The sequence below is a fragment of the Streptomyces sp. NPDC020983 genome (assembly GCF_044333485.1).
In the GTDB taxonomy this organism is placed as follows: domain Bacteria; phylum Actinomycetota; class Actinomycetes; order Streptomycetales; family Streptomycetaceae; genus Actinacidiphila.
This window is the reverse complement of the sequence record NZ_JBIRRA010000015.1, coordinates 55,220-106,012: the sequence shown is the minus strand read 5'-3', so window position 1 is coordinate 106,012 and position 50,793 is coordinate 55,220. Positions and strand designations below refer to the sequence as shown.

73 protein-coding genes and 1 pseudogene (1 of these 74 running past the window's edge) are annotated in these 50,793 nt (G+C 73.7%); 34 read left to right on the top strand and 40 right to left on the bottom strand.

Annotated elements, in window-relative coordinates:
* Together ACH4SE_RS29215 and ACH4SE_RS29210 are read left to right on the top strand one after the other, a co-directional pair.
* Positions 1-127, top strand: partial view of an NUDIX hydrolase gene (locus ACH4SE_RS29215; RefSeq protein WP_398546500.1) — the 3' end only. 506 nt of this gene lie to the left of the window's left edge; only the last 127 of its 633 coding nucleotides appear in the window; its start codon lies beyond the left edge, outside the window; the stop codon is at positions 125-127.
* A complete protein-coding gene (locus ACH4SE_RS29210; protein WP_398546499.1) occupies positions 124-531 on the top strand; it encodes an NUDIX hydrolase in 408 nt (135 codons plus the stop codon). The genes ACH4SE_RS29215 and ACH4SE_RS29210 overlap by 4 nt, the downstream gene beginning before the upstream one ends.
* Positions 532-604: 73 nt before the next feature.
* Here ACH4SE_RS29210 and ACH4SE_RS29205 read toward each other — a convergent pair whose 3' ends face one another.
* From ACH4SE_RS29205 to ACH4SE_RS29180, 6 genes are all read right to left on the bottom strand, one after another.
* The gene (locus ACH4SE_RS29205; RefSeq protein ID WP_398546498.1) at positions 605-904 is read right to left on the bottom strand and encodes a hypothetical protein; all 300 of its coding nucleotides are present in this window, start codon (positions 902-904) and stop codon (positions 605-607) included.
* On the bottom strand, positions 901-1,200 hold the full coding sequence (locus ACH4SE_RS29200) for a hypothetical protein (protein WP_398546497.1): 300 nt from the start codon (positions 1,198-1,200) through the stop codon (positions 901-903). The genes ACH4SE_RS29205 and ACH4SE_RS29200 overlap by 4 nt, the downstream gene beginning before the upstream one ends.
* Positions 1,201-1,235: 35 nt before the next feature.
* On the bottom strand, positions 1,236-1,712 hold the full coding sequence (locus tag ACH4SE_RS29195; protein WP_398546496.1) for a hypothetical protein: 477 nt from the start codon (positions 1,710-1,712) through the stop codon (positions 1,236-1,238).
* A 63-nt stretch (positions 1,713-1,775) separates the two neighbouring features.
* A complete protein-coding gene (locus ACH4SE_RS29190; RefSeq protein WP_398546495.1) occupies positions 1,776-2,237 on the bottom strand; it encodes a hypothetical protein in 462 nt (153 codons plus the stop codon).
* Positions 2,238-2,317: 80 nt separating this feature from the next.
* Complete coding sequence (locus ACH4SE_RS29185; protein WP_398546494.1) at positions 2,318-2,512, bottom strand: hypothetical protein; 195 nt, start codon at positions 2,510-2,512, stop codon at positions 2,318-2,320.
* Between the two features lie 9 nt (positions 2,513-2,521).
* Entirely contained in the window at positions 2,522-2,734 is a 213-nt protein-coding gene (locus ACH4SE_RS29180) for a hypothetical protein (protein WP_398546493.1), read from the bottom strand.
* A 240-nt stretch (positions 2,735-2,974) separates the two neighbouring features.
* Here ACH4SE_RS29180 and ACH4SE_RS29175 point away from each other — a divergent pair, with 240 nt between their 5' ends.
* The 7 genes and pseudogenes from ACH4SE_RS29175 to ACH4SE_RS29145 all read left to right on the top strand — a co-directional run bounded on the left by ACH4SE_RS29175 (position 2,975) and on the right by ACH4SE_RS29145 (position 6,042).
* On the top strand, positions 2,975-3,277 hold the full coding sequence (locus ACH4SE_RS29175; RefSeq protein ID WP_398546492.1) for a hypothetical protein: 303 nt from the start codon (positions 2,975-2,977) through the stop codon (positions 3,275-3,277).
* Between the two features lie 127 nt (positions 3,278-3,404).
* A pseudogene (locus ACH4SE_RS29170) lies at positions 3,405-3,632 on the top strand (helix-turn-helix domain-containing protein); the annotation flags it as partial.
* Positions 3,633-3,938: 306 nt separating this feature from the next.
* Positions 3,939-4,592, top strand: coding sequence for a hypothetical protein (locus ACH4SE_RS29165; protein WP_398546677.1), 654 nt, complete (start codon positions 3,939-3,941; stop codon positions 4,590-4,592).
* 94 nt (positions 4,593-4,686) lie between these two features.
* On the top strand, positions 4,687-5,193 hold the full coding sequence (locus tag ACH4SE_RS29160; RefSeq protein ID WP_398546491.1) for a hypothetical protein: 507 nt from the start codon (positions 4,687-4,689) through the stop codon (positions 5,191-5,193).
* The gene (locus ACH4SE_RS29155) at positions 5,190-5,330 is read left to right on the top strand and encodes a hypothetical protein (protein WP_398546490.1); all 141 of its coding nucleotides are present in this window, start codon (positions 5,190-5,192) and stop codon (positions 5,328-5,330) included. The genes ACH4SE_RS29160 and ACH4SE_RS29155 overlap by 4 nt, the downstream gene beginning before the upstream one ends.
* Entirely contained in the window at positions 5,327-5,623 is a 297-nt protein-coding gene (locus tag ACH4SE_RS29150; protein WP_398546489.1) for a hypothetical protein, read from the top strand. The genes ACH4SE_RS29155 and ACH4SE_RS29150 overlap by 4 nt, the downstream gene beginning before the upstream one ends.
* 80 nt (positions 5,624-5,703) lie before the next feature.
* Positions 5,704-6,042 carry a hypothetical protein gene (locus ACH4SE_RS29145; protein ID WP_398546488.1) on the top strand — a complete coding sequence of 113 codons (339 nt, stop codon included), beginning with the start codon at positions 5,704-5,706 and terminating at the stop codon, positions 6,040-6,042.
* Here ACH4SE_RS29145 and ACH4SE_RS29140 read toward each other — a convergent pair whose 3' ends face one another.
* The 13 genes from ACH4SE_RS29140 to ACH4SE_RS29080 all read right to left on the bottom strand — a co-directional run bounded on the left by ACH4SE_RS29140 (position 6,043) and on the right by ACH4SE_RS29080 (position 10,000).
* Positions 6,043-6,288, bottom strand: a complete 246-nt coding sequence (locus ACH4SE_RS29140; RefSeq protein ID WP_398546487.1) for a hypothetical protein — start codon at positions 6,286-6,288, stop codon at positions 6,043-6,045. It lies immediately after the preceding gene.
* A 107-nt stretch (positions 6,289-6,395) separates the two neighbouring features.
* A complete protein-coding gene (locus ACH4SE_RS29135) occupies positions 6,396-6,677 on the bottom strand; it encodes a hypothetical protein (RefSeq protein ID WP_398546486.1) in 282 nt (93 codons plus the stop codon).
* Between the two features lie 158 nt (positions 6,678-6,835).
* Positions 6,836-7,138, bottom strand: a complete 303-nt coding sequence (locus tag ACH4SE_RS29130) for a hypothetical protein (RefSeq protein WP_398546485.1) — start codon at positions 7,136-7,138, stop codon at positions 6,836-6,838.
* Positions 7,135-7,305 (bottom strand): hypothetical protein, encoded by a 171-nt coding sequence (locus ACH4SE_RS29125; protein ID WP_398546484.1) that lies wholly within the window; start codon positions 7,303-7,305, stop codon positions 7,135-7,137. The genes ACH4SE_RS29130 and ACH4SE_RS29125 overlap by 4 nt, the downstream gene beginning before the upstream one ends.
* Complete coding sequence (locus ACH4SE_RS29120) at positions 7,302-7,580, bottom strand: hypothetical protein (protein ID WP_398546483.1); 279 nt, start codon at positions 7,578-7,580, stop codon at positions 7,302-7,304. The genes ACH4SE_RS29125 and ACH4SE_RS29120 overlap by 4 nt, the downstream gene beginning before the upstream one ends.
* Entirely contained in the window at positions 7,577-7,774 is a 198-nt protein-coding gene (locus ACH4SE_RS29115) for a hypothetical protein (RefSeq protein ID WP_398546482.1), read from the bottom strand. The genes ACH4SE_RS29120 and ACH4SE_RS29115 overlap by 4 nt, the downstream gene beginning before the upstream one ends.
* Positions 7,771-8,034, bottom strand: coding sequence for a hypothetical protein (locus tag ACH4SE_RS29110; protein ID WP_398546481.1), 264 nt, complete (start codon positions 8,032-8,034; stop codon positions 7,771-7,773). The genes ACH4SE_RS29115 and ACH4SE_RS29110 overlap by 4 nt, the downstream gene beginning before the upstream one ends.
* A gap of 34 nt (positions 8,035-8,068) precedes the next feature.
* Complete coding sequence (locus ACH4SE_RS29105) at positions 8,069-8,473, bottom strand: hypothetical protein (protein WP_398546480.1); 405 nt, start codon at positions 8,471-8,473, stop codon at positions 8,069-8,071.
* 16 nt (positions 8,474-8,489) lie between these two features.
* On the bottom strand, positions 8,490-8,822 hold the full coding sequence (locus ACH4SE_RS29100; RefSeq protein WP_398546479.1) for a hypothetical protein: 333 nt from the start codon (positions 8,820-8,822) through the stop codon (positions 8,490-8,492).
* 12 nt (positions 8,823-8,834) lie between these two features.
* Entirely contained in the window at positions 8,835-9,113 is a 279-nt protein-coding gene (locus tag ACH4SE_RS29095) for a hypothetical protein (protein WP_398546478.1), read from the bottom strand.
* A 75-nt stretch (positions 9,114-9,188) separates the two neighbouring features.
* Positions 9,189-9,431, bottom strand: coding sequence for a hypothetical protein (locus ACH4SE_RS29090; RefSeq protein ID WP_398546477.1), 243 nt, complete (start codon positions 9,429-9,431; stop codon positions 9,189-9,191).
* Between the two features lie 19 nt (positions 9,432-9,450).
* Entirely contained in the window at positions 9,451-9,624 is a 174-nt protein-coding gene (locus tag ACH4SE_RS29085) for a hypothetical protein (RefSeq protein WP_398546476.1), read from the bottom strand.
* A 43-nt stretch (positions 9,625-9,667) separates the two neighbouring features.
* A complete protein-coding gene (locus tag ACH4SE_RS29080) occupies positions 9,668-10,000 on the bottom strand; it encodes a hypothetical protein (RefSeq protein WP_398546475.1) in 333 nt (110 codons plus the stop codon).
* A 118-nt stretch (positions 10,001-10,118) separates the two neighbouring features.
* On the opposite strand from ACH4SE_RS29080, the gene ACH4SE_RS29075 reads away from it, so the two are divergent.
* On the top strand, positions 10,119-10,349 hold the full coding sequence (locus ACH4SE_RS29075) for a hypothetical protein (RefSeq protein WP_398546474.1): 231 nt from the start codon (positions 10,119-10,121) through the stop codon (positions 10,347-10,349).
* Entirely contained in the window at positions 10,346-10,570 is a 225-nt protein-coding gene (locus ACH4SE_RS29070; RefSeq protein WP_398546473.1) for a hypothetical protein, read from the top strand. Before ACH4SE_RS29075 ends, ACH4SE_RS29070 begins: the two co-directional genes overlap by 4 nt.
* Before the next feature lie 121 nt (positions 10,571-10,691).
* On the opposite strand, the gene ACH4SE_RS29065 is transcribed toward ACH4SE_RS29070, so the two are convergent.
* Entirely contained in the window at positions 10,692-11,087 is a 396-nt protein-coding gene (locus tag ACH4SE_RS29065) for a hypothetical protein (protein ID WP_398546472.1), read from the bottom strand.
* A gap of 96 nt (positions 11,088-11,183) precedes the next feature.
* On the opposite strand from ACH4SE_RS29065, the gene ACH4SE_RS29060 reads away from it, so the two are divergent.
* Both ACH4SE_RS29060 and ACH4SE_RS29055 read left to right on the top strand, forming a co-directional pair.
* Complete coding sequence (locus ACH4SE_RS29060) at positions 11,184-11,498, top strand: hypothetical protein (protein ID WP_398546471.1); 315 nt, start codon at positions 11,184-11,186, stop codon at positions 11,496-11,498.
* Positions 11,495-12,088 carry a DUF262 domain-containing protein gene (locus ACH4SE_RS29055; RefSeq protein ID WP_398546470.1) on the top strand — a complete coding sequence of 198 codons (594 nt, stop codon included), beginning with the start codon at positions 11,495-11,497 and terminating at the stop codon, positions 12,086-12,088. The genes ACH4SE_RS29060 and ACH4SE_RS29055 overlap by 4 nt, the downstream gene beginning before the upstream one ends.
* Before the next feature lie 54 nt (positions 12,089-12,142).
* Here the strand turns inward: ACH4SE_RS29055 and ACH4SE_RS29050 are convergent, their stop codons facing one another.
* The 4 genes from ACH4SE_RS29050 to ACH4SE_RS29035 all read right to left on the bottom strand — a co-directional run bounded on the left by ACH4SE_RS29050 (position 12,143) and on the right by ACH4SE_RS29035 (position 13,836).
* The gene (locus tag ACH4SE_RS29050) at positions 12,143-12,448 is read right to left on the bottom strand and encodes a hypothetical protein (RefSeq protein ID WP_398546469.1); all 306 of its coding nucleotides are present in this window, start codon (positions 12,446-12,448) and stop codon (positions 12,143-12,145) included.
* Positions 12,449-12,826: 378 nt separating this feature from the next.
* A complete protein-coding gene (locus ACH4SE_RS29045) occupies positions 12,827-13,294 on the bottom strand; it encodes a hypothetical protein (RefSeq protein ID WP_398546468.1) in 468 nt (155 codons plus the stop codon).
* A gap of 80 nt (positions 13,295-13,374) precedes the next feature.
* Positions 13,375-13,557 (bottom strand): hypothetical protein, encoded by a 183-nt coding sequence (locus ACH4SE_RS29040; protein WP_398546467.1) that lies wholly within the window; start codon positions 13,555-13,557, stop codon positions 13,375-13,377.
* Positions 13,558-13,566: 9 nt separating this feature from the next.
* Positions 13,567-13,836: a GntR family transcriptional regulator gene (locus ACH4SE_RS29035; RefSeq protein WP_398546466.1), complete on the bottom strand. Its 270-nt coding sequence runs from the start codon at positions 13,834-13,836 to the stop codon at positions 13,567-13,569.
* Positions 13,837-13,985: 149 nt separating this feature from the next.
* Here ACH4SE_RS29035 and ACH4SE_RS29030 point away from each other — a divergent pair, with 149 nt between their 5' ends.
* Positions 13,986-14,207: a hypothetical protein gene (locus tag ACH4SE_RS29030; protein ID WP_398546465.1), complete on the top strand. Its 222-nt coding sequence runs from the start codon at positions 13,986-13,988 to the stop codon at positions 14,205-14,207.
* Between the two features lie 136 nt (positions 14,208-14,343).
* Here the strand turns inward: ACH4SE_RS29030 and ACH4SE_RS29025 are convergent, their stop codons facing one another.
* Complete coding sequence (locus ACH4SE_RS29025) at positions 14,344-14,973, bottom strand: GntR family transcriptional regulator (RefSeq protein WP_398546464.1); 630 nt, start codon at positions 14,971-14,973, stop codon at positions 14,344-14,346.
* Between the two features lie 400 nt (positions 14,974-15,373).
* Between ACH4SE_RS29025 and ACH4SE_RS29020 the strand changes: the two genes are divergently transcribed.
* Together ACH4SE_RS29020 and ACH4SE_RS29015 are read left to right on the top strand one after the other, a co-directional pair.
* Positions 15,374-15,574, top strand: a complete 201-nt coding sequence (locus tag ACH4SE_RS29020) for a hypothetical protein (RefSeq protein ID WP_398546463.1) — start codon at positions 15,374-15,376, stop codon at positions 15,572-15,574.
* Positions 15,575-15,636: 62 nt separating this feature from the next.
* The gene (locus ACH4SE_RS29015) at positions 15,637-16,980 is read left to right on the top strand and encodes an integrase (protein WP_398546462.1); all 1,344 of its coding nucleotides are present in this window, start codon (positions 15,637-15,639) and stop codon (positions 16,978-16,980) included.
* A 296-nt stretch (positions 16,981-17,276) separates the two neighbouring features.
* Here the strand turns inward: ACH4SE_RS29015 and ACH4SE_RS29010 are convergent, their stop codons facing one another.
* Together ACH4SE_RS29010 and rpmG are read right to left on the bottom strand one after the other, a co-directional pair.
* A complete protein-coding gene (locus ACH4SE_RS29010; RefSeq protein WP_398546461.1) occupies positions 17,277-17,528 on the bottom strand; it encodes a type B 50S ribosomal protein L31 in 252 nt (83 codons plus the stop codon).
* Between the two features lie 53 nt (positions 17,529-17,581).
* Positions 17,582-17,746 carry a 50S ribosomal protein L33 gene (rpmG, locus tag ACH4SE_RS29005; protein WP_167984628.1) on the bottom strand — a complete coding sequence of 55 codons (165 nt, stop codon included), beginning with the start codon at positions 17,744-17,746 and terminating at the stop codon, positions 17,582-17,584.
* 152 nt (positions 17,747-17,898) lie between these two features.
* Between rpmG and ACH4SE_RS29000 the strand changes: the two genes are divergently transcribed.
* The 9 genes from ACH4SE_RS29000 (at position 17,899) to ACH4SE_RS28960 (ending at position 24,654) form a co-directional block, all read left to right on the top strand.
* The gene (locus ACH4SE_RS29000) at positions 17,899-18,633 is read left to right on the top strand and encodes a TetR/AcrR family transcriptional regulator (protein WP_398546460.1); all 735 of its coding nucleotides are present in this window, start codon (positions 17,899-17,901) and stop codon (positions 18,631-18,633) included.
* Positions 18,634-18,882: 249 nt separating this feature from the next.
* The gene (locus ACH4SE_RS28995) at positions 18,883-19,401 is read left to right on the top strand and encodes a hypothetical protein (protein WP_398546459.1); all 519 of its coding nucleotides are present in this window, start codon (positions 18,883-18,885) and stop codon (positions 19,399-19,401) included.
* Positions 19,398-19,691 carry a monovalent cation/H+ antiporter complex subunit F gene (locus ACH4SE_RS28990; RefSeq protein ID WP_398546458.1) on the top strand — a complete coding sequence of 98 codons (294 nt, stop codon included), beginning with the start codon at positions 19,398-19,400 and terminating at the stop codon, positions 19,689-19,691. Before ACH4SE_RS28995 ends, ACH4SE_RS28990 begins: the two co-directional genes overlap by 4 nt.
* Positions 19,688-20,020 carry a cation:proton antiporter gene (locus tag ACH4SE_RS28985; RefSeq protein ID WP_398546457.1) on the top strand — a complete coding sequence of 111 codons (333 nt, stop codon included), beginning with the start codon at positions 19,688-19,690 and terminating at the stop codon, positions 20,018-20,020. Before ACH4SE_RS28990 ends, ACH4SE_RS28985 begins: the two co-directional genes overlap by 4 nt.
* Positions 20,017-20,340 (top strand): Na(+)/H(+) antiporter subunit B, encoded by a 324-nt coding sequence (locus ACH4SE_RS28980; RefSeq protein ID WP_398546456.1) that lies wholly within the window; start codon positions 20,017-20,019, stop codon positions 20,338-20,340. The genes ACH4SE_RS28985 and ACH4SE_RS28980 overlap by 4 nt, the downstream gene beginning before the upstream one ends.
* A complete protein-coding gene (locus ACH4SE_RS28975; protein ID WP_398546455.1) occupies positions 20,337-21,086 on the top strand; it encodes an MnhB domain-containing protein in 750 nt (249 codons plus the stop codon). The genes ACH4SE_RS28980 and ACH4SE_RS28975 overlap by 4 nt, the downstream gene beginning before the upstream one ends.
* Positions 21,083-21,427: a sodium:proton antiporter gene (locus ACH4SE_RS28970; RefSeq protein WP_398546454.1), complete on the top strand. Its 345-nt coding sequence runs from the start codon at positions 21,083-21,085 to the stop codon at positions 21,425-21,427. The genes ACH4SE_RS28975 and ACH4SE_RS28970 overlap by 4 nt, the downstream gene beginning before the upstream one ends.
* An 11-nt stretch (positions 21,428-21,438) precedes the next feature.
* On the top strand, positions 21,439-23,295 hold the full coding sequence (locus ACH4SE_RS28965) for a complex I subunit 5 family protein (protein WP_398546453.1): 1,857 nt from the start codon (positions 21,439-21,441) through the stop codon (positions 23,293-23,295).
* A 108-nt stretch (positions 23,296-23,403) separates the two neighbouring features.
* The gene (locus ACH4SE_RS28960) at positions 23,404-24,654 is read left to right on the top strand and encodes an MFS transporter (protein ID WP_398546452.1); all 1,251 of its coding nucleotides are present in this window, start codon (positions 23,404-23,406) and stop codon (positions 24,652-24,654) included.
* Between the two features lie 78 nt (positions 24,655-24,732).
* On the opposite strand, the gene ACH4SE_RS28955 is transcribed toward ACH4SE_RS28960, so the two are convergent.
* The 3 genes from ACH4SE_RS28955 to ACH4SE_RS28945 all read right to left on the bottom strand — a co-directional run bounded on the left by ACH4SE_RS28955 (position 24,733) and on the right by ACH4SE_RS28945 (position 30,814).
* Entirely contained in the window at positions 24,733-25,860 is a 1,128-nt protein-coding gene (locus ACH4SE_RS28955) for an enolase C-terminal domain-like protein (RefSeq protein WP_398546451.1), read from the bottom strand.
* A complete protein-coding gene (locus ACH4SE_RS28950) occupies positions 25,857-27,674 on the bottom strand; it encodes a thiamine pyrophosphate-requiring protein (protein ID WP_398546669.1) in 1,818 nt (605 codons plus the stop codon). The genes ACH4SE_RS28955 and ACH4SE_RS28950 overlap by 4 nt, the downstream gene beginning before the upstream one ends.
* Before the next feature lie 65 nt (positions 27,675-27,739).
* Positions 27,740-30,814: an FAD-binding and (Fe-S)-binding domain-containing protein gene (locus ACH4SE_RS28945; protein WP_398546450.1), complete on the bottom strand. Its 3,075-nt coding sequence runs from the start codon at positions 30,812-30,814 to the stop codon at positions 27,740-27,742.
* A gap of 257 nt (positions 30,815-31,071) precedes the next feature.
* Between ACH4SE_RS28945 and ACH4SE_RS28940 the strand changes: the two genes are divergently transcribed.
* Positions 31,072-32,034: a TIGR03557 family F420-dependent LLM class oxidoreductase gene (locus ACH4SE_RS28940; RefSeq protein WP_398546449.1), complete on the top strand. Its 963-nt coding sequence runs from the start codon at positions 31,072-31,074 to the stop codon at positions 32,032-32,034.
* A gap of 63 nt (positions 32,035-32,097) precedes the next feature.
* Here ACH4SE_RS28940 and ACH4SE_RS28935 read toward each other — a convergent pair whose 3' ends face one another.
* Together ACH4SE_RS28935 and ACH4SE_RS28930 are read right to left on the bottom strand one after the other, a co-directional pair.
* On the bottom strand, positions 32,098-33,123 hold the full coding sequence (locus ACH4SE_RS28935; RefSeq protein WP_398546448.1) for an SDR family oxidoreductase: 1,026 nt from the start codon (positions 33,121-33,123) through the stop codon (positions 32,098-32,100).
* Between the two features lie 29 nt (positions 33,124-33,152).
* Positions 33,153-33,635, bottom strand: coding sequence for a DUF5709 domain-containing protein (locus ACH4SE_RS28930; protein WP_398546447.1), 483 nt, complete (start codon positions 33,633-33,635; stop codon positions 33,153-33,155).
* 133 nt (positions 33,636-33,768) lie between these two features.
* On the opposite strand from ACH4SE_RS28930, the gene ACH4SE_RS28925 reads away from it, so the two are divergent.
* Genes ACH4SE_RS28925 through ACH4SE_RS28905 form a run of 5 tightly spaced genes read left to right on the top strand, consistent with a single transcriptional unit; the run spans position 33,769 to position 37,888 of the window.
* Positions 33,769-35,238: an aminotransferase class I/II-fold pyridoxal phosphate-dependent enzyme gene (locus ACH4SE_RS28925; RefSeq protein WP_398546446.1), complete on the top strand. Its 1,470-nt coding sequence runs from the start codon at positions 33,769-33,771 to the stop codon at positions 35,236-35,238.
* Between the two features lie 48 nt (positions 35,239-35,286).
* The gene (locus ACH4SE_RS28920) at positions 35,287-35,904 is read left to right on the top strand and encodes a flavodoxin family protein (RefSeq protein ID WP_398546445.1); all 618 of its coding nucleotides are present in this window, start codon (positions 35,287-35,289) and stop codon (positions 35,902-35,904) included.
* A 52-nt stretch (positions 35,905-35,956) separates the two neighbouring features.
* Positions 35,957-36,676 carry a HemK2/MTQ2 family protein methyltransferase gene (locus tag ACH4SE_RS28915; protein WP_398546444.1) on the top strand — a complete coding sequence of 240 codons (720 nt, stop codon included), beginning with the start codon at positions 35,957-35,959 and terminating at the stop codon, positions 36,674-36,676.
* Positions 36,660-36,893, top strand: a complete 234-nt coding sequence (locus ACH4SE_RS28910; RefSeq protein ID WP_398546443.1) for a CDGSH iron-sulfur domain-containing protein — start codon at positions 36,660-36,662, stop codon at positions 36,891-36,893. Before ACH4SE_RS28915 ends, ACH4SE_RS28910 begins: the two co-directional genes overlap by 17 nt.
* Entirely contained in the window at positions 36,890-37,888 is a 999-nt protein-coding gene (locus ACH4SE_RS28905) for an iron-containing redox enzyme family protein (RefSeq protein WP_398546442.1), read from the top strand. Before ACH4SE_RS28910 ends, ACH4SE_RS28905 begins: the two co-directional genes overlap by 4 nt.
* A gap of 144 nt (positions 37,889-38,032) precedes the next feature.
* On the opposite strand, the gene ACH4SE_RS28900 is transcribed toward ACH4SE_RS28905, so the two are convergent.
* Both ACH4SE_RS28900 and ACH4SE_RS28895 read right to left on the bottom strand, forming a co-directional pair.
* Positions 38,033-39,073: an SDR family NAD(P)-dependent oxidoreductase gene (locus tag ACH4SE_RS28900; RefSeq protein ID WP_398546441.1), complete on the bottom strand. Its 1,041-nt coding sequence runs from the start codon at positions 39,071-39,073 to the stop codon at positions 38,033-38,035.
* A gap of 68 nt (positions 39,074-39,141) precedes the next feature.
* Complete coding sequence (locus tag ACH4SE_RS28895) at positions 39,142-39,954, bottom strand: SigB/SigF/SigG family RNA polymerase sigma factor (protein WP_398546440.1); 813 nt, start codon at positions 39,952-39,954, stop codon at positions 39,142-39,144.
* Positions 39,955-40,276: 322 nt separating this feature from the next.
* Here ACH4SE_RS28895 and ACH4SE_RS28890 point away from each other — a divergent pair, with 322 nt between their 5' ends.
* A complete protein-coding gene (locus ACH4SE_RS28890) occupies positions 40,277-40,849 on the top strand; it encodes a hemerythrin domain-containing protein (protein ID WP_398546439.1) in 573 nt (190 codons plus the stop codon).
* A 159-nt stretch (positions 40,850-41,008) separates the two neighbouring features.
* Complete coding sequence (locus ACH4SE_RS28885) at positions 41,009-41,428, top strand: DUF2267 domain-containing protein (protein WP_398546438.1); 420 nt, start codon at positions 41,009-41,011, stop codon at positions 41,426-41,428.
* A 27-nt stretch (positions 41,429-41,455) separates the two neighbouring features.
* On the opposite strand, the gene ACH4SE_RS28880 is transcribed toward ACH4SE_RS28885, so the two are convergent.
* The gene (locus tag ACH4SE_RS28880; RefSeq protein WP_398546437.1) at positions 41,456-42,271 is read right to left on the bottom strand and encodes an SDR family oxidoreductase; all 816 of its coding nucleotides are present in this window, start codon (positions 42,269-42,271) and stop codon (positions 41,456-41,458) included.
* Positions 42,272-42,581: 310 nt separating this feature from the next.
* Between ACH4SE_RS28880 and ACH4SE_RS28875 the strand changes: the two genes are divergently transcribed.
* Complete coding sequence (locus ACH4SE_RS28875) at positions 42,582-44,783, top strand: catalase (protein WP_398546436.1); 2,202 nt, start codon at positions 42,582-42,584, stop codon at positions 44,781-44,783.
* A 257-nt stretch (positions 44,784-45,040) separates the two neighbouring features.
* On the opposite strand, the gene ACH4SE_RS28870 is transcribed toward ACH4SE_RS28875, so the two are convergent.
* From ACH4SE_RS28870 to ACH4SE_RS28850, 5 genes are all read right to left on the bottom strand, one after another.
* On the bottom strand, positions 45,041-45,457 hold the full coding sequence (locus ACH4SE_RS28870; RefSeq protein WP_398546435.1) for a CBS domain-containing protein: 417 nt from the start codon (positions 45,455-45,457) through the stop codon (positions 45,041-45,043).
* A 176-nt stretch (positions 45,458-45,633) separates the two neighbouring features.
* A complete protein-coding gene (locus ACH4SE_RS28865; protein ID WP_398546434.1) occupies positions 45,634-47,481 on the bottom strand; it encodes a glycoside hydrolase family 15 protein in 1,848 nt (615 codons plus the stop codon).
* Positions 47,482-47,509: 28 nt separating this feature from the next.
* On the bottom strand, positions 47,510-48,436 hold the full coding sequence (gene ligD, locus ACH4SE_RS28860) for a non-homologous end-joining DNA ligase (protein WP_398546433.1): 927 nt from the start codon (positions 48,434-48,436) through the stop codon (positions 47,510-47,512).
* A gap of 2 nt (positions 48,437-48,438) precedes the next feature.
* Entirely contained in the window at positions 48,439-49,407 is a 969-nt protein-coding gene (ligD, locus tag ACH4SE_RS28855; protein ID WP_398546668.1) for a non-homologous end-joining DNA ligase, read from the bottom strand.
* 41 nt (positions 49,408-49,448) lie between these two features.
* Positions 49,449-50,102 (bottom strand): DNA polymerase ligase N-terminal domain-containing protein, encoded by a 654-nt coding sequence (locus ACH4SE_RS28850; RefSeq protein WP_398546432.1) that lies wholly within the window; start codon positions 50,100-50,102, stop codon positions 49,449-49,451.
* Positions 50,103-50,793: the final 691 nt, after the last annotated feature.

Below are 50,793 nucleotides of genomic sequence, written 5' to 3'. Positions count from 1 at the left end.
CGACGCGACGAACCGGGATGCGGTCGAGAACCTCGACGTCGCCTGGGTGCCGCTCGCTGCGCTGTCCCGCTTCATCCCGACCGACACGATTTACCCGCCGATCCTGACCGCCCTGGAGGCAGCATGACCACCACCGCACAGCCCGTCGTCTCCATGGCGATCATCGCCCACAACGGGGCGGTCCTGATGATCCGCCGCCGCCAGAAGGAGGGCGAGCTGCTGTGGGCGTTCCCCGGCGGCGCGGTCGAGGAGGGCGAGACCCCGGAGCAGGCCGCGGTCCGCGAGGTCGCCGAAGAGGTCGGCCTGACCGTCGTCGCCGAGAAGGTGCTCGGTGACCGCGTCCACCCGAAGACCGGCCGGGCCATGGTGTACACCGCCTGCACCGTCGAGGGCGGGGAACTGGCCGTCCTCGACGAGGACGAAATCGCCGAGGTCGCATGGGTGCGGCACGACGAAATCCCGGCCCACGTGCCCTACGGGCTGTTCGAGCCGGTGCAGGAGTACCTCGATGGAGTGCTCGTCAACGCGTGAGGCGAGGGCGTCAGATAGCGCCCTGCCGTCGCCCCCTCGCTCCTGCGAGGGGGCGGTTTTGTGTGTGCGTCGGCTAGATGCAATCGGTGGCGTCGCGGAGACTGCTGTGGGCTCGGGCCAGGTCTTGGCTGTAGGCAGAGATCCCGCGGGGGTCAGGCCCGGGGTCGAGGTAGGCGTCGATGGCTTCGCGCAGCACCGGCCCGGAGATGAGCTTCGGGTTGCTGTGCGCGTAGGCGGCGTACCAGTCACGCTCCCACGGCTCACTCCGGGTGCCGACCAGGTCAGAGATCTCCGCCGGGGTCAGGTGCTCGCGGACGAGGGCGATCAATCGCACCCACCGGTCAGTGCCGTAGCCAGCTGGCTGGTAGGTCACGCCGCCTCCCCGAGGATGCGCTGGGCGACCCGGAGCGGGTGCCCGTCGACGACGGCGTCCTGTGTACCGCCAGCGCATTCCTGCCGAACGGCGACCATGGCGATCTCGTTGAACCAGTCCGCCAAGTCGACCGCCAACTCCGGGGACAGCAGCCCGCAGAACACGCCCACCGGGCCGCCCAGGTAGCCGTCCAGGTCATAGGCCCAGTGCGCATCGGTGCGGCCGCCTTCGGCCTGCCGGTCGCGCGCAGCCTCCGCCGCACGCCGCAGCCGGTCCGCCGCCATGTGCAGCGTCAAGGCCGGAGACGGAGGCGGGAGAAGGACGGGGGCGGTCATGATTCTCCCCCGGCGCCCGCGAAGGGCGCACGCCCTGTGTAATCGTCAACGCGCACCCACCCATCAGGGTCGCCAGCCCACGCCCAGTGCGCGGCGTCCTGGTCGGAGGCATACGACAAGCCGTCGACCGTCCACACGTAATACCCGCGGGGCCGGTCGGACCGCACCAACTCGGCAACGGTCAGTGCCGCGGCGAGGTCTTCCACATGGTGTGCGCAGAAACCGGAGTCCTTCCAACCCGCCGGGTCGGGACGCCCACGGCCGAGGAACTCCCGTGATCCGTCCGGGTCATGGATGACCGGCAGGATCTCCCCCGGGATGAACGGCCAGTCCTGCTGTTCCGACTGGTGCGGGGTGTACGCGCCGGTGATAACGGCGAACCGGATCGCGTCAAGGGGTACGGTGCGGAGTTCGTTGAGGACGAACAGCACCTCCTCCGCGGTCGTCCCGCGCCGGGACACCAGGTCATCCATTGCCGCTCTCCTCGGTTGTCGGGGTAGTCGTCATGGTCACTCTTTCCTCAGATGCTGGCGTAGTCATGCGGCGGCCCTCCGGGCGAGCATGCGGCCCTTGGTCTGCTCGGGGGTAGGGGCGGTCCACTGGTGCCAGCCGGCGAGGTCGGTGTACTGGCGACCGTGCAGGTGCTCGGTGAGGTGGCAGTGCTGGCAGGACCCGACGACGGCGCGCGGCACGTTCTTCTCGGGGCAGGACAGGCATGTGTTGCAGACACAGGCACCCCCGGGGGCGATGGCGTGCCCGGCGTGGTTCGTGTCGAACGTCCCCGGGGCGTACCAGTACGGCAGGGCGTAGGTGGGGTTGTTGCCGACCCCATTGACGTCGATGCGGTCGATGATCAGGCGGAGCGCGTCGAGGGCAATGACCTCGTTGACGGGGTCGGCGTGGCTGATGACCTTGCCGCCGATGAACGTCTTGACGCAGCCAAGCGTCGCCGACTTGAGGATCTTAAGTTCGCGACCTCTGTAGGTGGTTTTGATCACGGTATCTCCCGTTATCAGATGGTTCATTCTCCCGCTGATGGGCGACGATCGGAAGGCGCCTGCGGGACCTTGCTGACGAGTCAGTCGATGAACCGGAAGGCCGCGAAGGCGGTCTCGCGGGGGTAACCGGTGGCCTCGCAAATGCGGTCGGCCTCGTCGAGATCTCCGCGGTTGACGGCGTCGGCAACACGCCTGGCGGCGTCCCAGTCGATGGGGTTACTGAGGTCGATCGGCTTGATGGGCTCGGGCTGGGGACTGCGGCGGAACAGGGACATGCGGGTCTCCTAGGAATTAGGGGCGTAGTAGCCGCGGACTCGGTACCTGCGGGGCATGGCCGGCTTGGACCCCTGACCGGTGACGGTGAGGGCGTGGTCGGGGAAGGCGTAGTACCCGCGGAGGACCCAGCCGGTGCCGGTGAGGATGTTCATGCCGTTGTCGTGATCGCCGACGGTGGCGGCCCGCCCGATCAGGTGCCGGTGTCGATGGGGCTTGGGCAAGTGATCGACGGAGCAGATAGTGACTTCCGTGCCTACGGGCAGCATGTGGCGCTCCTTGGTGAGCGTGACGGGGTGTGCGGTGTGTCGGCGTCTCGTCGATACGCTTCGTTGCGGACTCGACGCCTCGCGTAAGTGCAGGCAGGTCTGGCCCCGGTCGGCTTGCAGTCGGTCCGGGGCCGTTTTGCTGGCCCGTGAAGACCATAGCGAACTTCCTTGCTTAATTACAAGGAAGTTGAGAGGATGGATATGCACAGCCCCGAGGGGGATGACGAGCAAACACAGGGAGGTCCGGACTTGATCACCTTTGGGCAGATGCCCAAGCGCCTCGAAGCCGCGGGGCTACCCAAGCTGTCCCATCAGCGCTGCCGTCAACTCGCCGAGGAAGACCCCGACTGGCCGATCCCCATGGATCAGGCCATCAGGGTCGGCCGCATGCGGCTGTTCGACTGGAAGGTGCTGGAGCCGTACTTCGCCAACCGGACGAAGCGGCAAGGGCGGCGAACCGACCTTCAGGTCAAGCCGGATCAGGGAGGCGACGAGTAGTCAGACACGACAAAGGCCGGACGGTTGCACCCGCCCGGCCGATGACCTGCGGGTTGCACCCCGCTGATCCACAGAACCGCCAGTCTTCCGAGAGAGGCGCTCCGTGTCCTTGAGCGTACACAAAGCCATGTCGCCCCTGCCAGGGGGCCGGCTCGCGTTCGAGCGCGCCATACGTCGCAGCGGGCTGCCCGCCCCGGCGCGGCATGTCGCGCTGACGATCGCGACGTGGGCGGACATCAGCTCGGGTGTGATTCCGGAGCGGTTCCAGCCGTCGATCAGCACGATCGCCGAGGCGACTGGGATGAGCACGGCCACCGTGAAGCGGCACCTCGGGGTGCTGGAGGTCGAGGGCTGGCTGGTGCGTGATCGGCCGGAGATCTCGCGGGCTCGTAGGGAGCACGCGCGGACCAAGTACGAGTTGGCCCTGCCGGAGTCGGCGCGGGAGCTTGGCTCAGAGAGAGCTAAGCCCATGGCTCACACTGAGCCAAGCCATAGCTCAGAGGGAGCCCAGGCATGGCCCACAGTGAGCCACAAGAGTTCCTGTAGTTCCGATGAAGTTCCAGATAGTCCCACCTCCTCCCCAGCTGAGCCTGTCGAGCCTGATCCGCAGCCAGCCCCTGAGCCCACTGATGGCGGTGGCGGTGGCAGCGATCTTCGATCTTTGGCCATCCACATCGCTGCGTCCCTCGACTACCAGGGGAAGCCCCCGACGAGGAAGCAGCGGCAGCTCATCGAGGACCGACTCGTGGTCTGGTTGGAGGCCGGCTGGTCGATGGACGGGTTGGCGGTGATCCTCGACATTGCGGGGCAGGGGGTGCGGCACGCGCCGACGGTGTACGCGCTGCGGCTGGACCCGGAGCAGATGCCCGCCCCGGAGTCCGCGGTTCCTGCCACTGCTCGTGGTGGTGTCCGGGGCCCCGTGCCGTCTGCTGCTGAGCTTGATGCCCTGACGGCGGAGCAGTTCTTCGGCGGGCAGCCGGCCGGGGCCGCCACGACGTGGGGTGAGGCGTCGTCCCGGGCGGCCCGCCGCATGGCCGCAGGTGCCGCCCTTGAGGGCACGGATGACCGTGTGGCGGGCTGGCGGGCGGTCGGCGCCCAGTTGGCTGCCCGTGAGGCCCACAGGCCGTACAGGAACCCCCAGGATGACTCGGTGTACGACGAGCCCTGGACGTACTCCACGCCGCCGAAGCCGCCGTGGTGCGGGAACCCGGAGTGTAACGAGACCGACCGGATGCGGGACGGCCTGGACGCCAGCGGGCTGCCGTTCGTGTACGAGTGCCCGGACTGCCACCCGAACCGGGCGCAGGCTGCGTGACCTGCGGAATCAGCCCCGCGGAGAACGTCAACGCCCTGGCCAATAGGGCCAGTTCGCGAGACAATGAACCCACGCAAACCAGGAGAAAATGACCATGGAGAATGATTCCCGGCCGACTGCGGGCGTTATCACCGATGCCCAACTCGACGACCTCTACGCCGACCGTGATCGAGCCCACGCTGCCCTCCGGCGCATTGCCGACCTCCGCCGCGAGGAACGCCCGCTGGACATCTTGGGTGTTCGCCGCTACTCCGAACCCGGCCAGACCACGCCCATCGCCATAGACGGCCGCGACTCATGCGGCACCTTCTCAGACCACGTTCGCGCCGAGTGCATCGGCCTGTCGTACACGGACCGCCGGGGTGGCTACGGGCTCATCCACCTCACCGCGCAGGATGCCTTGCGCCTTGCTGACTTGCTGCGGGCCATGGCGTCGCCAGAAAGCGACCTGGCAACCACGGGCCACAGCGCCTGCTATGGGTGCGAGACGTGCGGATTCCACTGGCACGGGCGCACTCCCAGCGAGGTCGTACCCATGCATGACGGGCAGCCGGTCTGCCCCCGCTGTGAACTCGACCGCATCGAACGGGAGGCGTCGTGACCGCCCCCAACCCCGACGCCTCCCGCGCGGACCGTCTCCTCGACGAGGTACTGGCCACGCCAGCGCCCGAGCCCGATGCCTGCGAATGCGGTGACCCGTTCTGCATCTTCGCCGAGCCCGCCGAGGAGGCGTCGTGACGGCCCCCGCCCCCGTGATCCGCCGCCGTTCTCCGTGGGCGGAGGAGCTGATCGCCGACCACTGGTTCCGGGCGGGCCCGCCAAGCTGGGACGGGGCGGACGGTTACTGGATCTGCGGCCTGTGCAGTGGCCACCGCGGGCGGCACGTCCAGGCTGAGGGCGACTGGCGGAAGGCCCTGCACGCGTTCGTCCCGCAGCGGCATGCACCGTCTCACTGCAAGCCGTGCGGGCGCCGGCGACGGCACACCACGCACGCCCCGCTGTGGTGGGACGAACTGACCCGGGGCGGCTGACCTGATCTGTCCGGTTTTCGTCTCGCAGCCTGCCCGCTGGTTCGGGCAGGCTGTTGACTTTCCGGGCGAAGGGGGTCGGGGTGGACGGGGTGTGCCCGTTGTGCAAGCGCGAGGACCAGGTGTTGTCGCTGGCGGGCTACTGGGGCGGTCTGCCGCCGTCGTCGGAAAACTACCCGAAGCTGAGGCAGCCCGATGGGGCCACGATCAACTACCTGTACGCGGTCGGTGTTGCGATCGTCGGGGTGCTGTTGATGGTGGCCGGCGGCTGGGTTCTCGGGCTTCTGGTGATCTTGGCGGGGGCCGGCTGGGGGTTCGTGATGAACCGGCAGGTCACTGCCGCGGAGCACAAGCGGACCATCTGGCAGCGGTCGAAGTGGTGCGGGCGATGCGCTCACGTCTTCGACCCGAAGGCGTTCTGATCAGCCGAGGTAGCTGATTTGCAGGACGGTGATCCGCTTCAGGGTGTCGCCGATCATGATGACGGCGAGGACGTGGTCGGTGATGACCATGCGGATGATCTGGTCGTCTTCGCCGTAGGGGATGCTGTGCCCGAACGGGTCGTCGCATACGTCGGCGAGGACGAGGGTGGGTTGTTCGCTGGCCTCGGGGGGCATCGCGTCGTGGACGGCGGTGGCGGCGAGGTCGTAGTGGAGGCGGTAGGTCACGGGGTTCCTCGGCAGTTCGGGGGTGCGGAGGTGTCACCCTGTGTCGCCTGGGGGTAGCCCGTTTAGCGTAGCGGAGTGGCTGCTGTGCGTGAGGTGATTGTGGGGGATTAGGCGGCGCCGCGGGCCCGGGCCCGCTCGGCGTCGGCGCGCACCTGGTCGGTGCGGTCGATCCACTGGCCGGGGAGGGGCTGGCCGCTGGCCGCGTAGGGGGCGAGGTCGCGGGCGCGGGCGGCGGCGGCGGAGACGTCTTCGGCGATGCGCTGCCACTTCGCGAACACGGTGAGGAGTTCGTGGGCCGGCGCCCGGTTGATCTCGGCGAGGAAGCGGCTCACGACGATCGGGTTGCCGAGGGCGTCGCGGATGCTTTCGATGGTCCACGGCTCGGTCATGGTGCCTCCAACATTCCTTGGTGTTTCGAGGCTACCGGCGGGGCGGAGGGATCAACCACCTACCAAAGCTGTGGCATATGCCAAATTCTCCGTAGGTGGTCCCGCACCCGAACGCACGGCCGCCCCGCCTGCCGGGGTTCGGCGGGACGGGGCGGCGGTCAGGCGTTGCGGAGGATCTGGTACCGCAACTCCGCCTCTGGTGAGCGAGGCAGGAGCCATCCTTCGCCGTGCTGCGAGCAGTACCGGGAGTCGTCCTCCGATCCTGGGCGGAGCCAGCACCAGTCCTGCTCGTTGACGCGGGGACAACAGCCGCAGGTGGCCTCGCAGCACTCATCCTCGGGTGTGCAGTCCTCGCACCGGTCACCCGTGCAGTAAGGGGCGCTGCGGGCGGCGTCCTCGGCCAGGGCCTCCTCGTGGAGCCGGGCCAGGACTTCGGCGGTGACATCTCGGCGGGCGGTCACGGGGTCTCCTCGGGTTTCTGTCCGGCGCCGCGGCAGTTCTGCCCGTAGCGGGGGTGGCTCCGGGCGGTGATGCCGTTGCCGTGGTTCCAGATCGTGCCGTTCTTGCGGATGCGGAGCCCGTCCCGGTGGCAGACCGGGCAGGTGCCGGTGGCGGGTGCGTTGGTCACCGCGACACCCCCTCGGCGAGTTCGGCGCAGTACAGGGCGTACTTGGTGGTGTAGTCGGAGTGGCCGACCGCCTGCTGCTCGACGCGGAGGATGTCGGTGAGGAGCGCGGGGCCAAGTCCGGCCTCGGCGCGGGCGGCGTTGACCTCGGCCCACATGGCGTCACGCTCGTAGCGCACCCACTCGGGCTCGTCGCCGATCATGGCCTGCCGCTTCGGGCGCTCCTTCTGGGCGGCGGTCAGGGCCGCGTACATGCGGTCGTACATCGGGCGGGTCATCGGGTCTCCTTCGGGTCGATGCGCTTGGCGGCTTCCTGGGCGCTGTAGCCGTCACGGGACAGGTCCCGCACGGTCTCCGCGTCGTGGTGGCGGACGGCGGCGATGAGGTGGGCGATGCTGGCGCGGTTGCTGTCCCAGAGGACCGCTTCGGCGGCTTCCTCAACGGCCCGGGCGGCGTCGGACAGGGCGGTCACGGGGTCTCCTGGGTGGCGGCGAGTTCGCTGGTGAACAGCTCGGCGGTGTCGCGGGTGGCGTCGTAGCGGATGGCGCGGATGAGGAACTGCTGTACGTCCTGCGCGAGCCGGGTGTGGGCGCCGATGGCGATGCCCCGCTCGATGTCCTCGGCGATGCGGGCGGCATCCTCGGCGATCGTTTTTGCTTCCCGGGTCAGGCGCTCCCGGTCGCGGGCGATGCTGTTGGCGGTCATGCGGGTGGCGCTCGGGGCGGCGGTCACGGGGTCTCCTTCGTGGTGGTCGATCGGGGCGGAGTCAGGGGGTGCCGAGGTGGCGGGCTGCGGCGCCGGCAAGGCCTACCGCCAGGTCGTCGCGGATGCTGTCGAGGTCGAGGTCGGGGATGCCGGCGAGACGTACCTCCAGGACCATTCCGATCGCGTCCCGGATCTGGGGGCGGGTTGCGGCGAGGAACGCGGCGGCGTACCGCATGTCCTGCCGGAACAGTGCCCGCTCCGCGGCGGCCTGGGTGGACCACTCGTCGGGCTCCTGGTACCGGATCTCGACGCTGTCGTCTGTGATGTGGTGGGTGCCGGTGGCGGGTGCCCAGTGGTAGCCGTCGCCGCCGTCCATGCTGCACAGCGGGATCGGCACGTGCACCGGGGTGTGGTCGGGGACGGAAGCGAGGGCGGCACGCAGGGCCCCGGCCGTGAGCTGCTCCATCAGATCTCCAGGCTGGTCAGTGGAAGTCGCGGCGGGAGAACGAGTGGCCGCCGGAGGTGACGTACTCGCTCGGAGTGTCGTGCCAGAACCGCGGGCGGAGTGGGGCGCTCTGGTAGCCGGTGGTCTCGGTCATCGTCTGGCGCATCTCCTCGACGCTGATGTCGCGGCCGTACTCGTCCTGGATGGAGACGTCGGCGCGGCTGATGAACGCGTCCCAGTCGGCGAGCGTGGTGATGCCGCGGTCGACGTGGGCGTGGAAGAGGAACCGCCACCCGGCCGCGGACTGGCCGATGTGCAGGCCCTCGGGGTCTGTGATGCCAGGGCCGAACGCGTAGTAGTTGGTGGACACGGGGGCGCCTCCTCAGGCGGGGGTTTCGGTGCGGGCGGCGTACAGGGCCTCGCGGTGGGCGAACAATGCCTCGTTGCGGCTGTCGGACCGGATGTTCGTCTTGTCGATGACGTAGGGCCCGTAGGTGACGCCCTCCGACTCGTGGGCGGGCAGCACCTTCCCGGTGTACGGCTTGTTGTCGCTCTCATCGAAGATCACAGTGTCGTAGTAGCCGCGGGCGATCCTGACGGTCGACACCAGCAGGTGCACGTCCCCGTCCAGTACCGGGGTCTGGCGGACGATCTCGGTCATGGGTGCCTCCTCGGGCGGGTTGGGTGTCTGGTCGCCTCCTGGGGTGCACGTGCGGGACGTGCACCCGGGCGGCGATCAGCCCTGGAAGCAGGCGAAGTCGAAGGTGATGTCGTGGCCGCGGCGGTCGAGTACGGCGATGTTGTAGAAGCGCTCCTCGGGCTGCCGCAGGAGCATCGTCCCGATGCGCTCGACCTCGGCGGCGGTGAGCGCGGTCCGCTTGGCCTCGCGCTCGGGCTTGCCGGGGAGGGTGTAGTCGTAGCGGAGGGTGAAGGTGGGGATGTAGCGGCCGCGGGCGTCACGGCGGGCGGTGGTGGCCATGTCGGGTGGTCCTTCCTGGTCAGGCGGGGCGGTTGAGGGTGCGGCGCCACTGCTGGCGTTCGCCGCGCTTGCGGGCCCGGCGGGCGGTCTTCCGGTCGCGGCCGGGTGCCTGGCCGCAGCACGGGCAGTCACGGCCCCCGGGACCGTCGGGGCAGCGCCGGCCGATCATCGGGGCGGAGTTGGTGCGGGTCACGGGTGATCCCTTCACGATGGGCGATACGGGGCTGATCGGTCGGTCAGCAGTACGCGGCGCCGTGGTTGGCGCCGCCGCAGGAGCAGTCGCAGGTGGCGCGCTTGGCGTTGGTGCAGCGTCCGTCGCACGCCTTCTCGGGGTTGTGCGTCACCTTGAGCGGTTCCACTCGCATCGGGCCGTGGTCGTTGCACCACAGGCCGCGGCTGCGCATGAGGTCGTCGGTGGCGGGCGTCCGGAAGTAGGCGGTGTTGTACAGGTTCACCGGGATGCGGTCGGCGGTGTGGGCCATGGGCTTGCCGTCGCTGGTGGGCGCGAGGAAAGGCTGGCGTGCCTTGCAGCCCTTGTGCTCGCAGTAGCCGAAGAATCGCGCCGCCATGCCCCTCTCCCTTGCTCGCCGCTCTCGCGTGGCCTCGCTCTCTATGCCTTATAGATTAGGCCTAACGCGTGAGGCGTGTCAAGTGGACTGGGCCTAACGCGTGAGGCATACTCAATCCATGTTGACCAAGGAGGACATGAAGCAGGTCCGCAAGGACCACGACGACGCCTACGCCGAAGCGGACCGACAGCGCGCCCTCGCCTTCGCCCAGGCCGACGCCGAAGGACTCGCACAGAAGGACGTCATCGACGCCACCGGCTATAGCCGCGAGACCGTCCGCCGCATCACCCGCGAAGGACAGCGACTACTCGCCGAACAAGCCCCCGCCGAAAAGGGGCCCGCCGAGTGACCACCCACGCCGACGTCCTGGCCCGTGCCGTGACCACCCTGGACGGCCCGTGGGACACCACCCGGGCAGTCGCCGTGCTCCGTGACGCCGGCGTGCCGGTCGGGGCGGGGGACCGGGCGGCGGACAAGCAGGCCCGGAAGGCGTTGCGGGAGCTGCGAGACCGCGGCCTGCTGGTGGTCGTGCCCAGCCCAGGGGGCACTGTCGTGTACCGCCGCCCCTGATCGATCTACGCATTTATGCGCATGGCCCTGCCGCCTGCCCGGGCGCAGTCTTGCCCCTACCCCCGTGGTGCCCCGCCGGATTGCCCCGGGCCCCCCAACCTGCCGGCGGGGCACCGTCACGTCAGGGCTGCGGGTCGCAGGTGGTGCATGGGGTGGTGTCGTCGAAGGCTAGGAGTCCGCGGGCCTGCTCGGCGTTCTCGATGGGGGTGAGGCGGAGGGTGCTGGTCTCTGCGCGGGGGATGGTCCAGCAGTTGGCGCGGTGCATCTCCGCCTTGGGCTTCTCGCCGGGTGGGACTTTGGGGGCGACGATCACGTATTCGGCGGCGGGCCCGGCCGGCTCGCGCGGTACCTGGCTGTAGTCCTCGCCTTGGACTTGCTGCACGGTGTCGGCGGGGGTGTAGAGGGTGACCTCCGCCCACCACTTGCCGGTCTTGTCTTGCCGCCACCGGTGCAGTCGTGCGGGCGTGTCGCCGGGGAGGCGGACACGGACACGGGGCAGCTCGGACGGGTCGGACATGTGTTCGATCGTAGCTTGTCGGCGCGCGGCCTGCCCCTTCGGGCAACCCAAGGATGCAACTCTTGACTTACACTCTTGGGTTGCTACCTTGGATACATGACGACAGAGAAGCCCCGCCTCATCCCCAACGGCACGTGCTGGTGCGGTTGTCGGCGCGAGGTTGGCCTCGGAAAGTTCTTCGCCCAAGGCCACGACAAGATCGCCGAAGCCGCCTACATGGCCGTCCACCACGAAGCATCCGTCGCCCGACTCCTTGCTGACACCGGATTTGCGCCCGGCGACAAGGAGACGATCCGGGACGCTGCCCTGGACCGCGGCGGCTGGGAAGAGTGCCCGCTCGGCTGCGGCTACGCCGGAGCCCCCGCCAGCATCGCCAACCACGTTAAGAAGCCCCACAAGGAGAGGACATGACCCGCCAGACGACCGCACCGCTGGAGCACCTGAGCCTGAACGCTTCTGACCGTCAGGCACGCGAGATCGTCCGCACCTTCACCGAGGTGCTGGGAATCGAACTCAGGCCGCCCTACCAGCGCGGACAGGCGTGGACCGAAGACCAGCAGATCGCGCTCATCCGTTCGTGGCTCACCGGTACACCGACCGGCGTTGTCATCCTCAACGACCGCACCAGCCTGGAGTGGAAGGAAGCGAACGGCTACGACCCGACCGAGCGCGACGAGCCCACCTACGCGTGCATCGACGGGCAGCAGCGCATCACGGCGGCATGTGCCTGGTTCGGCAATGAGCTGGCCGTGCCCGCGTCCTGGTTCCGAGCCGAGGACGTGACTGCCACCGAGGACACCGACGACGGCCCTTACGTTCGCTGGGGCGGGCTGACCCTGCCCCGGCAGCGGCACTTCGCGAACCGCGCCCACCTCACCGTGGCCAGCGCCCGTGTCGCCACCGTCCAGGAGGAGGCCGCCATCTACTTGCTGGTCAACGGCGGCGGCACACCGCAGACCGACGCCGACATGGCAAACGCAGCGGACGTCGCCAACAGCTAGAGAGGCAGCGAGGCCCGCCCAGTGCAAGTGGGCGGGCCTCCGTCGTGAGCGTACCTACTCCGCGTCGCCCCGTGCCGCAGCCCGGATGTCCCGCTCGGTGTCCCAGGTGCTGGGGATCCCCGCGTCCTGCATGGCGTCGCGTCGCGCGTTGGCAGCCTGGACCACGGCGGCGTGCAACTCGGCGAACCGCGCGGACTCCTCGTCGGTCCACGGCCGGAGCTCGGGGGACCGGTGCCGCTCCGTCGGCGGCACCGCGGTCTTCCGCCGGTCAGCATCCACCCCCTTGCGGTACGCCTCCAGGTCCGCCCACGCCTTGTCGGCGGCGGCTTGAGCTGCAACAACAGGTGCCGGGATGTCCATGCGCGCGAGCATACGACCCGGGTCGGACACCCGTGCGACCGGGCAGGACGTGTCGCAGGCCTTCACGCACCAGGGGGCCGCCCGGCTGATGTCCCTGCCCGCGCTGCGACGGGCAGGGGCATCGTGCTGTCAGCGGCCCGTGCCACACTGCTGATGGCGACGCCCGTCTGCTACAGGGAAACCGTGGCATCCGAGAACGAGTCGGCTCAAGCCGGGCGAGCCACGTCTGCCGGGATCAGCCGGGACCGTGGGAACGGACCCTGCCGCAAGCGGTTCCCGAAACAGCGGGGCCCCAACCGCGCGGTGACGGAGTGGCCCCCGGAGACGCGAACGCCCCCGCCGGCTGAGAGTCGGCGGGGGCGGTCGCGCGTCTCGGGGTCAGCGCATCATGCGCAAAGCGACCGGGCGGGACACGGCGCCGTCCACGAGCCGGGCCAGCGCGTTCGCGCCGTGCCCAGCCGCCCGGGCCTGGGTCAACGCTTCCTCCAGTCGCGCGTCGGCAATGAGATCCAGGCGACGGGCGTAAAGCTTGGCGTCGCGCGCGGCCTCGACGGCGGCGATCTCCGGGGAGGGCTCAGCCAGGTCGTCGGAGGTGATCGTGGCGACCGCGTCGTGGCTGCTGCGGGTTTCTGCGTCCTCGAAGTGGACGAGCACCCGCAGGTGCGGGTTGCCGTACTCGTCGGTGACTTTGTCGACCTGTTCGTCGTCGATCCAGTTGCGCAGGACCTCGCGGCCGTAGTCGGCGCCGGTGCCGTCGTAGTCATCGGGCTGGTCGCCCTGGATCACGACGTACCAGATCGGGTCTTCGGCGTTGTCGCAGGCCTCGATGGTGTGGTCGAAGCGCATGGTGGTCCCCCTCGGTATGTGCCGGTTTCGACACTCAGACACTACCGGTCAATGCATTGACCGGTCAATGGGTTTACCGATTACGCCGCGAGTCCCAACTCCCGCTCCTGCTCGACCGCCCGCTGCCACTCCTCGCGCAGCCGGGCGAGCTCCGCCAGGGCCTCCGGCGACCAGTGCACCCGGCCCCCGCTCAACGCCCGTATGGCCGCGTTCACCACAGCAGCAGACCGCGCACCGTCAGCGGGCGGGGGAGTGGTGGGCATGCGCACAGGCTAACCGCCAGCACCGTCAGACCGCCCCGCCACAAACGTCCCCCGCTGCGGCACCACGATCACATCGCCCTCATCCCGCAACACCGCGATCGCCCGCCGCACCGTCGTCCGCGCCAACCCGTACTGCTGCACCAAATCCGTCTCCGACGCCATCCGCCGGCCCGGCGCCCAATCACCCCGGGCAATCCGCGCACGCAGAATCCCCACGAGCTGCCGGTACGGGGTCACCGGACCATCGTGATCAATCGTGGCGTCAGGGTCAGCGTCCATGCGATCGACGCTAGGTGTGCACCCACGAGGCGGCATTTCGAGCTACGTGCAGAGACGTCGCGATACAAGCCGCTACATTGGCCGAAGAGAAACCCCCGCGGCCGCTGACACGACCCGGGGGAATGGCCGCACGACAGGAGCGTGGCGACATGACCGAGGCTACCGGCGGACGCTGGCTCGACACAGGCAATGGACCCAAACCGCTGATGGTCGCAGCCGGCCACATCGCACAAAACGGCGAACGCACCGCCTACCAGGCCTACCTGGACCACCGGCCCGGCTGTGCGGATTGCGCAAGCATCGAGAGTGCCCTGGAGTGCCCGGAGGCTGCGCGCCTGTGGGACGCCTACCGGGCGGCCCGCACCACCTGACCGCCTGCGCGGCCCGTGCTCCCCCGTGCCGGGCCGCGCAGGTGCCCGAGGAAAATGCGGAGCGCCAATTCCGCCTGCACTCTTGCCCCCACTATGCGCGTAGCGGCACCCTGGGAGACGCCCTCCCCCCACCGCGTCAGCGCCATACCACCCGCCAACGGTCCCGAGGGAGGATGAGATCAGCAGTCTCCACCGGACGCCCGCTGTCATCCAGTCGGGTCCGCACCACTCGCAACGCCACCGTGTCCACCGGAAGCCGCAGTGCCGCAGCCTGCTCCCGGGACACCAGTACCGCGTCCACGGTGGCCGTATACGAGGCGTGGGCGCGTCGTTGTCCACGCCACCACGAGGTGACATGGATGGCCGACCGGCCGGCCGCGTCTGCGCGCTCCTCGGTCTCCCTGTTCAGCCGCAGACCCGGGTTGATGTCCAGGCGCAGTGCGAGCTCGTCGGTTGCGATGATCTGCCCGTGGCGCGTGGTCTCCACCTGCTGGCGGGGCCAGGGCGCATCGGCGTCGGCGAGGGTGAATTCGCGCACTACGACAGCGTGCGCCACCTCGACCCGCCGCCGCTCGCCTTGGGATTCGAGTACACCGCGGCGCTGCAGCAGGAGTACGGCCAGCCGGATGGTCTGTTCGTGGACCTTGTACTCGCGGCCGAGTGCCACACGGGAGGGCAGTTGGTCGCCGGGGAGCCATTCGCCGGTGGCGATGCGCTGCTCCAGGTCGGCTGCGATGCGCCGGTGGCGGGCGACATCGGACGGCATCGATTACCTCAGGCGGCAAGATCACGAGTTGGGCGGCCAGGGTAGGAACCTTGGGTGAGGCTCGATATATCGAGTCATTGCGCGCGTAATGGCTTGCCGCCCGCGGGAACGCATCCGACTCGCGGAGTCACCAACCGTCAGGTAGTGGCCAAGATTCACCCGTTCGAGTGAACTTCCCCAGGTTGGGAGGCTCGTTGGACACGGTGGCTGGCCCCGGATCAACCGCCCCCAAGTGGTGATCCGGGGTCAGTCTCCGTACAACCATCGCAGGTTACGAACTTGTTACACGTTGAACCGTGACCTTTCCTGCACATCCCCCTCACAACCCCGGTCATCCCGTGGCAGGATCGATCCACCACTTGGGGGCACTCCCGGAGAACAGCTCGAACGGGGAGGGCTCATGGAGAAACTGTTCATTGCGGATCTAGGTCCCGGTGTCGACGGATGGGCCGCTACGGTCGACGGCGACATCGTCTGCCTCGCCTCACCGCGAGTAGAAGACGACCTGGCCGCCCGGCGGAGCGTGCGCGAACTCGTCACACGGGCCGGGGGAAACTGCGCCGCATGCCGCGGCTGCATCATCGCCCGCGACGACAACTAGAACACGGTGCGCAAGGGCCGGCGCGAGGGGGTCGCCGGCCCGCGCCCGTCCAGGAGGCTCCTGTGCCGTACATCGAGGCCCGTGGTGGCAGCATCCGCGTCAGGTGGTGGAACGGCGCCTACAAGCTCGACGCCGACGGCCGGCCGACCAGCACCAAGCTGTACGACTCCGCGTCGGGCCCCGAGCGAGGCACGAAGTTCAAGGACGAGCAGGAAGCCTGGAACTACGGACTCGACCGCGAGCACGAGGTGCGGCACGGCAAGTACATCCCCAAGATCGACGGCAAGGTCCTCATGCGGGACTACTGCCGCAAGTGGATCGAAGCCCTCGACTTGCGCCACAACTCTGTGCGGAACTACCGGTCGCGGATCAACGTCTGGATCGTGACGTACTGGGGTAACCACGCCGTTGCGGAGATCAACTCCTGGGAGTACGAAGCGTGGAGGCGATCACTCCGGGCGAAAGTGGCCCGCGGCGAGATGGGTGACGTTCACTGCTCGCAGGTGCTCGGCCTGTTCAGCATGCTCATGGACGACGCCGTGAAGTTCAAGCTGCGATCCGAAAGCCCCGTGCTACCTCAGCGTCGCCGGGGCCGGTACGCGAAGAAGAATCGCGAGAAGAAGCGCCCCTTCCAGATGGAGACGCTCCACGCCCTCGCGACGAACGCCCACGCCGTCTGGGGCTACACCGGCTGGGTGTGGATCTGGACCATCGCGTTCACCGGCATGCGCCCCCCTGGGGAGATGGCCGGCCTGCGCCGTGAGTACGCATCACCGACGTGGCCCTCCTCGGATCCGGAGACCGATCCCGACCTCCGCGCCGAGGCTGCGGAGCGCTACGGGACCATGCCGGCCCTGCGTGTGCAGTGGCAGGTCCAGTACGACGGCAACAAGCGGCAGCTCGTGGAGCCGAAGTACCAGTCGATGCGGACCCTCGTAGTTCCGCCGTTTCTCCACGAGATGCACTCCGTGCTCGCCGCGTCGCACGCATCGCCCTGGGTGTTCCCGGGCCTGCGTGGCGGGGAGGTCGGCAACCACTTCAACAAGACCTACTGGGCGCCGATCCGCGACGGGGCCCCTGCGCGGACTTCCCAGTACGCGCGCGCGGAGATCCTGCCCGTGGAGGCGATGGCGGGCAAGCGGCAGTACCTGATCCGGCACTGGCACAAGGAGATGCTGTCCGAGGACAAGCACCCGAGGGTCGCGCAGGAGGCCCGCATGGGCCACGAGGTGGCCGGCGTCGAGGGTCTGTACGACAACGTCACGCCGAAGATGGAGCAGGACATCGCGGACGCGCTGCAGGCTCGGTGGGACGCGTTCATGGGTCCGGAGCATGGCCGGTGGCGACCGGACTTTCCCAAACCTCTCCCATTTCCGCCGCCGCCGAGTAGCGGTGAAGCCGACTGAGCACCTGGTACCCGGGGCGCGATGCCTTATCGTCGCACGTCATGCGGGGTGTAGGCGCCCACTGCGTCTCTGTGCGAGGAGGGGGCGATGTGGGCGCCCAGGCTGTTCCACTGATTTGATCGTGAAATCGGTCGAGAGATCGGGATTGCGCATCGGGTCTTCCTTTCACAAGGACGCGTTCCGGCGGACGGGCGCGGAGCGCGGTCGGTCCCCCCTGTGACGAGCCCGGTGCGGGAAATGTGACGGGCCGCGCCCCCCGTGGTCGGGGGGGCGCGGCCCGGTGGTTCGCGGCCGGATCAGCCGGCGCTTCGGCCGTAGCGCCGGCGGAAGCGCTCGACGCGTCCCGCGGTGTCGAGTTCGCGGGCACGGCCGGTGTAGAAGGGGTGGCTCGCCGAGGAGATCTCCACGTCGACGACGGGGTAGCTGCGCCCGTCCGTCCACACGACGGTGCGGTCGGCGGTCGCCGTGGACCTGGTGAGGAAGGCGAGGTCGCCGGCCTTGTCGCGGAAGACCACGGGGCGGGACTCGGGGTGGATGCCGTGCTTCATGGGTGTCCTCTCGCGGTGGGGTCGGGGGCCGGTGTGCGTGCCGGTGCGGGCGGTCAGCGCTCCTCGCGGAAGAGCACGTGCGCCCGGGCGACGGGGTCGTACTTCAGCAGCGTCAGCCGGTCGGGGTTGTTGCGGCGGTTCTTGCGGGTCACGTAGCTGTGCCCCGTCCCGGCGGTGGAGCGCAGGGTGACCACCGGGCGCTGTTCGCTGCGGGCCATGGGACCACTTCCTCTCCGGCTCTTGTCCGGCATGGTTGTCGTTTTCGTCTTGCGGTGGCGTCAACGCAGCCGGCCGCCCGGGCATTCCCCGGCCGGCTGCGCGGGCCGGGCGGCGGCCCTTCGGCCGTGCGGTCCCGCGTAGGCTGGGGCGGATGCGGAACGGCGACCCGGCGGAGGCTTCGGTGGCGGCCACGGACACGGGGCGGGACCCGGCGGGCTCCCGCGCGGCGGGCAGGTCCCGCACGGCGCGCGGAAGTGCCGACGGCCGGGTCGCGCGCGGCAACGAGACCCGGCGTCTGGTGCTGCGCCACGCCGTCGCCGTGGCGTCGGTGGAGGGCCTGGACGGGCTGACGGTCGGGCGGCTGGCCGGTGACCTGGGGCTCAGCAAGAGCGGCGTCTTCGCGCTCTTCGGCTCCAAGGAGGACCTCCAGCTGGCGACCGTGCGCTTCGCGATCCGCGTCTTCCTGGAGCACGTCGTGCACCCGGCGGACGAGCTGCCGCACGGCATCGACCGGCTGTGGCGGCTGTGCACGGGCTGGCTGGCGTACTCGCAGCGCCGGATCTTCCCCGGCGGCTGCTTCTTCTACGCCGTCGCCGCCGAGTACGACGCCCGGCCGGGGCGGCTGCACGACACGATCGCGGCGGCGCGGCGGAACTGGTTCTCCTTCCTGGAGCAGGCGCTGCGCGAGGCCCAGCGGACGGGCCAGGCCCGGGCCGACGTCGACGGGGCGCAGCTCGTCTTCGAGCTCTGCGCACTGATGGAGCTGGCCAACGGGGAGTCCGTCCTCCACGGCGACGACACCGGCTACCGGCTGGCGGCCCGCGGCATCCTCACGCGCCTGCGCGCCGCGGCGGCGGACCCGTCCCTCCTGCCCTCGGAGGCCTGAGCCGCGCCCCCCCGCGCGGGGCCTCTCCGGGGGCCCTGGCGACCGCGCGACCGGCCCCCGCGGCGGGAAGGCCGGCCGTGCACCGCGAGAGGCCCGAGGCCCGGCGCCGTTGCGCCGCAGGAGGGGCGGCGCGGTGGGTTTTCGGCGCGGCGGAGGGGACAGACGCTGCGCATGGCGTAGGAGTGGCCGCCGGGCGCCAGCCCGGAAGGCGCCGGAGCGGGAGGAGGCGGAGCGGGAGGAGGCGGGGAAGTGCGCAGCACGAACCACGCGCTCGCCTCGGCCGTCACCGTCGTGGCGTGGGCGGCCCTGCTGCTCGTCCTCTACGTCGTCCTCATCTCGGCGGTGACCCCGCTGGAGTGGGCCGTCGGCGGCGGCCTCGCCCTCCTGGGCGGCTGCGCCGCGGACGCCGTGCGCCGCGCGGAGCGGCCCGCAATCCGGGCGGACCGCCGGACCGCCGCGGCGCTCGCCGCCCTACCGGCCGCCCTGCTGCGCGAGACGGCGGAGCTGGCCGGCGCCGTCGCCCGCGCCCTGGTCCGCCGCGGAGGCGGGCCCGCCGACGACCGACCGGTCACCGTGCGCGTCCCAGCGGGCGGCGACCCCGCCGTCGTCGCGGTACTGCTGTCGGCGACCCCCGGCGCCTGCGTCGTCGACGTCGCCCCCGGCCGCGCCCGGGGGAGCGCAACGGAACTGACCGTCCATCTGCTCGCCGGCCCCGCCCGGGGGGCCTCGCCCGTCGAGCGCGCCCTCGGCCTCCGGCGGCTGCCGTGAACGCCTGGCTGCTCGCGGCCTGCGTGCTGCTGCCCGCCGGGGTCGGCCCGTGCGTGTGGCGGGCGTCCCGGGGGGCGCCCGCGCAGCGGCTCGCCGCGACCTCGCTCGCGGGCACCATGGCCGTCGCCGTCTTCCTGCTCGCCGCCCGCGGGCTGCACCGCACCTCGTACGTGGACGTCGCCCTCGTGGCGGCGGTGCTCGCGCCGACGTCCACGCTGGTCTACGCCCGCTGCCTCGCGGGAGGCGCGGGCCCCGCGGGGCGGCGGGAGGAGACGGAGGACACCGGATGAGCGCCACCCACGTCCTCGCCCTCGTGCTGCTGTGGTGCGGCGCCGCCGCGCTGCTGCTGGCCGCCGCGGCCCTCGCGGTGCTGCCCACCCCGTACGGCAGGCTGCACGCGCTCGCGCCCGCGACCGGCCTCGGCGTCCCGCTGGTGTGCCTGGGGCTGGCGGTGGACGCGGGCGCCGGCCGGGCGGCGGTGAAGCTGCTGGTCGTCGGCGCGCTCACCGCCGTGTCCGGACCGGTGACCACGGTCGTCGTCGGCCGCACGATGATCCGTACCGGAGCGGCGCCCGGGCCCGGGGCGGGCACGGAGCCGGAAGGGGAGCCGCCGGCGTGAACACCCCCGCCGCGGCCGGCGATTTCCTCGTCGCCGCCGCACTCGTCCTGGTGGTGGCCGCCGCGACCGCGGCCGCGCTCACCCGCGACCCGGTGCGCCAGTCGGTGCTGCTGTCGGTGCTCGGTGTGTGCCTGGCGCTGCTGTTCCTGCTGGTGCAGGCACCCGACGTGGCCCTGTCGCAGCTCGCGGTGGGCAGCGCGATCACCCCGCTGCTGGTCCTGCTGACGGTCCGCAAGGTCCGCCGCAGCGCGCGCGGCCGCCCGGAGGACGCCGCGCAGGACGGCGGCGCGGCCGAGGACCGGCGGGGAGGCGGCCGGTGAGCCGGCGGGCCCGCGGCATCGTGTTCCTGCTGGCCGCCGCCGTCTTCGCGGTCTTCTTCGCGCTCGCCTGCACCGGTCTGCCGCACTTCGGCACCGCCGTCCACCCGTACGGGAGCAGGGCGGTGACGGCGGCGGTGCGGCAGCACACCGCGAACGTCATCTCGTCCGTCAACTTCGACCAGCGCGCCCTGGACACCCTCGGCGAGGAGTCGATCCTGTTCGCCGCCGTCCTCGGCTCCGTCGTCCTGCTGCGCCGGGCGCGCGACGAGGACCGCGCCGAGCCCGCGCCCCAGCCCGTCCTGCCCTCCACACTGCTGCTCGGCGCGGGCCTGCTGCCGGTCACCGTGCTGGTGGGCGGCTACGTCGTGGCCCACGGCCAGCTCAGCCCGGGCGGCGGCTTCCAGGGCGGGGTGATGCTCGCGACGGGGCTGCACCTGGCGTACGTGGCGGCCGACTACCGGGTGCTGCGCCGGGTGCGCCCGCTCGCCGTCTTCGCCGCGCTGGACGCGGTCGGCGCCGGGGCGTTCACCGCGGTCGGCTTCGCCGGGCTGATCGCGGGCGGCGCCTTCCTGGAGAACGTGCTGCCGCTCGGCACCTTCAACCAGCTGGCCTCCGGCGGCCTGGTGCCGCTGGTGAACGCCGCCGTGGGGCTGGAGGTCGCCTCCGGGGTGATCGTGCTCGTCGCGCAGTTCCTGGACCAGGCCGTCGAGATCGACGAGCACGCCGAAGGAGGAGAAGAACGGTGAGCGTCCTGCCCTTCCTCGCCGCCGGCTGGATCTTCCTGGCCGGCGTCTACGGCATGGTGACCAGCCGCAACCTGGTGCACACCGTCGGCAGCCTGGCGGTGGCGCAGTCCTCGACGTACGTGCTGCTGCTCGGCATCGGCTACCGGCGCGGCGGCACCGCCCCGGTCTTCTCGGACATCCCCGTCGGGACGCCCGTCGTCGACCCCGTGGTGCAGGCCCTGGTCCTCACCGACGTGGTGGTGGGGGCGACCGTGACCGCGCTGCTGCTGAGCCTGGTCATCCAGATCCGCAAGCGCACCGGGACGGTGGACCCGGAAGCGCTCACCGACCTGAAGGGCTGAGGGCTTCCCGCGTGCTGCCCACCGGGCGGGGGACCGCCGACCTGCTGCCGCTCGCCGTCGCGCTCCCGCTGCTGGGCGCGGCGGTGCTGGTCCTGGCCGGGCGGGTGCTGCCGCGTACGGCCACGGACGCGCTCGCCACCGCCTTCGCCGCCGGGACCGTCGCGGAGACCGCCCTGCTGTGGGCGCGGATCGGGGACGCCGGCGGGCGGGCGGTGTCCTGGGCCGGGGGCTGGACGCCGCACGGCGGGCACAGCGTCGGCATCGTCCTGGTCGCCGACCGGCTCGGCGCCGGGCTCGCACTGCTCGTCGCCCTGCTGATCGCGGCCGTGCTCGTCTACTCCTGGCGCTACTTCGACGAGCCGCCCGCCCGGCACCGCGGCACCTTCCCCGCGCTGCTGCTGCTCTTCGAGGCGGGCATGTGCGGCTTCGCGCTGACCGGCGACCTCTTCGACGCGTTCGTCTTCTTCGAGCTGATGGGCGTCGTCGCCTACGCCCTGACGGGCTTCCGCATCGAGGACCCGCGCCCGCTGCACGGCGCCCTCACCTTCGGCGTCGTCAACTCGCTGGCCGCGTACTGCTCGCTGCTCGGTATCGGCCTGCTCTACGCGCGCACCGGTGAGCTGGGCATGGCCCAGATCGGCGCCGCCCTGGCCGGCCACCGCACCGACGCGCTCACCGTCACCGCCTTCGTGCTCGTCATGGCCGGCCTGCTGGTGAAGGCCGCGATCGTGCCCTTCCACTTCTGGCTGCCGGACGCGCACGCGGTGGCGCCCACACCGGTGTGCATGCTCATGTCCGGTGTCATGGTCGAGCTGGGCCTGTACGGTGCCGCGCGCGTCCAGCTCACGGTCTTCTCGGGCCCGGGCGGCATCCCGCCGGAGGCCCTCACCCGCACCCTGGGCACGCTCGGAGCGCTGACCGCCCTCACCGGCGCCGTGATGTGCTGGCAGCAGCGGCACCTCAAGCGGATGCTGGCCTTCTCCACCATCGCGCACTCGGGGCTGTGGCTGCTGGGCCTGAGCCTGCACGCGGGCGCCGCGACCGCCGGCACCGCGCTCTACGTCGCCGGGCACGCCGGGGTCAAGGCGGCGCTCTTCGGCCTGACCGGCGTCCTGCTCGACCGGCACGGCTCGGTCGACGAGCACGGCCTGTACGGCACCGAGCGCGGCTCGCCGTACACCGGCGCGCTCTTCCTCACCGGGGCCCTCGCGCTCGCCGGGCTGCCGCCCTTCGGCACCGCGCTGGGCAAGGGGGTGGCCGAGCACGCCGCCGGGGAGCACCTGCCGGTGCTGCCCGCGCTCTACGTCCTGGTGTCCGCGCTGACCGGCGGCGCCGTGCTGCGCGCGGGCCTGCGGATCTTCCGCGGCGCCGGCCCGCGGCCCGAGCCGAGCCACTCCGACGTCGAGACCAGTGGTGCGGGGGAGGAGCCCGAGGTGCGCGACCCGCAGCGCAGGGTGCCGCGCGCCATGACCGCCGTGCCCGCCGCGCTGCTGCTGGGCGCCCTCGCGCTCGGCCTGTGGCCCGCGGCCGGGCGGGCGCTCGCCGGCGCGGCCGCGGCCTTCGGCGACCGCGCCGGGTACCTGGCCCAGGTCCGCGGCGCCGCCGTCCCGCTGCCGCCCACCGCCCCGGATGCCGCGTGGACCGCCTCCGGCGTGCTGCTCGGGCTGCTCTCGGCCGCGGCCGCGGTGGCCGTGGCGCTGCTGGCGCTCCATCCGGCGGGCCGCCCGCTGCGTGCCGCGGCGCGGTCGGCCGAGCGGCGGCTGGTGGTGCCGCTGCGCCGCCTGCACTCCGGTCACATCGCCGACTACGTGGCCTGGCTGATGGTGGGCCTGGCCGGCCTGCTGGTGGCGCTCACGGCGCAGCTCTGACCGGCCGTCACCGGCGGGCGCCCGTGCCGGACAGGCGGCAGGTGGGCCAGGAAAAGACCGCGGGAATGGGCCTGATCAGCGGCCCGCCCGAGCCGTAGCGTCACGGGTGTGACGACCCGACCGCAGCACCGCCTCGCGCTCGCCCAGCTCGCCAACTCCGTCGGCGACGGCGCCTTCTACACCACGTCGGCGCTCTACTTCACCCGTGCCCTCGGCCTGTCCGCCGGCCGTACGGGGCTCGGGCTGACCGTCGCCTGGGCCGCCGGCTCGCTCGCCGGCGTACCGCTCGGCCGGCTCGCCGACCGGCGCGGACCGCGCGGCACCTCGGTGCTGCTGGCCCTGGCCACCTCGGCGGCGGTGGGCGGCTTCCTGCTGGTGCGCGGCTTCGCCGCCTTCGTCGCCGTGGCGTGCGTCTACACCGCGGCCCAGTCCGGTCTGGCCGCGTCGCGGCAGGCGCTGCTGGCCCGCCTGGTCCCGGCCGCCGAGCGCACCCGGCTGCTGGCGCGGCTCCAGGCGATCCTCAACAGCGGCCTCGCCGCGGGCGCCGCGGCCGGCGGGCTCGCGCTCGCCGCCGGGACGGCCGCCGCCTACCGGGCGGCGCTGGGCCTGGACGCGCTGTGCTTCCTCGGCTGCGCGCTGCTCCTGCTGCGGCTGCCCGCGGCGGCACGGGCGGGGGACGCGTCGCCGGCCGCGGGGGCGTCCGGGCACCAGGGGGTCCTGTGCGACCGCCCCTACGTGCTGGTGGCGCTGCTCAACACCGTCCTGATGCTGAGGCTGCCCCTGCTCAGCCTGGCGCTGCCGCTGTGGATCACCGAGCGCACCGGGGCACCGGCGTGGCTGGCGTCCGGGCTGTTCGTCCTCAACACCGCCGCGGTCGCGCTCTTCCAGGTGCGGAGCGCGCGCGCCGTCACCGGGCTCGGCAGCGCGGTGCGGGCGGTGCGGGTGTCGGGCCTGGTGATGTTCGCCTGCTGCGCGGTCTTCGCACTGTCGGCCGGGCGCTCCGCGGGGCCCGCGACAGCCGTCCTGCTCGCCGGGGCCGTACTCCAGGTCGTCGCCGAGATGCAGCAGTCCGCGGGGTCCTGGCAGCTGTCCTTCGACCTGGCTCCGGCGGGCCGGATCGGCGAGTACCAGGGCTTCTTCGGGACCGGGGTGACCGTCGCCCGCACGCTGGGCCCGCTGGTGCTGACCACCCTGCTGCTGGACTGGGGCCCCCCGGGCTGGCTGCTGCTCGGCGCCCTGACGGCGGCCGCGGCCCACGCCACCGGGCCCGCCGCCCGCTGGGCCGCACGCGGTGGTGCGGCCCGGGACGGGGGCGGCGCCGTGCCGGACGCAGGGCCCCTGGAGCCGGCCGTCCGGTGACGGGCCTGCGCCGGGAGCGGCGGCGGGCCGGGCGATGCGGGCACGCCCACCGCCCGGTGCCGTGCGCCGCGGGGCGGCTCAGCCCTCCCGGTAGCGCTCGGCGTCCGGACCGCGCAGCTCCATCCCGTGGCCCGGCGAGCCGCCGGCGCCGGGGCGGACCGTGCCGCCCGAGGGGTCGAGGGCGCCGGTGAAGAGCGTCCGCTCGATCCTGACGTGGTCGTGGAACCACTCCAGGTGGCGGAGGTTGGGCACGGCCGCGGCGGCGTGCGCGTGCAGGTGGGGGGCGCAGTGGCCGGAGATCTGGAGCCCGCGCGCCTCGGCGAGGGCCGCCGCCCGCAGCCAGACGGTGACGCCCCCGCAGCGGGTGACGTCGGCCTGGAGGCAGTCCACGGCGCCGGCCGCGAGCATCTGCTCGAAGTACGCGAGCGTGTAGCCGTACTCGCCCGCCGTCACGTCCTGGCGCACCGCGTCGCGGATCCGGGCCAGGCCCGGCAGGTCGTCGGAGGAGACGGGCTCCTCGAACCACGTCACGTCCTCCGCGTCGAGATGGGCGGCGAGGCGCACGGCCTGCTTGGCGGTGCAGCCGCCGTTCGCGTCGACGTACAGCTCGGCCGAGCCCACCGAGCGCCGGGCCGCGCTGATCCGCCGCCGGTCGCGGTCCCCGGCGGTGCCCCACGACTCGCCGATCTTGATCTTCACCCGCGGGATGCCGAGGTCCTCGGTCCAGCCGCGCAGCTGGCGGTCCTGCCGGGTGTCGTCGTAGGTGGTGAAGCCGCCACTGCCGTAGACCGGCACCTCCTCGCGGGCCGCGCCGAGCAGGGACACCAGCGGCAGGCCGAGCAGCCGCGCCTTGAGGTCCCACAGGGCGATGTCGACCGCGGACACCGCGTGCCCCGCGATGCCGGGGCGGGCGGCGTTGCGCACCGCCCGCGTCATCGCCTCGTTGGCGGCCGGCACGTCCCACACCGGGCGGCCGGTGACGGCCGGCGCGAGGTGCGCGTCGACCACGGCCGCGGCGGCGGGGGAGCCGTAGGTCCAGCCGAGGCCGGTGGCCCCGGCGGCCTCGGCGTGGACGGTCACCAGGGTGGTGGCCGTCCACGCCGCGGTGCCGTCGGCCTCGGGCACCTCGGTCGGCACGGTGTAGACCGCCGTCCGCAGCGCCTCGATCCGCGGCTGCCCCCCGTCCGCACCGGAGGGGCCGCTCACACCTCGTCCCCGGCACCGGGACGGTCCTCGCGGTGCCTGCGGCCCGGCAGCATCTCCTGGATCTTGGCCTTCACGCCCTGCCGGACGATCGAGGCGCTGTCGCTGTCGCCGTGGAGCACGGCCGAGGCGGCCGCCTCGATCTGGTCCCACGTGGCGTGCGGCGGGATGGGCGGGACGGCCGGGTCGGTGCGGAAGTCGATGACGAAGGGCCGGTCCGCGGCCAGTGCCCGCTGCCAGGCGTCCCGCACCCCGCCGGGCTCCTCGACGCGGACGCCGTCCAGCCCGAGGGAGCGCGCGAAGTCGGCGTAGCGGACGTCCGGGATGGACTGCGAGGGCAGGAACTGGGGGGCGCCCTCCATCGCGCGCATCTCCCACGTCACCTGGTTGAGGTCCTGGTTGTTCAGCACCGCGACGACCAGCCGCGGGTCCGCCCAGTCACGCCAGTACTTGGACGCGGTGATCAGCTCGGCCATGCCGTTCATCTGCATGGCGCCGTCGCCGACGATGGCCAGCGCGGGCCTCTCGGGGTGCGCGAACTTCGCACCGATGACGTACGGCACGCCCGGGCCCATCGTGGCGAGCGTGCCGGACAGGGACCCGCGCATCGCGCCGCGCATCCGCAGGTGCCGGGCGTACCAGTTGGCGGCCGAGCCGGAGTCGGCGGCCAGGATGACGTTGTCGGGCAGCAGCTCGTCGAGTGCGTGCACCACGTACTCGGGGTTGACCGGGTCGGCGTCCACGCTCGCGCGCCGCTGCATGACGTCCCACCAGCGCTCGGTGTTCTTCTCGATCGTCTTGCGCCACTTGCCGTGCTTCTTCGCCTTCAGCTGCGGCAGCAGCCGCTTGAGGGTGCCGGCCGCGTCGCCGACGAGGTTGACCTCGAAGGGGTAGCGCAGGCCGATCATGAACGGGTCGACGTCGATCTGCACCGCCCGCGCCTGCCCGAACTCCGGCAGGAACTGCGTGTAGGGGAAGCTCGACCCGACGACCAGCAGGGTGTCGCAGTCGCGCATCATCTCGTACGACGGCCGCGTGCCCAGCAGGCCGACGGACCCCGTGACGAACGGCAGCTCGTCGGAGAGCACGTCCTTGCCCAGCAGCGCCTTGGCGACGCCGGCGCCCAGCACGTCCGCGGCGTGCTCGACCTCGGCGCGCGCGCCCCGGGCGCCCTGCCCGACCAGGATCGCCACCTTCTCGCCCGCGTTCAGCACCTCGGCGGCGCGGTGCAGGTCCTCGTCGGACGGGACCGGCGCGTAGTCCGCGACACCCAGGCTGGACGGGACCATCTTGAAGGCGTGCGTGGGGGCGCTGTACTCCAGCTCCTGCACGTCGGCCGGGATGATCACGGCGGTGACGGTGTGCCGGGAGTACGCCGTGCGCAGCGCGCGGTCCAGCACGTTCGGCAGCTGCTCGGGAACGGTGACGGTCTCGCAGAAGTCGCCGGCGACGTCCTTGTAGAGGTTCGCCAGGTCCACCTCCTGCTGGTAGCTGCCGCCCATGGCGCTGCGGTTGGTCTGGCCGACGATCGCGACGACCGGCACGTGGTCGAGCTTGGCGTCGTACAGCCCGTTGAGCAGGTGGATGGCGCCGGGCCCCGACGTGGCCGCGCACACCCCGACCCTGCCGGAGAACTTCGCGTAGCCGACCGCCTCGAAGGCGGCCATCTCCTCGTGCCGCGCCTGGACGAAGCGCGGCTTGTCGCCGGCCCGCCCCCAGGCGGCGAGCAGGCCGTTGATGCCGTCGCCCGCGTAGGCGAAGACATGGTCGACATCCCATTCGCGCAGGCGGTGCAGTACGTAGTCCGAGACTTTCATCGACACAGGGGGTTTCCTCTCGTCGTCACGCCGTGCAGACAGGGGGGCGGGGGGTACGGCCGGGCTCAGCGCCGCAGCCGGCGCAGCAGGGCGTAGAGCCCGCCGGCCCCGCCGCCGGCGGCCAGCACGGCCGCCGTGGTCGCGAGCCGGGCGCGGGCCGCGCCCGGCGGGGCGGGCCGGTCGACGGCCTTCTCCGGGTGGTCGGCGGGCACCGCACCGTCCAGGCCCATCGCCAGTGCCTCGGCCAGGTGCAGGGCGCCCCGGCCGGTGCCGCCCTGCTCGATCTGGGTGCGGCAGCTGAAGCCGTCGGCGACGACGAAGGCGCCGGGCGCGGCGGCCCGCACCGCGGGCAGCACGCCCAGCTCGGCGATCGCCGTGGACAGCTCGCCGTGGCCGCGCTCGAAGCCGAAGTTGCCGGCCAGACCGCAGCAGCCCTCGTCGAGGACGTCGGCGTCCAGGCCGCAGCGGCGCATCAGCTCGCGGTCGGCGTCGAAGCCGGTGACGGCGTGCTGGTGGCAGTGCGTCTGCACGGTCGCGGCGCGGGTCAGCACCGGGGGCTTCCAGTCCTCGGGCGCGCGCTGGAGCAGCAGCTCGGAGAGCGTCAGGAACTGCCCGGCCAGCCGCTGCACGTCCTGGTCGTCCGGCATCAGCTCGGGCGCGTCCGCGCGGAAGACCGCGGTGCACGACGGCTCCAGGCCCACCACCGGGGTGCCCGCCTCGATCCACGGCCCGAGCACCCCCACCGTCCGCCTCAGCACCCGCCCGGCCGTCCCGAGCTGCCCGGTGGAGATCCACGTCAGGCCGCAGCACACGGCCTCGCGCGGCACCGCCACCCGGAACCCGGCGTCCTCCAGCACGCGCACCGCGGACCGGGCGACCGCCGGGTGGAAGTACGTGCTGAAGGTGTCGGGCCACAGCACCACGGCCCGCGGGTCGCCGGGCTCCGGCTCGGGCGTGCCGCGCTCGCGCCACCACTCCAGGAAGGACCGTTCCGCGAAGAGCGGGGCGTCCCGGTCGGCGACCCCGGCCAGCCGCTTGCCGAGCGCCGAGACCCCCGGTGCGCGCAGCAGCGCGTTCACCGCGCCCGGTGCGACCTGGGCGGCGCGGGCCCACAACGGCAGCCAGCCCAGCGCGTAGTGCGCGGCCGGGCGCAGCCGTCCGCGGTAGTGGTGGGACAGGAACTCCGCCTTGTACGTGGCCATGTCGACGCCCACCGGGCAGTCCGACTTGCAGCCCTTGCAGGCCAGGCACAGGTCGAGGGCGTCCTTCACCTCCGGCGAGCGCCACCCGCCGGTGACCGGGGAGTCGTCGTGGCCGCCGATCATCTCGAACAGCAGCCGGGCCCGGCCGCGGGTGGAGTGCTCCTCCTCGCCCGTCGCGCGGTACGAGGGGCACATCACCCCGCCCTCGTGGCTGCGGCAGTTGCCGATGCCGACGCAGCGCATGACGGCCTGGTTGAAGGAGCCGCCGTCCTCCGGGTAGCCGAAGACGGCGTCCGAGTCGTCGCGCGGCCGCCAGTCCGCGCCCAGCCGGAGGTCGGCGTCGGCCGGGTGCGGGTCGACGACCTTGCCGGGGTTCATCCGGTTGTCCGGGTCGAACAGCGCCTTGAGCTCGCCGAAGGCGCCCACCAGCCGTTCGCCGTACATGATGCGCAGCAGCTCGCCGCGGGCCTGCCCGTCGCCGTGCTCCCCGGACAGCGAGCCGCCGTAGGAGACGACCAGCTCGGCGGCGGCCCGCAGGAAGTCGTGGAAGCGCGCCACCCCTTCGGCGGTGCGCAGGCCGAAGGGGATGCGGGTGTGCACGCAGCCCTGGCCGAAGTGCCCGTAGAGGGAGGGGTGGTCGTAGTCGAAGCGGTCGAACAGCTTCTTGAGGTCCCGCAGGTAGTCGCCGAGCCGGTCGGGCGGCACCGCGGAGTCCTCCCAGCCCTCCCACGTCTCGCGCTCGTCCGGCGGGCGGGCGGTGACGCCGAGGCCCGCCTCGCGCGCCTTGAGCATGCGCTGCTCGCGCGCGGTGTCGTCGGAGAGGGCCACCGACGGGTCGTCGCGGTCGCGGCCGACGGCCCGCAGCAGCTCGTCGGCCTGCCGGTCGGCCTCCTCCTGGCTGTCGCCGGTGAACTGGAGCAGCAGCCAGCTGCCGCCCTCCGGGAAGGTCTCCAGCGACGCCAGGTGGCTGCCCTCCTCGCGCATCAGCTGCGCCATGCGGTCGTCGAGCGCCTCCAGCTGGGAGGGCGAGCTGTTCTCCAGGATGCGCGGCACGTCGTCGGCGGCCTCGCAGATGTCGGGGTAGCCGAGGATGAGCATCGCGTCCGCCGCGGGCACCGGCACGAGGTCCAGTTCGGCGTGCAGCACCGTCACGAGCGTGCCCTCGCTGCCGACCAGGGCGCGGGCGACGTCGAAACCGTTCTCCGGCAGCAGGTCGTCGAGGTTGTAGCCGGAGACCCGGCGCGGGATCTTCGGGTAGCCCCGGCGGATGTCGGCGAGGTACCGGTCGCCGAGGGCGCGCAGGCCCGCGTACAGCTCCGCGCGCCGGTCGCCCTGGGCGGTGACGGCCTCGAACTCCTCGGGCGAGGTGCGTCCGACCCAGCAGCGCGTCCCGTCGTAGGTGAGGATCTCCAGCCGCCGCACGTTGTCGGCGGTCTTGCCGTACGCCTGGGCGGAGGCCCCGCAGGAGTTGTTGCCGATCATGCCGCCGAGGGCGCAGTGGCTGTGCGTGGACGGCTTGGGGCCGAACATCAGGCCGCAGGCCGCCAGCTGCCGGTTGAGGTCGTCCAGCACGATGCCCGGCTCGACGACGCAGGTGCGGGCCCGGGGGTCGACCGAGACCAGGCCGTCGCAGTACTTGGTCCAGTCGATGACGACCGCGGTGTTGGTGCACTGCCCCGCCAGGCTCGTACCGCCGCCCCGCGACAGCAGCGGCGCGCCGAACCGGGCGCAGACCGCGACCGCCGCCGCCCCCGCCTCGACGCTGCGCGGGACGACGACGCCGAGCGGCACCTGCCGGTAGTTGGAGCCGTCGGTCGCGTACGCGCCGCGGCTGCCCGCGTCGAAACGCACCTCGCCGTCGACCTCGTCCCGCAGGGCGGACTCCAGCGCGGCGACATCGAGGGCGGATGCGGTGGTGGACCGTTCGACAGTGCTCATACGTGGCCTTCCGGGTGCCTGGCCGTGGCCCGCGGGCCGTTCCCGGCCGTCGCGGCGCCTGGAGGCGCCGCACGGCGGCCCGGGCCCGGGGCTGCCTGCCCCGCTGTGGCAACGGGTTCCCGCTCCCCGGCGGGCTATGCCACAGGGGGCCGCACCGCCCCCCGCCCGGCCCCGCGGCGCCCCCCGCCCGGCCCCGCGGCGCCAGGCATGCCGCCGTCGCTACCGGGCACCCGCCAAGGAGCACCCGAGGAGGCACCATGACGCGTTACGGCTACTTCCTGTCCAGCGAGGAGTTCACCCCGCGCGAGCTGCTCGACCAGGCACGTATGGCCGAGCAGGCGGGCTTCGAGGCGCTGGCGATCTCCGACCACTTCCATCCGTGGAACGACCAGCAGGGTGAGAGCGGCTTCGTCTGGTCGGTGATCGGCGCGCTGTCCCAGGTCACCTCGCTGCCCGTGACCACGCTCGTGACCTGCCCGACCGTGCGGATGCACCCGGTGGTCAACGCGCAGGCCGCGGCCACCTCCGCGACGCTGCTGGACGGCGGCTTCCGCTTCGGCGTCGGCACGGGCGAGGCCCTGAACGAGCACGTCACCGGCGGTGCCTGGCCGGACGCCCCGGCCCGCATGCACATGCTGGAGGAGGCGCTCCAGATCATCCGCAAGCTCTTCACCGGCGAGCGCGTCACCCACCGCGGGCCCCACTACACGGTGGAGAACGCCCGCCTCTACACGCTGCCCGGCGAGCCGCCGCCGCTGTACGTGTCCGGTTTTGGCCCGCAGGCGGCGGCGCTGGCCGGGCGCATCGGCGACGGCTTCGTCACCATGCAGCCGGACGCCGACCTGGTCGCCGGCTTCCGGCGCGGCGGCGGGGGCGACAAGCCGGTGCTCGGCGGCCTCAAGGTCTGCTGGGACACCGACCGGGAGCGCGCGATCGACACCGTGCACCGCCTGTGGCCCAACGAGCAGCTGCCCGGCGAGCTGGCCCAGGTGCTGCCCACGCCCGAGCACATCGAGCAGGCCTCCAGCCTCGTCCGCCGGGAGACCGTCGCTGCGGCCGGCACCTTCGGCGACGACCCGGAGGAGCACGTCCGGGCGATCCGGGCGTACGCCGAGGCGGACTTCGACGAGGTCTACGTGGCCCAGATCGGCCCTGACCAGCAGCAGTTCTTCGACGCCTACCGCAGCAAGGTGCTGCCCGCCCTCCAGGGCGCGGCCTGAGCGGACGGCGGCACGCAGGGAGGGGGGCGCCGCCGGCGCCCCCCCTCCCTGCGTGCCACGCGGTCACGACCTGCGGCGCCCCGCCACGGCCACACCCACCGCGACCCCCGCCGCCGCCACGGCAGCCAGCGCCGTACCGGGGTGCCGGGCCACGCCCGCCTGCGGCGAGCGCTCGTGCGCCCGCTCGTCGAAGGCGCCGTGCGCGCCGAAGTCCCGGCCGCCGCTGCGGTCCAGCGGCTCCCACAGGTTGCCCTGCCGGGAGTCGGGGGAGCCGGGCTCCTCCGTCTGCTGGGAGCCGTAGCCGGTACGGGCCAGGTAGCGGTCCAGCAGCCCCGCCGCGACGCGGTTCCCCAGCACCGTGGCCACGGTGGACGCGCCCACGTAGAACTGCTTGCGCCGCGGGTGCGCCGCGGCGTACACCACGGCCCGCGCCGCCACCTCCGGCTGGTAGATCGGCGGGACGGGCTGCGGATGGTGCGGCAGCCGCGAGAGCACCCAGGAGAACTGCGGGGTGTTGACCGCGGGCATCTGCACCACGGTGATCCGCACGCCGCTGCCGCGGTGCATCAGCTCCGTCCGCACCGACGAGGTGAAGCCGTTGACGGCGTGCTTGGCACCGCAGTAGGCCGACTGGAGCGGGATGGACCGCTCCCCGAGCGCCGAGCCGACCTGCACCACCGTGCCGCGGTCGCGCGGCAGCATGCGCGACAGCGCCTCGCGCGTGCCGTTGACGTAGCCGAGGTAGCTGACCTCCGTCACCCGCCGGTACTCCTCCGGCGAGATGTCGGTGAACTGCGCGAAGACCGAGGCGAAGGCGACGTTCACCCACACGTCCAGCGGTCCGAAGGCTCGCTCCACCGCATCCGCGGCCGCCGTGACGGCCGCCGGGTCGGCGACGTCCGCCGGGGCCACCAGCGCCTCCCCGCCCAGCTCCCGTACCTCCCGCGCCGCCGCCTCCAGGCCGTCCCGGCCGCGAGCGACCAGACCGATCCTCGCGCCGCGGCGCGCGAACTCCCGTACCGTCGCCCGCCCGATGCCGCCGCTGGCACCGGTGACGACCACTGTCCTGCCCGTCAGATCGGCCCGCACGCCGTCCCCACCTCCTGATCGATTCCTCGTCACTCGCGCTCCTCGGCGCCCGCTGTTCCCTCGGGGTCGTCCGTCACGTGCACCGCCGCCTCCTCCGCGCCGGCCGCGGCGCCGTCCACGCCGACGTCCTCGGCCGTCACCGGGTCGCGGGTCCCCCGCTCCATGCCCTGGTCGGCCGCGACGAGCCGGCCGGCGCGCACGTCGCCCGCCTCCGGGTCCACCGGCTCACCCGCGGTGTCGGAGGCGTCGCCGATGCCGTCGCCGCGGTCCGGCGTCACGTCCGGCGTCTCCTGGGCCAGCCGCTGGTCCAGCGACTCGCCCTCGCGCTGCTCCTCGGCCGTGGTGCCCGGGCCGTCCACGGCGTAGGGCCGTTCGGGGGGCGAGTAGCCCTTGTCCAGCTCGGCGTCGTAGTCGTCCTCGCCGAGCGCGTCCTCCATGTCCAGCGGGTCGGCCTGCTCGTCCTCGTCACCGGTCGGCTGGTAGACCTCGTCGCCCATCGTCTCGTCGCTCATGGCGGCGCTCCTTCCGCAAAGCGGTGTGGCCTGCGGCTGCCCGCTGCGCGTCCCGCCATGCATGCGGCCCCCCGCGCCCGCGGTCCGGGGAAGGGCACGCGTACGGTCCCGCGGCCCGGGGCATGCGCCCGCCATGGACCATTCCGAGGCACCGGTACTCGACGCACTCGCCGCCTACCACGCCGAAGGGCAGCTGCCCTTCACCCCGCCCGGCCACAAACAGGGACGCGGCGCCGATCCCCGGGTGCGCGAGGTGCTGGGGGACGCGGTGTTCGCCGCCGACGTCCTCGCGGTCGCCGGGCTCGACGACCGGCTCTCCAGGGGCCAGGTGCTGGAGCGGGCCCAGGAGCTGATGGCCGACGCGGTCGGGGCCGAGCACACCTTCTTCTCCACCTGCGGCAGCTCGCTGTCGGTCAAGGCCGCGATGCTCTCCGTGGCCGGGCCGCACGAGAAGCTGCTGGTCGGGCGGGACGCGCACAAGTCGGTGGTCGCCGGGCTCATCCTGGCCGGCATCCGCCCCGTCTGGGTCGAGCCGCAGTGGGACCCCGAGCGGCACCTGGCCCACCCGCCGAGCCCGGAGTCGGTGGCCGCGTGCCTGGACGAGCACCCGGACGCGCGCGGCATGCTCGTCACCAGCCCGACCCCGTACGGCACCTGCGCCGACCTCGCCGGCATCGCGGAGGTCTGCCACGCGCGCGACCTGCCCTGCATCGTGGACGAGGCGTGGGGCGCCCATCTGCCCTTCCACCCCGACCTGCCGGCCTGGGCCATGGACGCCGGGGCCGACGTCTGCGTGACCTCCGTGCACAAGATGGGCTCCGGCCTGGAGCAGGGCTCCGTCTTCCACCTCCAGGGCGACCGCGTCACCCCGGAGGTCCTGGCCTCGCGCGCCGACCTGCTCGGCAGCACCAGCCCCTCGGTCCTCCTGTACGCGGGCCTCGACGGCTGGCGGCGGCAGATGGTCGAGCACGGCCGGGCGCTGTTCGACGCCGCCCTCGCCCTCGCGCACCGCACGAGGGCGGACATCGACGCCATCGACGGCCTGCACGTCAACGGCCGCGACGACTTCTGCGGCCCGGACCGCGCCGCAGACATGGATCCGCTCCAGGTCTTCGTCGACCTCGGCGCGCTGGGCACCGGCGGCTACGCGGCCGCCGACTGGCTGCGCACCCACCACCGCATCAACGCGCACGTGTCCGACCACCGCCGGGTCAGCGCCCAGCTCACCCACGCCGACGACGACGCGAGCGCCGGGGGCCTGGTGCGCGCGCTGCGCGACCTCGCCGGCCACGCGGGCGAGCTGCGGCCCGCGCCCCGGGTGGACGTACCGGACCCCGCCGACCTGCGGCTGGAGCAGGTCGTGCTGCCCCGCGACGCCTTCTTCGGGCGGATCGAACAGGTGCCCTGCGACAAGGCGGTCGGGCGCGTCGCGGCGGAGATGCTCACCCCCTACCCGCCGGGCGTCCCGGCGGCGCTGCCGGGGGAGCGGCTGAACGCGGCCGTCGTGGACTACCTGCGGTCGGGCGTCGAGGCGGGGATGTCCGTCCCGGACGCCTCGGACACCACGGTGGGCACCGTCCGCGTCCTGGCCGAGGACGGGTGACACGCCGCAGGGATGTTTCGCGGAGCGGTCCGGGGATATCCGCGAGGTATGACCGAGCAGGACGAATTGCGGGCACTTGCCCTGGTATGCACGCTCAAGCCGAGCCCCTCGCGTTCCAGCTCCCAGCTGCTGGCCGAGCAGGTGCTGGAGGCGCTCGGCGGCCACGGCGTCACCGGTGAGACGGTGCGCATCGCCGACCACGACGTGCGACCGGGCGTGACGGCGGACGCGGGGGACGGCGACGCCTGGCCCCGGATCCGCGCGCGGATGCTCGCCGCCGACATCCTCGTCCTGGCCACGCCCATCTGGCTCGGCCATCCGTGCAGCGTCGCCCAGCGGGTGCTGGAGCGCCTCGACGCGGAGCTGTCGGAGACCGACGGCGAGGGCCGGATGCTCACGTACGGCAAGGCCGCCGCGGTCGCCGTGGTGGGCAACGAGGACGGCGCCCACAAGGTGAGCGCCGACCTCTACCAGGGCCTCAACGACGTCGGCTTCTCCCTCGCGCCGAACGCCGTCACCTACTGGGTGGGCGAGGCCATGCACGGCACCGACTACCAGGACCTGGACGAGACGCCCGACAGCGTCAGGACCACCACCGCGACGCTCGCGGCCAACACCGCGCACCTCGCGCGCGTGCTGCGCGGCGCACCCTACCCGCCGGTCTGACACCCCCGACCGGATCCGGGCGGCCGTCCGCCCCCGATTGACAGGAGCCGCCGTGCCGAACCAGGTCAGCGCCCCCGCCGCCGCAACCGTTCCCGACGCCCCGCCCGTGCTGGACCGGGTGTGGCGCCTGCCCGGTGTCTACCGCCCGCAGGCCGACACCGCCCTGCTCGCCGCCGCACTCCACCACGAGGTGGTGCCCGGCAGCGACGTCCTCGACGTCGGCACCGGCAGCGGCGCCCTGGCGCTCTACGCCTCGCGGCTCGGCGCCCGCGTCGAGGCCGTCGACGTCTCGTGGCGCGCGCTCGCCGCGACCCGGGTCAACGCCCTGCGCGCCGGCCGCCGCATCGAGGTGCACCGCCGCGACATCCGGCGCCTCGCCGGCCGCACCGGCGGACGCGCCTACGACCTCGTGCTCAGCAACCCGCCGTACGTCCCCGCGCCGCCCGGCGGGCCGCCCACCGCGCACCGCGCGGCCCGCGCGTGGGACGCGGGCCCCGACGGGCGGCAGGTGGTGGACGCGCTGTGCACCGCCTCCGCCGGGCTGCTGCGCCCCCACGGGGTGCTGCTCATGGTGCACTCGGCGCTGTGCGGACCGGAGCGCACCGTCGACCGGCTGACCGGCCTCGGCCTGTCCGCCGAGATCCGCACGCGCGCCCGGGTCCCGTTCGGGCCCGTGCTGCGCTCCCGGCTGCCCTGGCTGCGGGCCGGCGGTCTGCTGGCAGGGCAGGACGAGCAGGAGGAGCTGGTGGTGATCCGTGCCGAACGCCGATGAGCCGCGCTCCCGCGAGCCGGCGCCGCGCCGGGTGAGCGTCGAGCAGGACGGGCCCGTCGTGGTGGAGGGGCCCGTCGAGGTCGTCGCCGACGACGGCACCGTGGCGGTCTCCGACCGCTTCGCCGTCGCGATCTGCACCTGCCGCCGCAGCGCCAGCTACCCCTGGTGCGACACCAGCCACCGCGCGCACGAGCGCCGCAGGAAGGACCGCACGTGACCACGACGACCCGCCCGCACGCCCCCGCCCTGCCCTCGGCCCGCGGGCCGCTCTCGCACGGTGTGATCCGGGCGCTGCACACCGGGCACGTCCCCGACCCCGGGCTGCGGGCGCTCGCCGCCGGCGCCGAGCCGTACGGCGACGACCTCCACCTCGCCCTCTACGTGCTCTACGAGCTGCACTACCGCGGCTTCGCGGGAGTCGCCGACGACCGCGAGTGGGACGCGGACCTGCTGGACGTCCGGCGTGCGCTGGAGGACCGCTTCCTCGCCGCCCTGCGCCGCGACGTGCCCGGCCCGCGCGATCCCGCCGAGGTCCTCGCCGAGCTGCTCGTCGAGCCCGCCGACACCTCCGGCTCCGTCTCCCACCACCTGCGCCGCCACGGAGACCTGGACACTTTCCGGGAGTACGCCGCCCTGCGCTCCCTCTACCACCTCAAGGAGGCCGACCCGCACGCCTGGGTGCTGCCCAGGCTGGACGGCCGGGCGAAGGCGGCCATGGCGGCGATCGAGTACGACGAGTTCGGCGCCGGCCGCGCCGACCAGGTGCACGCCCGGCTCTTCGCCGACCTCATGGCCGATCTCGGCCTCGACCCCTCGTACGGCCGCTACCTCGACCGCGCCCCCGCGCCGATGCTCGCCGTGGTGAACGTGATGTCGCTGTTCGGCCTGCACCGGGCCCTGCGCGGCGCGCTGGTCGGCCACTTCGCCTGGGTCGAGGTGACCTCCTCGCCCGGCTCCCGGCGGCTCGCCTCCGGTCTGCGCCGGGCGGGAGCGGGCCCGGCCGCGCAGCGCTTCTACGACGAGCACGTCGAGGCCGACGCGGTCCACGAGCAGGTGGTGCGCCACCAGGTCGTCGAGGGGCTGCTCGCGGCGGAACCGGACCTTGCCGCGGACGTGGCCTTCGGGGCGGACGCCACCACCTTCCTGGAGGACCGCTTTGCCGAGCACCTGCTGGCGGCCTGGCGTTCCGGGCGCTCGGCGCTGCGCTGCTGACCGCCGCCCGGGAGCCGCCCGGGGTCAGCCGGTACGCACCACGGCGGCGGCACCCCGCAGAGCAGGAAGCGCCACGTCCCGGCCCCGCCGCGCTGCCGTGCCTTCCCGCCGGTCCCGGCCGGGAAGGCACGGCACGGCACGCCCTCAGGCGGGATTCCCGGCCGCCCCGTGCGGCGGGTTGCGGCGCTGGTTCAGCCGGGCGGACGCCCGGTCGTTGAGGGCGCTGCCCCAGGCGCGCAGCCTGCGCAGCACGGGCGGCAGGGCGCGGTCAGCCGCCGCCTCCACCTGCCGGCCGGGCACCGGTGAGGCCGGCTCCCCGTCCGGCGGGGCCGCGGGCAGCGCCCGGGCGGCGAGCGAGGTGAGCCTGACGGTCAGGGCCGGTGCCAGGCCGTGCCCCAGGTCCGCCGCCTTGGCGGCGGGGGTCAGGACGATCCGCGTCCGGCGCCGTTCCAGCGCGGAGACGACACGCCCGGCGGCCCGTCCGGCGTCCATCGACACCAGCGGGCTGCCCGCCACCGCGGAGAACCAGCCGAACTCGCGCTCCGCCTGCCCGCCGAACTCCGCGGCCAGGTGCGACCCGGTCCGCATCAGCCCCGGGTGCACCGCCGTGACGCTCACGCTGCTGCCCGCCAGCTCGGCGTGCAGCCCCTCGGCGAGCGCCGAGACCGCCGACTTGGCGCAGGAGTACGGCAGCAGGTGCGGGGCGGCGACCAGGCCGCCGACCGAGCCGATCAGTGCCAGCCGCCCGCCCGCGGGGCTGCGCCGCAGCCACGGCAGCGCCTCCAGCGCGGTGTGCACCGATCCCATGAAGATCGTGTCGGTCGCCGCCGCGAAGTCCTGCGTGCCGAGGGAGTCCAGCGGCGCGACCTGGATGATCCCCGCGTTCGCCACGACGACGTCGACACCGCCGTGCGCGTCCGCCGCCTGCCGCATGAGGGCGGCCACCTGGCCGCGGTCGGTGACATCGCAGCGCACGGTCCGCACGGCGGCGCCGGGGTGGTCGCGCAGCAGCAGCCCGCGCGCCCGCTCCAGTTCCCCGGCGTCGCGCGCCGCGATCGTCACGGCGCAGCCGCGGGCCAGCAGCCGGTCGGCGATGCGCAGGCCCAGCCCGCGCGAGCCGCCGGTCACCACCGCGGACAGTCCCGTCAGTCCCTGCTTGCCGCCCGGGTCGAACAGGCCCTTCATGGCGGCCTCCTTCCCCTGCGCGTTTCATGGTGCCCCGGGTCGTCCACCCGGGGTGGGGCCCGCCGCGCTCACACGCGGGCCGGCTCCTCGGCCACGGCCCGCCGCACCTGCTCGCAGGTCGTCGACAGCAGCCGGGAGACGTGCATCTGGGAGATCCCGAGCGCATCGGCGATCTCGGCCTGCTTCATGTCCTGGAAGAAGCGCATGAACAGGATCCGCCGCTCGCGCGGCGGCAGCGCGGTCACCTCGGGGCGGACGGCCTCGCGGTCCACGACCGTCTGGAAGGCGTCGTCCTCGCGCCCGAGCGCGTCCTCCAGGACGCCGTCGGCGCCCGGCCCGAGCGGCGCGTCGAGCGACAGCGCCGCGTAGCCCTGGAGGGCGCCGAGCCCGGCGCGCACGTCGTCGTGCGAGAGCCCCGTGCGCTCGGCGATGACCTCGACGGGGGCGCGGTCGCCGATCTCCTGGCACACCGCGCGCACCTTGGCGCGCGCCTCCTGCACGCCGCGCGGCACGTGCACGCTCCACGAGCAGTCCCGGAAGTGGCGCTTCAGCTCGCCGTCGATGGTGGGCACCGCGTAGGTGGCGAAAGCCTTGCCCTGGCCGGGGTCGAAGCGGTGGACCGCCTTCACCAGCCCGAGCGCGGCGACCTGCCGCAGGTCGTCGAGCGACTCGCCGCGGTCGCGGTAGCGGCGGGCGAGGCGTTCGGCCATCGGGAGCCAGGCCAGGACCAGCCGCTCGGACAGGTCGTGCCGCTCCCGCGGGCACCTGGCCGAGTGGAGCCGCAGGAAGAGCGCGTCGGTGCCGTCCGGCTCGTCGTGCCTGCGGGTACGGCGGGCCGGGGGAGCGGCATGGGCGCCGGGGGGTGGGAGTGTCGAGCACATGGCACTCGCTTCGCCGGAGAACTGAGGGGAGGCCGGCGCCGTGCACGCGGCCCGGGGCGCAAGAAGGAAAGCAGCCCCATGCGTACCTGCTGTCCCAAGCACAGTCCGACGCCTGCCCCACCTCCGCCCCCGCAAACCGCACCAGCCGTCTCTCCACCCGGATGCACTAGCGATGCCCCCGCGACCCGCCGTGACCTGCACGGATCGGGGCGGCGCGAGGCCGCGGCGGCGCCGGGCCCGGTTTGGCCCCGGCGGCAGCGGTTATCCGCCCCCCGAACACCGCCGTCCCCCGACGGGGCGGCGGGAGAGGGAGGAGCCGACGATGAGTTCTGCCACAGCCGAACGGACCCAGGCGGCCCGGCTGCCCGACGGGGACGTGATCGCGGTGCTGCTGAGCCAGCACGCCCGGATCCGGGACCTGTTCGAGACCGTCCGCAACACCCGCGGGGAGCGCCGCAAGGAGGCGTTCGACGAGCTGCGGGCGCTGCTGGCCGTCCACGAGGTGGCCGAGGAGGTGGTCGTGCGCCCGGTCGCCAAGGACTCGGCGGGCGAGCGCGAGGCGGCGGCCCGCGACGACGAGGAGGCGGAGGCCGCCAAGGTGCTCAAGCGGCTGGAGGGGATGGACGTCGACAGCGCCGAGTTCACCGCCCTCTTCGCCGAGTTCGAGCGGGCGGTCGGCGACCACGCCGACCACGAGGAGGCCGAGGAGTTCCCCGCGCTGATGCGCGACTGCACGGAGGAGCGCCGCAAGGCCATGGGCGAGCGGCTGCGCGCGATCGAGCGCCTGGCGCCCACGCACCCGCACCCCAAGGCCGCGGGCAAGCCGGCCGCGCTGGTCCTGACCGGCCCCTTCGCGGCCATGATGGACAAGGTCCGGGACGCGGTGGGCCACTGAGCCGCCGGACGCGGCACCGGAGTGCGGGCGGGGCGGGGAAGCCGGGGAGGCTTCCCCGCCCCGCCCGCGATAGTCGCGCCCGCAGCGGGTACCCGCTCCAGTGCCCGCCCGCGGGCCGTGCCTGCGGCCCGGCGGGACGCGAGCGCGCAGGGAGGTGCCATGCAGCACAACGAGATGATCGGGAAGGTCCAGGAGATCGCCGGGCTGCCCGACCGCGCATCCGCCGAACGAGCCACCGGCGCGGTGCTGCGCACGCTCGGGGAGCGGATCGCCCCCGGGCTCGCCGAGCACGTCGCCGCCCAGCTGCCGCCCGATCTGGGCGAGCACCTGCGGGCGGCCGCCAGGGACGCCGGGCGCGACGGGCGCGGCCGGGCGGCGGGGGAGCGGTTCGACCTGACCGTGTTCGCAGGACGCGTCTCCGGCCGCGCCGGGGTGCCGGACGGGGCGGCCGTACGGGACAGCGCCGCCGTCCTGGAAGTGCTGGACGGGGCGCTGTCGCCGGAGCTGATGGGCAAGGTCGCCGCCGACCTGTCGGCGGACCTCGGCGAGCTGCTGCCGTCCGGCCGGGCGCGCGGGTAGGCCGCGACCCGGCCGGAAGGCGTCGTCTCAGGGGCGGCGCCAGTCGTCCGAGGCCAAATGGGAGCCCGCCATCGGCCCCATCCGCAGCATCCCGCCGTCCACCGCCCAGGACGCGCCCGTGACGTACGACGCGGCGGGCGACGCCAGGAAGGCGATCACCGCGGCGACCTCCCGGGCGTCCCCGGGGCGCCGCAGCGGGATGCCGGGCCGCTCCGTGCCCCGCACGTCGCTGTCCTCCTGCCCGGTCATCGGGGTCGCGATCTCGCCCGGCGCCACCGCGTTGACGGTGATCCCGTGCCCGGCCAGTTCCAGGGCCATCACCTGGGTCAGCAGCCCGAGCCCGCCCTTGGCGGCGCAGTACGGGCCCGCGCCCACCCGGGGCTGGTGCTCGTGCACGGAGGTGATGTTCACGATCCGGCCGCCGCCGCCCTGCGCGATCATGCGCCGGGCGGCCCGCTGGCACAGCAGGAAGGGGCCGCTCAGGTCGACGTCCAGCACGTGCCGGAAGGTGTCCAGGCCGATGTCCAGGAAGGGCGTCGAGGTGCCGGTGCCCGATCCGTTGACCAGGACGTCCAGCCGGCCGAGCCGTTCGGCCACCGCGTCGGCGACGTCCGCCGCGGCGGGCAGGTCGCCCAGGTCCAGGTGCTCGGTCACCGCGCGGACGCCGTGCTCGCGTGCCTCGGCCGCGGTGCTCTCGGCGCCCTCCCGGTCGCTGTGCCAGGTGACCGCGACGTCCAGCCCGTCGGCGGCCAGGCGTACCGCGGCCGCCCGCCCGATGCCGGAGTCGCCGCCCGTCACCAGGGCCGTCCGCCGCTCCTGCGGATCCCGAAGTGTCCCGCTCACGTCCGTCGCCTCCTCCGTGTCGCCTTCCCCGCCGGGGGATCACCGGCGGCGGGTACCCGCACGGCGGCGGCTCATGCGCGGCGGGCGCGGGCACCGGGGAGGCACGGGTCCGTCCGGGTGATCGAGCGGGCCCGCGGTGGTTGGCGGCCGCGATCCGGGGCACCCGTCACCCGCCGGTCCTCTGCGACCGGCCGGTCCGCACCCCACCCGGCTGCCAGGGCGCGGGGTGGCGACCTGCGCCCCTGCGGCCCGGCACCCCTCCGGGGGCCGCGGGGGCAGCCCTGCGTCCGCAACGTGAGGAGAGCCTGCCGTGAGCGGCACCGACCACCAGCGCAACGAGATCCCCGGAGCCCCCGCCCCCGAGCCGCCCCCGGTGGACGAGCCCACGTCGCCCCGCGAACCGCTGCCGCCCAAGCCCGACCAGCGCGGACCCGAGACCGTCAGCCCCACCGGGCAGCCGACCGGCGCCGACCCGGCCGACGTCGCCCAGCGCGGCGCGTACCTGACGACCGCCCAGGGCGCGCGGCTGCACGACACGGACCACTCGCTCAAGGCGGGCCCGCGCGGCCCGGTGCTGCTCCAGGACCACCACCTGCGGGAGAAGATCACCCACTTCGACCACGAGCGCATCCCCGAGCGCGTGGTGCACGCGCGGGGAGCCGCCGCGCACGGCGTCTTCGAGTCCTACGGAACGGCCGCCCGCATCACCCGCGCGGCCTTCCTCGCCGAGGGCGCCCGCACCCCGGTCTTCGTGCGCTTCTCCACCGTGCTGGGCTCGCGCGGCTCCGCCGACACCGTGCGCGACACCCGCGGCTTCGCCACGAAGTTCTACACCGACGAGGGCGTGTTCGACCTGGTCGGCAACAACATCCCGGTGTTCTTCATCCAGGACGCGATCAAGTTCCCCGACGTCGTGCACGCCGCCAAGCCCCACCCGGACCGGGAGATCCCCCAGGCGCAGAGCGCCCACGACACCTTCTGGGACTTCGTCACCCTGCACACCGAGGCGACCTTCCACACCCTCTGGAACATGTCCGACCGGGGCATCCCGCGCTCGTACCGGATGATGGAGGGCTTCGGCGTCCACACCTTCCGGCTGGTGGACGCCGAGGGCGCGACCACGCTGGTGAAGTTCCACTGGAAGCCGCGGCTCGGTGTGCACTCCATGGTGTGGGAGGAGGCGCAGATCACCTCGGGCGTCGACCCCGACTTCCACCGCCGGGACCTCGCCGACGCCATCGAGGCCGGCGCGCACCCGCAGTGGGAGCTGGGCGTGCAGACCTTCCCGGACACCGAGGAGCAGATGTTCGAGGGCATCGACCTGCTCGACCCGACCAAGATCGTGCCCGAGGAGCTGGCCCCCGTGCAGCCGGTCGGGCTGCTCACGCTGAACGCGAACCCGTCGAACTACTTCGCCGAGACCGAGCAGGTCGCCTTCCACGTCGGCAACCTCGTCCCCGGCATCGACGTCACCAACGACGCGCTCATGCAGGGCCGGCTGTTCTCGTACGTCGACACGCAGATCACCCGGCTGGGCGGTCCGAACTTCCCGCAGCTGCCGATCAACCGCACCCACGCCCCCGTCAACGACATGCTGCGGGACGGCATGCACCAGACCGCCGTGCACCGTGGCGTCGCGCCCTACCGGCCGAACTCCCTCGACGGCGGCTGCCCCTTCACCGCGGGCGCCGCCACGGGGGCGTACATCGAGGCGCCGGTGGAGGTGCCCGCGTCCCGCAAGGTGCGGGACGCCGCCGCGTCCTTCGACGACCACTTCAGCCAGGCCCGGCTGTTCTGGCGCAGCATGACGGCGCCCGAGCGCGAGCACATCGCCGCCGCGTACGGTTTCGAGCTCGGCAAGTGCTACGAGACCGCGATCAAGGAGCGCGGCCTGAAGGTGCTGGCCAACATCGACGGCGAGCTGTGCAGCACCGTGGCCGCGGCCCTCGGCCTGCCGGTGCCCGAGCCGACCGTCGAGCTGGCCGACCCCGAGCCGAGCCCCGCGCTGTCGCAGATCGGCCAGGAGTGGCCGGTGGACGGCCGGGTCGTCGGCATCGTCGTCGGCGACCCCGCGCAGGACGTCACCGAGGCGCGGCAGGCGGCGCTCGGCGCGGGCATGGTGCCGCTGGTCATCGCCCCGACGGGCGGCGAGGGCGTCCAGCGCACGTTCGCCACCGCGCGCTCCGTCGAGTACGACGCCCTCGTGCTGGCCGCGGCGCCGCAGCCCGCCGCCGACGCGCACGGGGCCCGCGACGCCAAGGCGTCCGAGGACGCCGCGGCCGTCACGGACGTCGACCCCCGCGTCCTGCTGCTGCTCACCGAGGCCTACCGGCACGGCAAGGCGGTCGCCGTGTACGGCGGCGGCGAGGCGGTGCTCGACGCGGTCGGCCTGACCGTCTCCGAGCCCGGCGTCCTCGCGGCGTCCGGGGGCGGCGACGCGCTCCAGCAGCTCGTCCCGCTGCTGCGCGCCCACCGCGTCTGGGACCGCTTCCCGACCGTCCTGGGCGGCTGACCCGCCGGACACCCCACGCGCCCCCGCCACCGGCCCCGCGCCGGCGGCGGGGGCGCTTCGGACGCTCCGGACCGCTCCGGACCGGGGGCGCCGCGGTCGACTGCGCAGGCAGCTTCCGGACGGCCCCGCGTGCGTACCCCGCGCGCCCCGCCGGCCCTGCCGGTGGGGCGCCCGGCGCCGCACAGGAGCGAACCCTCGACCTCAGGTGAAGGGTGAGGTCGAGGGTTCGCTCCGGTGGCGCAGCGCGCGGGCCGCGCTCAGTCCGTGGACAGCGCCTGCAGCAGCTCGCCCACCTTCGGATTCGGCAGCGAGCGCGCCACGTCCGCCTGCGCGACCATGCCCACCAGCCGGTGGCCGTCGATCACCGGCAGCCGGCGGGTCTTGTGCGAGGACATGGTGCGCAGAATCTCCTCCGCGTCGTCGTCCGCGCCGATCGTCACCGCCTTGCCCTGGGCCAGCTCGCGCGTCCTGGTGCTCGCCGGGTCCTTGCCGCGGCCCAGTACCTTCACGACGATGTCGCGGTCGGTGACCACGCCCTTGAGGCGGTCGTCGTTGCCGCAGATCGGCAGCGCGCCCACCCCGAGATCGGTCATGGTGCGCGCGGCGTCCAGGACGGTCTCGTCCTCGCCGACGCACTGGGCGCCCGGCGTCATGATCTCCCGTGCGGTCGTCATCTTCGTCCTTCCCCCGGCCGTCGGCCGGTGTGCCGAGTACGCCCGCCCGCGCACCGCGCGGCCGGGTACGTCCGCGCCGGTACCCGGTCCCGGGCACCGGCCGTACCGGGTACCCGTCCCGCGGCGGCACTCACACGTGCGGGGGCACGGTCCCGCGCGGCGCCCGCCCGGGTGCCTCAGCCGGGCGGGCCCTCCTGCGCCAGCCGCGCCGACGCCTCCAGCATCAGGGCGTGCACGAAGGCCTGGGGGAGGTTGCCGCGCATCTCCCGCTGCGCCGTGTCGTACTCCTCGGCGTACAGCCCGGCCGGACCGCACGCCGCGCGGTTGCGCTCGAACCAGCGGTAGGCCGAGCCGGTCCGCCCGCGCTGGTGCTCGGCCATGGCGACCGCGAAGCCGCACATCACGAACGCGCCCTCGGCGTGCGCGAGCGGGCGGTCGTCGTGGCGGAAGCGGTAGGCGAAGTGGTCCTCGGCCAGCTCCGCCAGGTACGCGTCGAGCGTCGCCGTGCTGCGCGGGTCGCCGGCGGGAAGGGCGCCGCGCAGCGCGGGGAAGAGCAGTGCGGCGTCGGGGCGGGGGTCGTCGGGGGCGCGCTGCCAGCGGCCGGACGGGTGCCGGCCGTCGTCGTCCGCCGCCGCGACGACGGTGTCCGCGAGCGCCCGCCAGTGCGCCGCCTGCCGGGCGGGCACCCCGGCGCCGGCGAGGGCCCGCAGCCCCGCGGCGCAGATCAGCCGGCTGTGCGTCCAGTGCCGGGGCGCCAGCTCCCAGATCCCGGCGTCCGGCTCCCGCCAGCGCTTCTCGACCGCCTCCGCGGCCGCCAGCGCGGCCCGCCACCCGTCGCCGTCCAGCCGGTCGTGCCGGGCCGCGGCGGCGAGCAGCAGCAGGCACTCGCCGAAGGCGTCCAGCTGGAACTGCCCGCTGACCTGGTTGCCGACCAGGTCGAAGCCGCCGGGGTAGCCCGGCAGGTCCAGCCGCCGCTGGTCGGGGATGGGCCGCCCGTCCACGGTGTACGCGGGCCGCAGTCCGGCCCCGTCCTCGGCCAGTCGGGCGGTGACGAAGCGCACGGCGTCGTCGAGCAGTGGGTGGGCCCCCGCGGCGGCCACCGCCTGACCGGCGTAGCACTGGTCGCGGATCCACACGTAGCGGTAGTCGTAGTTGCGGCCTTCCTCGGCGCGCTCGGGCAGGCTGGTGGTCGCCGCGGCGACCATGCCGGCCGGGCCGGTCAGGCCGCGCATCACCGCGTACGCGTGCCGCGCGTCGCGCGGCGCCAGCACGCCGTCCAGCACGGGCACCGCGGACCGCCACGCCTCGCGGGTGGCCCGCCAGGCCTGCTCTGGGTCGGGCGGGGCGCCGTCCAGCGGCCGGTCGGCGATCTCCAGCACCAGGTCGTACGACCGCCCGGGCTCGGCGGTCAGGTCGAGTTCGAGGCGGCGGCCCGCGGCCGGCCGGGCGTCGCCGACCGCCCCCGACCAGCGCAGCCACAGGCCGCCCGCGCGGCCCTGCCAGCAGCCGTGCGCGTCGCGCTCCAGACCGCGCAGCGCGTGCTCGCCGAAGTCCGCCGCGGGTTCCAGCACGGCCCGCAGCGCGACGGGCCGCTCCGGCGGCAGCACGCGGCGCAGCAGCACGGCCCGGTGCGGCTCACCGGGGAAGGCCAGGGCCTCGCGGCACTCCACCACGCCGTCGTCCCGGGTGATCCAGCGGCTGCGCCAGACCAGCGAGCGGTCCTCGTAGTAGCCGCCCCACACGAACCGCCCGGCGGGGGCCAGCGCGTAGCCGCCGCGGCCCCCGATCAGCGAGGCGAAGACGGCGCCCGAGTCCCAGCGGGGCGCGCACATCCACACGTACTCCCCGAGCGGCCCCAGCAGAGCGCCGCGCTCGCCGTCCGCGACGAGGGCGTAGTCGCGCAGCGAGCGCGGCGGGAAGGCGTCACCGCCGTGCGGGGCCTCCCGCCCGGCCGCGCCCTCCCTGCTCCCCGGCCCGTCCGCCTCGCCGTTCGCGTCCGGTCCGGCGTTCCTGCCACCGCTCACCGCGTTTCCTCCACCCGGTCCGTGCCGTTCATCGTCCGTGCTCCTTCTTCCGCAGTGCGTCCAGCCGCCGCCGGGCGGCCCCCAGGGAGCGGCCGCGCGGGGCGCCGCGCCAGGGGTCCGCCGCGGCGAGCCGGTCCGCGTCGGCGAGTGTCCAGCGGCGGGCCGTCGTCTCCGGGTCGTCCACGTCGTCCCAGGCCAGCGGTGCCGCGACGGGTGCGCCGGGGAGGGAGCGGACGGAGTAGGGGGCCACCGACGTCTGGCCGTAGCCGTTGCGCTGCACGTCCAGGTAGAGGCGGCCGCGGCGGGCGGCCTTGCGGGGCTCGGCGGTGAGGCTGTCCGGGTGGCGGGCCACCAGCAGCTCCGCGGCGTCCCGCGCGAAGGCCCGCACCTCGTCCACGGGCGCCCTGGCGTCGAGCGCGACCAGCACGTGCAGGCCGCGCGAGCCGGTCGTCATCACCGTGGACGGCAGCTCCAGCTCGTCCAGCAGGCCGCGCACCCGCCGGGCCGCCTCCCGCACCGGTGCGAAGTCCGCGTCCGGCGGGTCGAGGTCGAAGACCAGCCGGTCGGGACGGTCGGCGTGCTCGGCGCGGGAGAGGAAGCGGTGCAGCGTCACGCACGCCTGGTCGGCGAGGTAGACCAGGGTGGCGGTGTCGTCGCAGACGGTGTAGGTGACCGTGCCGCCCTCCTTGGGCAGCACGGCGCGGTGCACCCAGTCCGGCACGTGGCCGGGCGTGTCCTTCTGCACGAAGCCGTGGTCGGCGATGCCGCCCGGGCGCCGCTCCAGCATGAGGGGGCGACCGCGCAGCTGCGGCAGCATCCGCGGGGCGACGGTCCTGTAGTACGCGGCGAGATCCGCCTTCGTGACGCCGTCGTCGGGGAAGAGCACCTTGTCCGGGCGGCTGATCCGCACCGAGCGGCGCCCGGCCCGCACCGTCTCCTGCGGCGTTCGCGGCATCGTCAGCGCCTCCCTGCCGGCTTCTCGCGGACCACCTCGGCGGGGTCCTTGTCGTCGCGCAGGCCGAGGAAGCGCGGGTGGCGCAGCCGGCCGTCGCGCGTCCACTCGGTGAAGGCGACCTGGGCGACCAGTTCCGGGCGCGCCCAGTGCGCGGTGCGCTCGCGCACCGGGTCGGCGAAGGGCGAGCGGCCGGTCCCCAGCGCGTCCAGCCGCTCGCGCAGGGCGCGCAGCGTCCGCGTGTCGTAGCCCGTGCCGACCTTGCCCGCGTAGCGCAGCCGGCCGTCCTCGTGGTAGCCGACCAGCAGGGCGCCGAAGCCCACCCGGCTGCCGGCCGGCTCGGTGAAGCCGCCGATCACCAGTTCCTGTCCGGCGGCGCATTTGAGCTTGAGCCAGTTCGGCGAGCGGCGGTGGGCGTACGGCGCCGACGCGCGTTTGGCGATCAGCCCCTCCCAGCCCCAGCCGCAGGCCCGGTCCAGCAGCTCCTGACCGCCCCGGTTGCGGTGCGGGGTGAAGCGCAGCGGCGCGCGGAAGTCCAGCGCGTCCCGCAGCAGCGCCTTGCGGACCCGCTGCGGGAGCCCGGTGGTGTCGATCCCGCCGAGCCGCAGCAGGTCGAAGAGGTAGTACGTGACGGTGACCCGGCTGGCGCGCACGGCGGCCGGATCGGTGAGGCCGCTGCGCTGCTGGAGCAGGGCGAAGTCGGTGCGGCCCCGGTGCAGCGCCACGATCTCGCCGTCCACGACGAAGTCCTCGCAGGCCTGCCCCGCGAGCGCCGCGGCGGCCTCCGGGTAGGTGGCGTTCAGCCGCTGCCCGGTGCGGGACCACAGCTCCACGCGTCCCTCCCGGTCGCGCGAGGCCAGCAGGCGGATGCCGTCCAGTTTCCGCTCGAAGATCCAGCCCTCGCCGAACTCCCGCACGTCGCTGAGCTGCGCCAGCATCGGGGTGCCCGGGCCGTCCCCGGCGGGCCGCAGCATGCCGCGCTCCCGCTCGCTCAGCCGGTCCAGCAGCCGCGGGCTCACGAGGACGCCCTGTCGCTGCTCCAGGTGTCCGCCTCGCCCGCCTGCGCCGCCTCGCGGATCTGCGCCAGGGTGCGGCCGCTGAGGGCCGAACGGGCCCGCCGCGGGTCGGGCGTGGGGTGCCGGGAGGCCCGCGTGCCGGCGCGCTTGACCAGCAGCCACGCCTCCCGGTCGCCCTCGGAGCCGCGGATCCGGGTCAGCGAGTAGCCGCCGTGCAGCTTGTGGCCCGCCAGGCGGAAGGACACGTGCCCGCGCTCCACGCCCTCGGCGAGCGGTACGGGGCGGCCCCGCCGGTCCCGCGTCACGTTCTCGTACGTGCCCTCGTCCCAGACGATCACCGCGCCCGCGCCGTACTCGCCCTCGGCGATGGTGCCCTCGAAGTCCCGGTAGTCCAGCGGGTGGTCCTCCGTCGGCATCGCCAGCCGCTTGTCGTGCGGGTCGTCCGAGGGCCCCTTCGGCACCGCCCACGACTTCAGCACGCCGTCGGCCTCCAGCCGGAAGTCGAAGTGCATGCTGGACGCGTCGTGGATCTGCACCACGAAGGACGGCTCGCCGCCGTGCCCGGCGCCCTTCGCGCCGCGCCCCGCAGGCTCGCGGGTCCTGGTGAAGTCGCGCCGCCGGCGGTACTCGCCCAGCGTGTCCCTGTCGGCCATGGAAGACCCTCCTCCCGCCTCGCTCACCTGGCGCGTACCCGGCCGGGGGAGGGCTATCCGCACCGGGCCAGCGCTCAGCGCGCGGGCTGCTGCGCCGCCCTCCCGCGGATCGGCCGGCAGGCCCGTGCGGACCCGCGGCCCTCGGCCCGCAGCACCGCGGAAGGGTGGACCGCCGGTACGGCCCGCGCGGCCACCGGGGCCTCCCGCGCCGTCCCGGGACCACCGTGCCTCCCCGCTCACGGTCGTCCCGCGTACCGTGCCCCCGGTCCTTCGCGGCACGGAAGTCCCCCGGGCAGCGCCCGCCCCGCCGTGGCGCCCGGCGCCACCACGACCCGCGGGCGCACCAGCCGCCGCCCGGCCGCGAGCCGCGGGCGGGACGCGGACATCTCGGGGAGCGTCGCCGGCCTGCGGACGCGCCGCTTGCCGCCCGCCTGGCGGTGGGAACGCGAAGTGCTCGACGGCGTGGGTGGGGCGGACGGGCCCGTCGGCGAGCCCGCCTCCTCGCGCGCCCGGTCCGGCAGCCGCCCGGCGGTCCGAGGAAGGGCTCGCCCTCCCGTCCTCGCCGGGCTGCTGCCCGGCCCCGACGGGACGGGCCTGCGGGCTGCCCGGGCCGAGGACCGTCCGCGTGGCGTCGGCGTCGAACGGCAGCCCCGGCAGCCCGCGGCGGCATGAGCCGGGCCGGGCAGCAGCC

Coding starts and splice junctions, on each gene's coding strand:
- ACH4SE_RS29210 (WP_398546499.1), top strand. CDS start 124: ATGACCACCACCGCACAGCCCGTCGTCTCCATGGCGATCATCGCCCAC.
- ACH4SE_RS29195 (WP_398546496.1), bottom strand. CDS start 1,712: ATGGATGACCTGGTGTCCCGGCGCGGGACGACCGCGGAGGAGGTGCTG.
- ACH4SE_RS29185 (WP_398546494.1), bottom strand. CDS start 2,512: ATGTCCCTGTTCCGCCGCAGTCCCCAGCCCGAGCCCATCAAGCCGATC.
- ACH4SE_RS29175 (WP_398546492.1), top strand. CDS start 2,975: ATGGATATGCACAGCCCCGAGGGGGATGACGAGCAAACACAGGGAGGT.
- ACH4SE_RS29160 (WP_398546491.1), top strand. CDS start 4,687: ATGGAGAATGATTCCCGGCCGACTGCGGGCGTTATCACCGATGCCCAA.
- ACH4SE_RS29135 (WP_398546486.1), bottom strand. CDS start 6,677: ATGACCGAGCCGTGGACCATCGAAAGCATCCGCGACGCCCTCGGCAAC.
- ACH4SE_RS29120 (WP_398546483.1), bottom strand. CDS start 7,580: ATGACCCGCCCGATGTACGACCGCATGTACGCGGCCCTGACCGCCGCC.
- ACH4SE_RS29105 (WP_398546480.1), bottom strand. CDS start 8,473: ATGGAGCAGCTCACGGCCGGGGCCCTGCGTGCCGCCCTCGCTTCCGTC.
- ACH4SE_RS29095 (WP_398546478.1), bottom strand. CDS start 9,113: ATGACCGAGATCGTCCGCCAGACCCCGGTACTGGACGGGGACGTGCAC.
- ACH4SE_RS29090 (WP_398546477.1), bottom strand. CDS start 9,431: ATGGCCACCACCGCCCGCCGTGACGCCCGCGGCCGCTACATCCCCACC.
- ACH4SE_RS29080 (WP_398546475.1), bottom strand. CDS start 10,000: ATGGCGGCGCGATTCTTCGGCTACTGCGAGCACAAGGGCTGCAAGGCA.
- ACH4SE_RS29075 (WP_398546474.1), top strand. CDS start 10,119: ATGTTGACCAAGGAGGACATGAAGCAGGTCCGCAAGGACCACGACGAC.
- ACH4SE_RS29065 (WP_398546472.1), bottom strand. CDS start 11,087: ATGTCCGACCCGTCCGAGCTGCCCCGTGTCCGTGTCCGCCTCCCCGGC.
- ACH4SE_RS29060 (WP_398546471.1), top strand. CDS start 11,184: ATGACGACAGAGAAGCCCCGCCTCATCCCCAACGGCACGTGCTGGTGC.
- ACH4SE_RS29055 (WP_398546470.1), top strand. CDS start 11,495: ATGACCCGCCAGACGACCGCACCGCTGGAGCACCTGAGCCTGAACGCT.
- ACH4SE_RS29050 (WP_398546469.1), bottom strand. CDS start 12,448: ATGGACATCCCGGCACCTGTTGTTGCAGCTCAAGCCGCCGCCGACAAG.
- ACH4SE_RS29045 (WP_398546468.1), bottom strand. CDS start 13,294: ATGCGCTTCGACCACACCATCGAGGCCTGCGACAACGCCGAAGACCCG.
- ACH4SE_RS29040 (WP_398546467.1), bottom strand. CDS start 13,557: ATGCCCACCACTCCCCCGCCCGCTGACGGTGCGCGGTCTGCTGCTGTG.
- ACH4SE_RS29035 (WP_398546466.1), bottom strand. CDS start 13,836: ATGGACGCTGACCCTGACGCCACGATTGATCACGATGGTCCGGTGACC.
- ACH4SE_RS29030 (WP_398546465.1), top strand. CDS start 13,986: ATGACCGAGGCTACCGGCGGACGCTGGCTCGACACAGGCAATGGACCC.
- ACH4SE_RS29025 (WP_398546464.1), bottom strand. CDS start 14,973: ATGCCGTCCGATGTCGCCCGCCACCGGCGCATCGCAGCCGACCTGGAG.
- ACH4SE_RS29020 (WP_398546463.1), top strand. CDS start 15,374: ATGGAGAAACTGTTCATTGCGGATCTAGGTCCCGGTGTCGACGGATGG.
- ACH4SE_RS29010 (WP_398546461.1), bottom strand. CDS start 17,528: ATGAAGCACGGCATCCACCCCGAGTCCCGCCCCGTGGTCTTCCGCGAC.
- rpmG (WP_167984628.1), bottom strand. CDS start 17,746: ATGGCCCGCAGCGAACAGCGCCCGGTGGTCACCCTGCGCTCCACCGCC.
- ACH4SE_RS29000 (WP_398546460.1), top strand. CDS start 17,899: ATGCGGAACGGCGACCCGGCGGAGGCTTCGGTGGCGGCCACGGACACG.
- ACH4SE_RS28985 (WP_398546457.1), top strand. CDS start 19,688: ATGAGCGCCACCCACGTCCTCGCCCTCGTGCTGCTGTGGTGCGGCGCC.
- ACH4SE_RS28950 (WP_398546669.1), bottom strand. CDS start 27,674: ATGAAAGTCTCGGACTACGTACTGCACCGCCTGCGCGAATGGGATGTC.
- ACH4SE_RS28945 (WP_398546450.1), bottom strand. CDS start 30,814: ATGAGCACTGTCGAACGGTCCACCACCGCATCCGCCCTCGATGTCGCC.
- ACH4SE_RS28940 (WP_398546449.1), top strand. CDS start 31,072: ATGACGCGTTACGGCTACTTCCTGTCCAGCGAGGAGTTCACCCCGCGC.
- ACH4SE_RS28930 (WP_398546447.1), bottom strand. CDS start 33,635: ATGAGCGACGAGACGATGGGCGACGAGGTCTACCAGCCGACCGGTGAC.
- ACH4SE_RS28925 (WP_398546446.1), top strand. CDS start 33,769: ATGGACCATTCCGAGGCACCGGTACTCGACGCACTCGCCGCCTACCAC.
- ACH4SE_RS28920 (WP_398546445.1), top strand. CDS start 35,287: ATGACCGAGCAGGACGAATTGCGGGCACTTGCCCTGGTATGCACGCTC.
- ACH4SE_RS28900 (WP_398546441.1), bottom strand. CDS start 39,073: ATGAAGGGCCTGTTCGACCCGGGCGGCAAGCAGGGACTGACGGGACTG.
- ACH4SE_RS28895 (WP_398546440.1), bottom strand. CDS start 39,954: ATGTGCTCGACACTCCCACCCCCCGGCGCCCATGCCGCTCCCCCGGCC.
- ACH4SE_RS28890 (WP_398546439.1), top strand. CDS start 40,277: ATGAGTTCTGCCACAGCCGAACGGACCCAGGCGGCCCGGCTGCCCGAC.
- ACH4SE_RS28885 (WP_398546438.1), top strand. CDS start 41,009: ATGCAGCACAACGAGATGATCGGGAAGGTCCAGGAGATCGCCGGGCTG.
- ACH4SE_RS28870 (WP_398546435.1), bottom strand. CDS start 45,457: ATGACGACCGCACGGGAGATCATGACGCCGGGCGCCCAGTGCGTCGGC.
- ligD (WP_398546433.1), bottom strand. CDS start 48,436: ATGCCGCGAACGCCGCAGGAGACGGTGCGGGCCGGGCGCCGCTCGGTG.
- ligD (WP_398546668.1), bottom strand. CDS start 49,407: ATGCTGCGGCCCGCCGGGGACGGCCCGGGCACCCCGATGCTGGCGCAG.
- ACH4SE_RS28850 (WP_398546432.1), bottom strand. CDS start 50,102: ATGGCCGACAGGGACACGCTGGGCGAGTACCGCCGGCGGCGCGACTTC.